The 57,671-nt window shown below is 71.3% G+C and carries 49 protein-coding genes and 1 riboswitch (1 of these 50 running past the window's edge); of the genes, 29 read left to right on the top strand and 20 right to left on the bottom strand.

Annotation, left to right across the window (positions count from 1 at the left end):
- The 5 genes from aceE to OTB19_RS14735 form a co-directional block, all read right to left on the bottom strand.
- Positions 1-1,391 carry the 5' portion of a pyruvate dehydrogenase (acetyl-transferring), homodimeric type gene (aceE, locus tag OTB19_RS14755; RefSeq protein WP_267798607.1) on the bottom strand. It extends 1,294 nt beyond the left edge of the window, so only the first 1,391 of its 2,685 coding nucleotides appear in the window; it begins with the start codon at positions 1,389-1,391; the stop codon falls past the left edge of the window.
- Positions 1,392-1,706: 315 nt separating this feature from the next.
- Complete coding sequence (locus OTB19_RS14750; protein ID WP_053676140.1) at positions 1,707-2,330, bottom strand: GntR family transcriptional regulator; 624 nt, start codon at positions 2,328-2,330, stop codon at positions 1,707-1,709.
- A gap of 246 nt (positions 2,331-2,576) precedes the next feature.
- On the bottom strand, positions 2,577-4,388 hold the full coding sequence (gene sucB / locus OTB19_RS14745; RefSeq protein ID WP_267798606.1) for a 2-oxoglutarate dehydrogenase, E2 component, dihydrolipoamide succinyltransferase: 1,812 nt from the start codon (positions 4,386-4,388) through the stop codon (positions 2,577-2,579).
- A gap of 93 nt (positions 4,389-4,481) precedes the next feature.
- Complete coding sequence (lpdA, locus tag OTB19_RS14740; RefSeq protein WP_053676093.1) at positions 4,482-5,870, bottom strand: dihydrolipoyl dehydrogenase; 1,389 nt, start codon at positions 5,868-5,870, stop codon at positions 4,482-4,484.
- Positions 5,871-6,183: 313 nt separating this feature from the next.
- Complete coding sequence (locus OTB19_RS14735; protein WP_267798605.1) at positions 6,184-7,713, bottom strand: leucyl aminopeptidase; 1,530 nt, start codon at positions 7,711-7,713, stop codon at positions 6,184-6,186.
- A gap of 358 nt (positions 7,714-8,071) precedes the next feature.
- Here OTB19_RS14735 and OTB19_RS14730 point away from each other — a divergent pair, with 358 nt between their 5' ends.
- The 5 genes from OTB19_RS14730 (at position 8,072) to OTB19_RS14710 (ending at position 14,776) form a co-directional block, all read left to right on the top strand.
- A complete protein-coding gene (locus tag OTB19_RS14730; RefSeq protein ID WP_267798604.1) occupies positions 8,072-10,099 on the top strand; it encodes a hypothetical protein in 2,028 nt (675 codons plus the stop codon).
- A 120-nt stretch (positions 10,100-10,219) separates the two neighbouring features.
- Positions 10,220-11,734, top strand: coding sequence for a GT4 family glycosyltransferase PelF (gene pelF / locus OTB19_RS14725; protein WP_267798603.1), 1,515 nt, complete (start codon positions 10,220-10,222; stop codon positions 11,732-11,734).
- Positions 11,731-13,257 carry a hypothetical protein gene (locus OTB19_RS14720; protein WP_267798602.1) on the top strand — a complete coding sequence of 509 codons (1,527 nt, stop codon included), beginning with the start codon at positions 11,731-11,733 and terminating at the stop codon, positions 13,255-13,257. The genes pelF and OTB19_RS14720 overlap by 4 nt, the downstream gene beginning before the upstream one ends.
- A 26-nt stretch (positions 13,258-13,283) precedes the next feature.
- Complete coding sequence (locus tag OTB19_RS14715) at positions 13,284-13,949, top strand: spherulation-specific family 4 protein (RefSeq protein ID WP_234349889.1); 666 nt, start codon at positions 13,284-13,286, stop codon at positions 13,947-13,949.
- Positions 13,946-14,776 (top strand): endo alpha-1,4 polygalactosaminidase, encoded by an 831-nt coding sequence (locus tag OTB19_RS14710; RefSeq protein WP_267798601.1) that lies wholly within the window; start codon positions 13,946-13,948, stop codon positions 14,774-14,776. The genes OTB19_RS14715 and OTB19_RS14710 overlap by 4 nt, the downstream gene beginning before the upstream one ends.
- A gap of 5 nt (positions 14,777-14,781) precedes the next feature.
- On the opposite strand, the gene OTB19_RS14705 is transcribed toward OTB19_RS14710, so the two are convergent.
- The 5 genes from OTB19_RS14705 to OTB19_RS14685 form a co-directional block, all read right to left on the bottom strand.
- Entirely contained in the window at positions 14,782-15,960 is a 1,179-nt protein-coding gene (locus tag OTB19_RS14705; protein ID WP_267798639.1) for a sensor histidine kinase, read from the bottom strand.
- A gap of 91 nt (positions 15,961-16,051) precedes the next feature.
- Positions 16,052-16,768, bottom strand: coding sequence for a hypothetical protein (locus OTB19_RS14700; protein ID WP_267798600.1), 717 nt, complete (start codon positions 16,766-16,768; stop codon positions 16,052-16,054).
- Entirely contained in the window at positions 16,765-18,657 is a 1,893-nt protein-coding gene (locus OTB19_RS14695) for a phosphatidylglycerol lysyltransferase domain-containing protein (RefSeq protein ID WP_267798599.1), read from the bottom strand. The genes OTB19_RS14700 and OTB19_RS14695 overlap by 4 nt, the downstream gene beginning before the upstream one ends.
- A gap of 81 nt (positions 18,658-18,738) precedes the next feature.
- A complete protein-coding gene (cobT, locus tag OTB19_RS14690) occupies positions 18,739-19,794 on the bottom strand; it encodes a nicotinate-nucleotide--dimethylbenzimidazole phosphoribosyltransferase (RefSeq protein WP_267798637.1) in 1,056 nt (351 codons plus the stop codon).
- A gap of 115 nt (positions 19,795-19,909) precedes the next feature.
- Positions 19,910-21,136, bottom strand: coding sequence for a bifunctional adenosylcobinamide kinase/adenosylcobinamide-phosphate guanylyltransferase (locus OTB19_RS14685; protein ID WP_267798598.1), 1,227 nt, complete (start codon positions 21,134-21,136; stop codon positions 19,910-19,912).
- A 128-nt stretch (positions 21,137-21,264) separates the two neighbouring features.
- On the opposite strand from OTB19_RS14685, the gene OTB19_RS14680 reads away from it, so the two are divergent.
- The gene (locus OTB19_RS14680) at positions 21,265-21,477 is read left to right on the top strand and encodes a hypothetical protein (protein WP_053676083.1); all 213 of its coding nucleotides are present in this window, start codon (positions 21,265-21,267) and stop codon (positions 21,475-21,477) included.
- A 28-nt stretch (positions 21,478-21,505) separates the two neighbouring features.
- Here OTB19_RS14680 and OTB19_RS14675 read toward each other — a convergent pair whose 3' ends face one another.
- Positions 21,506-22,249 (bottom strand): class I SAM-dependent methyltransferase, encoded by a 744-nt coding sequence (locus OTB19_RS14675; RefSeq protein WP_420716842.1) that lies wholly within the window; start codon positions 22,247-22,249, stop codon positions 21,506-21,508.
- A gap of 80 nt (positions 22,250-22,329) precedes the next feature.
- Positions 22,330-22,929 (bottom strand): DUF3043 domain-containing protein, encoded by a 600-nt coding sequence (locus OTB19_RS14670; protein WP_078998457.1) that lies wholly within the window; start codon positions 22,927-22,929, stop codon positions 22,330-22,332.
- Between the two features lie 282 nt (positions 22,930-23,211).
- On the opposite strand from OTB19_RS14670, the gene OTB19_RS14665 reads away from it, so the two are divergent.
- Positions 23,212-24,006, top strand: coding sequence for a PspA/IM30 family protein (locus OTB19_RS14665; protein WP_324289483.1), 795 nt, complete (start codon positions 23,212-23,214; stop codon positions 24,004-24,006).
- 14 nt (positions 24,007-24,020) lie between these two features.
- The gene (pspAA, locus tag OTB19_RS14660) at positions 24,021-24,299 is read left to right on the top strand and encodes a PspA-associated protein PspAA (RefSeq protein ID WP_267798596.1); all 279 of its coding nucleotides are present in this window, start codon (positions 24,021-24,023) and stop codon (positions 24,297-24,299) included.
- Positions 24,300-24,435: 136 nt separating this feature from the next.
- On the opposite strand, the gene OTB19_RS14655 is transcribed toward pspAA, so the two are convergent.
- Positions 24,436-25,203, bottom strand: a complete 768-nt coding sequence (locus OTB19_RS14655) for a hypothetical protein (protein WP_267798595.1) — start codon at positions 25,201-25,203, stop codon at positions 24,436-24,438.
- A 70-nt stretch (positions 25,204-25,273) separates the two neighbouring features.
- Here OTB19_RS14655 and cobS point away from each other — a divergent pair, with 70 nt between their 5' ends.
- The 3 genes from cobS to OTB19_RS14640 all read left to right on the top strand — a co-directional run bounded on the left by cobS (position 25,274) and on the right by OTB19_RS14640 (position 30,191).
- Complete coding sequence (cobS, locus tag OTB19_RS14650) at positions 25,274-26,095, top strand: adenosylcobinamide-GDP ribazoletransferase (RefSeq protein ID WP_267798594.1); 822 nt, start codon at positions 25,274-25,276, stop codon at positions 26,093-26,095.
- A gap of 101 nt (positions 26,096-26,196) precedes the next feature.
- Positions 26,197-26,904, top strand: a complete 708-nt coding sequence (locus OTB19_RS14645) for a response regulator (protein WP_267798635.1) — start codon at positions 26,197-26,199, stop codon at positions 26,902-26,904.
- A gap of 170 nt (positions 26,905-27,074) precedes the next feature.
- The gene (locus OTB19_RS14640) at positions 27,075-30,191 is read left to right on the top strand and encodes an efflux RND transporter permease subunit (RefSeq protein WP_267798593.1); all 3,117 of its coding nucleotides are present in this window, start codon (positions 27,075-27,077) and stop codon (positions 30,189-30,191) included.
- A 222-nt stretch (positions 30,192-30,413) separates the two neighbouring features.
- Here the strand turns inward: OTB19_RS14640 and nadA are convergent, their stop codons facing one another.
- Positions 30,414-31,601, bottom strand: coding sequence for a quinolinate synthase NadA (gene nadA, locus OTB19_RS14635; RefSeq protein ID WP_267798592.1), 1,188 nt, complete (start codon positions 31,599-31,601; stop codon positions 30,414-30,416).
- 307 nt (positions 31,602-31,908) lie between these two features.
- Here nadA and erpA point away from each other — a divergent pair, with 307 nt between their 5' ends.
- On the top strand, positions 31,909-32,265 hold the full coding sequence (gene erpA, locus OTB19_RS14630) for an iron-sulfur cluster insertion protein ErpA (protein WP_053676136.1): 357 nt from the start codon (positions 31,909-31,911) through the stop codon (positions 32,263-32,265).
- A gap of 132 nt (positions 32,266-32,397) precedes the next feature.
- Here erpA and OTB19_RS14625 read toward each other — a convergent pair whose 3' ends face one another.
- Positions 32,398-33,846 carry a hypothetical protein gene (locus OTB19_RS14625; protein ID WP_267798591.1) on the bottom strand — a complete coding sequence of 483 codons (1,449 nt, stop codon included), beginning with the start codon at positions 33,844-33,846 and terminating at the stop codon, positions 32,398-32,400.
- 111 nt (positions 33,847-33,957) lie between these two features.
- Entirely contained in the window at positions 33,958-34,173 is a 216-nt protein-coding gene (locus tag OTB19_RS14620) for a hypothetical protein (protein ID WP_267798590.1), read from the bottom strand.
- 133 nt (positions 34,174-34,306) lie between these two features.
- Here OTB19_RS14620 and OTB19_RS14615 point away from each other — a divergent pair, with 133 nt between their 5' ends.
- The gene (locus OTB19_RS14615; protein WP_267798589.1) at positions 34,307-35,284 is read left to right on the top strand and encodes a carbohydrate kinase family protein; all 978 of its coding nucleotides are present in this window, start codon (positions 34,307-34,309) and stop codon (positions 35,282-35,284) included.
- A gap of 78 nt (positions 35,285-35,362) precedes the next feature.
- Here OTB19_RS14615 and OTB19_RS14610 read toward each other — a convergent pair whose 3' ends face one another.
- On the bottom strand, positions 35,363-36,742 hold the full coding sequence (locus tag OTB19_RS14610) for an aminotransferase class V-fold PLP-dependent enzyme (RefSeq protein ID WP_267798588.1): 1,380 nt from the start codon (positions 36,740-36,742) through the stop codon (positions 35,363-35,365).
- A gap of 283 nt (positions 36,743-37,025) precedes the next feature.
- Between OTB19_RS14610 and OTB19_RS14605 the strand changes: the two genes are divergently transcribed.
- The 4 genes from OTB19_RS14605 to OTB19_RS14590 all read left to right on the top strand — a co-directional run bounded on the left by OTB19_RS14605 (position 37,026) and on the right by OTB19_RS14590 (position 41,525).
- On the top strand, positions 37,026-38,036 hold the full coding sequence (locus OTB19_RS14605; protein WP_267798587.1) for a cytochrome c oxidase subunit II: 1,011 nt from the start codon (positions 37,026-37,028) through the stop codon (positions 38,034-38,036).
- On the top strand, positions 38,033-39,763 hold the full coding sequence (gene ctaD / locus OTB19_RS14600) for a cytochrome c oxidase subunit I (RefSeq protein ID WP_267798586.1): 1,731 nt from the start codon (positions 38,033-38,035) through the stop codon (positions 39,761-39,763). The genes OTB19_RS14605 and ctaD overlap by 4 nt, the downstream gene beginning before the upstream one ends.
- Positions 39,760-40,158, top strand: coding sequence for a cytochrome c oxidase subunit 4 (locus OTB19_RS14595; RefSeq protein WP_053676068.1), 399 nt, complete (start codon positions 39,760-39,762; stop codon positions 40,156-40,158). Before ctaD ends, OTB19_RS14595 begins: the two co-directional genes overlap by 4 nt.
- A 119-nt stretch (positions 40,159-40,277) precedes the next feature.
- Positions 40,278-41,525, top strand: a complete 1,248-nt coding sequence (locus OTB19_RS14590) for a L,D-transpeptidase (protein ID WP_053676067.1) — start codon at positions 40,278-40,280, stop codon at positions 41,523-41,525.
- A 104-nt stretch (positions 41,526-41,629) separates the two neighbouring features.
- Here OTB19_RS14590 and OTB19_RS14585 read toward each other — a convergent pair whose 3' ends face one another.
- Positions 41,630-42,031 (bottom strand): hypothetical protein, encoded by a 402-nt coding sequence (locus OTB19_RS14585; protein WP_267798585.1) that lies wholly within the window; start codon positions 42,029-42,031, stop codon positions 41,630-41,632.
- 200 nt (positions 42,032-42,231) lie between these two features.
- On the opposite strand from OTB19_RS14585, the gene OTB19_RS14580 reads away from it, so the two are divergent.
- The 6 genes from OTB19_RS14580 (at position 42,232) to OTB19_RS14555 (ending at position 49,504) form a co-directional block, all read left to right on the top strand.
- Positions 42,232-42,852, top strand: a complete 621-nt coding sequence (locus OTB19_RS14580) for a cytochrome c oxidase subunit 3 (RefSeq protein ID WP_053676065.1) — start codon at positions 42,232-42,234, stop codon at positions 42,850-42,852.
- 76 nt (positions 42,853-42,928) lie between these two features.
- Positions 42,929-43,738 carry a c-type cytochrome gene (locus tag OTB19_RS14575; protein ID WP_053676064.1) on the top strand — a complete coding sequence of 270 codons (810 nt, stop codon included), beginning with the start codon at positions 42,929-42,931 and terminating at the stop codon, positions 43,736-43,738.
- Positions 43,735-44,793, top strand: coding sequence for a ubiquinol-cytochrome c reductase iron-sulfur subunit (locus OTB19_RS14570; RefSeq protein WP_053676063.1), 1,059 nt, complete (start codon positions 43,735-43,737; stop codon positions 44,791-44,793). The genes OTB19_RS14575 and OTB19_RS14570 overlap by 4 nt, the downstream gene beginning before the upstream one ends.
- On the top strand, positions 44,790-46,421 hold the full coding sequence (locus OTB19_RS14565) for a cytochrome b (protein WP_267798584.1): 1,632 nt from the start codon (positions 44,790-44,792) through the stop codon (positions 46,419-46,421). Before OTB19_RS14570 ends, OTB19_RS14565 begins: the two co-directional genes overlap by 4 nt.
- Positions 46,422-46,611: 190 nt before the next feature.
- Positions 46,612-47,676 carry an anthranilate phosphoribosyltransferase gene (trpD, locus tag OTB19_RS14560; protein WP_267798583.1) on the top strand — a complete coding sequence of 355 codons (1,065 nt, stop codon included), beginning with the start codon at positions 46,612-46,614 and terminating at the stop codon, positions 47,674-47,676.
- 95 nt (positions 47,677-47,771) lie between these two features.
- Positions 47,772-47,888: riboswitch (SAM riboswitch) on the top strand.
- A 230-nt stretch (positions 47,889-48,118) separates the two neighbouring features.
- Entirely contained in the window at positions 48,119-49,504 is a 1,386-nt protein-coding gene (locus tag OTB19_RS14555) for an aminotransferase class V-fold PLP-dependent enzyme (protein ID WP_267798582.1), read from the top strand.
- 212 nt (positions 49,505-49,716) lie between these two features.
- Here the strand turns inward: OTB19_RS14555 and OTB19_RS14550 are convergent, their stop codons facing one another.
- Together OTB19_RS14550 and OTB19_RS14545 are read right to left on the bottom strand one after the other, a co-directional pair.
- Positions 49,717-49,998 carry an Lrp/AsnC ligand binding domain-containing protein gene (locus OTB19_RS14550; RefSeq protein WP_267798581.1) on the bottom strand — a complete coding sequence of 94 codons (282 nt, stop codon included), beginning with the start codon at positions 49,996-49,998 and terminating at the stop codon, positions 49,717-49,719.
- Positions 49,995-50,717, bottom strand: coding sequence for a rhomboid family intramembrane serine protease (locus tag OTB19_RS14545; protein WP_267798580.1), 723 nt, complete (start codon positions 50,715-50,717; stop codon positions 49,995-49,997). The genes OTB19_RS14550 and OTB19_RS14545 overlap by 4 nt, the downstream gene beginning before the upstream one ends.
- Before the next feature lie 133 nt (positions 50,718-50,850).
- Here OTB19_RS14545 and OTB19_RS14540 point away from each other — a divergent pair, with 133 nt between their 5' ends.
- The 6 genes from OTB19_RS14540 (at position 50,851) to OTB19_RS14515 (ending at position 57,531) form a co-directional block, all read left to right on the top strand.
- The gene (locus OTB19_RS14540; RefSeq protein ID WP_053676058.1) at positions 50,851-51,090 is read left to right on the top strand and encodes a hypothetical protein; all 240 of its coding nucleotides are present in this window, start codon (positions 50,851-50,853) and stop codon (positions 51,088-51,090) included.
- Between the two features lie 40 nt (positions 51,091-51,130).
- A complete protein-coding gene (locus OTB19_RS14535) occupies positions 51,131-52,495 on the top strand; it encodes an NYN domain-containing protein (RefSeq protein WP_267798634.1) in 1,365 nt (454 codons plus the stop codon).
- Between the two features lie 287 nt (positions 52,496-52,782).
- Positions 52,783-53,823: a C40 family peptidase gene (locus tag OTB19_RS14530; protein WP_267798579.1), complete on the top strand. Its 1,041-nt coding sequence runs from the start codon at positions 52,783-52,785 to the stop codon at positions 53,821-53,823.
- Positions 53,824-54,071: 248 nt separating this feature from the next.
- The gene (locus OTB19_RS14525) at positions 54,072-55,115 is read left to right on the top strand and encodes an NlpC/P60 family protein (RefSeq protein ID WP_267798578.1); all 1,044 of its coding nucleotides are present in this window, start codon (positions 54,072-54,074) and stop codon (positions 55,113-55,115) included.
- 25 nt (positions 55,116-55,140) lie between these two features.
- Positions 55,141-56,259, top strand: coding sequence for a hypothetical protein (locus tag OTB19_RS14520; RefSeq protein WP_267798577.1), 1,119 nt, complete (start codon positions 55,141-55,143; stop codon positions 56,257-56,259).
- A gap of 129 nt (positions 56,260-56,388) precedes the next feature.
- Entirely contained in the window at positions 56,389-57,531 is a 1,143-nt protein-coding gene (locus tag OTB19_RS14515) for a glycosyltransferase family 4 protein (protein WP_267798576.1), read from the top strand.
- Positions 57,532-57,671: the final 140 nt, after the last annotated feature.

Raw genomic sequence — 57,671 nt, 5'->3', positions numbered from 1 at the left:
TTCAGGTACCGGACCTCGGGGCTGTCCGCGCCCGGGTGGCCGTAGGGGACCTGGCCGTCGACGAAGGCGCTGTCCGGGATCGGGAGGTCGAGCTTGTCGCGCATGCTCTTGAACTCGTCGATCGTGAGCTTCTTCATCTGGTGGTTCGCGTTCTTCGACTCGAACCCGGCACCCAGCGTGTAGCCCTTGACGGTCTGCGCGAGGATGACCGTCGGCGCGCCCTTGTGCTCCAGGGCGGCCTTGTACGCGGCGTACACCTTGCGGGGCTCGTGGCCGCCGCGGGAGGTGTGGAAGCACTCGGCGATCTTCGCGTCGGACAGCACGGCCGCGAGCTGCACGAGTTCGGCGTTGGCGCCGAAGAAGTGCTCGCGGATGTAGGCCGCGTCGCGCGTCGCGTACGTCTGGAACTGCGCGTCCGGCACCTCGCGCAGGCGGCGCACGAGGGCGCCCGTGGTGTCGAGCTGGAACAGCTCGTCCCAGGCGGAGCCCCACAGGGACTTGATGACGTTCCAGCCGGCGCCGCGGAACTGGGCCTCCAGCTCCTGGACCACGCGGAAGTTGGCGCGGACCGGACCGTCGAGACGCTGCAGGTTGCAGTTGATGACGAAGGTCAGGTTGTCGAGCTGCTCGCGGGAGGCGAGGGCCAGGGCGGCGGTCGACTCGGGCTCGTCCATCTCGCCGTCGCCCAGGAAGGCCCAGACGTGCGAGTTCGCGGTGTCCTTGATGCTGCGGTTGTGCAGGTAGCGGTTGAACCGCGCCTGGTAGATCGCTGACAGCGGGCCGAGGCCCATGGACACCGTGGGGAACTCCCACAGCCACGGCAGGCGCCGCGGGTGCGGGTAGGACGGCAGGCCGTTGCCGCCGGACTCCTGGCGGAAGTTGTCGAGCTGCTGCTCGGAGACGCGGCCGTCGAGGAAGGCGCGCGCGTAGATGCCGGGGGAGGCGTGGCCCTGGATGTAGAGCTGGTCGCCCGATCCGTCGGCCTCCTTCCCGCGGAAGAAGTGCTGGAAGCCGGTCTCGTAGAGCCAGGCCGCCGAGGCGAAGGTGGCGATGTGGCCGCCGACGCCGTACTTGGAGCCGCGGGTCACCATGGCGGCCGCGTTCCAGCGGTTCCACGCGGTGATCCTGGCTTCCATCGCCTCGTCGCCGGGGAACTCCGGCTCCGCGGCGGTGGGGATGGTGTTGACGTAGTCCGTCTCAAGAAGCTTCGGCAGCGCGAGACCGGCGGCCTCGGCGTGCTGGAGGGTACGACGGAGCAGGTACTCGGCGCGGCGCGTACCGGCGGCCTTGGCGACGGCGTCGAGGGAGGCCGCCCATTCGGCGGTCTCCTCGGTGTCGCGGTCCGGGAGCTGGTCGAGCTCGCTCGGAAGCTTTCCTACGGGGTCGGACATCGGTGTGCGCCGCCTTCCGGACAAAGGAGAGGTGGTGAAGAAAATCCCTGACGGGCAGGACAGGGTCGATGGACCCGGGTGGGGTCCGCGTTGACTGTAAAGCGCTGATCGATGATCGATCAAATAAAAGTGACAATTAAATGTCCACGGGGCGAAAGTCGGCACCGGGTGCCATGGCTCAAGGCACCCGGTGCCGGTGGTCTCGCGTCGTGGAACCAGTACAGGTCGCCGCGCCAGCGGCTCCCTGGAGAGCCGCTCGAAACCCCAGGTCGGAAGGGGTTTCAGCGGTCTTGCCGGGCGACGCGGGGACGTTCGTCAGGCGCGCGGCGCGCAGCCCAGGACATGCCGCTTCACGAGCAGCCCGATGTCCGGATCCTGACCCCGGAACGCCGCCACGAGCGCCTCGTGCTCCTCCGCGTACGACTTCTGGACGGTACCGAGCCAGCGGATGGACAGCGCCGTGAACACCTCGATGCCCAGGCTCTCCCAGGTGTGCAGCAGCACGCTGTTCCCGGCCGCCCGCACCATCTCGCGGTGGAAGCCCACCGTGTGCCGCACCTGCGCCGTGCCGTCCTCGGTGCGGTCCGCCTCCCACAGGGCCGCCACGTGCGGCTCCAGCGCCGTGCAGTCGGCCGCCAGCCGGGGCGCGGCCAGCTCGGCGGCGATCTGCTCCAGACCGGCCCGGACCGGGTAGATCTCCTCCAGGTCGGCCGCGGAGAGGTTCCGTACGCGGACGCCCTTGTTCGGCGCGGACTCGATCAGCCGCAGCGTCTCCAGCTCGCGCAGCGCCTCCCGCACCGGCGTCTGGCTGACCTCCAGCTCGACGGCGATCCGGCGCTCCACGATGCGCTCGCCGGGCTTCCAGCGGCCGCTGACGATCCCCTCCACGATGTGCTCGCGGATCTGCTCGCGCAGCGAGTGCACGACGGGTGGGGTGATCATCGGCGCTTCATCTCCTGAGGGGCACGCAGGGCTCTGATGCGTAGACAATACGGCGGTGTCGGCCCGCCGGTACGCGTTGGTGCCCGGGGACCGGGGGTGAGGCTGGTTACAAGACCCGTCCCGGCCGGCTCGCCGTACCCGGCCGGACACCTCGACCCGCACCCGGACACGACGACGGCGCCCCCGCCCGGAGTGTTCCGGACGGGGGCGCCGTATCGAGCGGCTGCCGCGGGGGCGTAAGCCTTACAGGCCGAGCTCGACCTCGAACTCGCCGGCTTCCAGGATCGCCTTGACGGCCGAGAGGTACCGGGCCGCGTCCGCGCCGTCCACCAGGCGGTGGTCGTAGGACAGGGTCAGGTACGTCATGTCACGGATGCCGATGTTCGTGCCCTCGGCGGTCTCGATGACCACCGGGCGCTTCACCGTGGCACCGATGCCCAGGATGGCGACCTGGTTCGGCGGCACGATGACCGTGTCGAACAGGGCACCGCGCGATCCGGTGTTGCTGATGGTGAAGGTCGCGCCCGACAGCTCGTCCGGCGTGATCTTGTTGCCGCGGACCTTGGCGGCCAGGTCGGCGGTCGCCTTGGAGATGCCCGCCAGGTTGAGGTCACCGGCACCCTTGATGACCGGGGTCATCAGGCCCTTCTCGGAGTCCACGGCGATGCCGATGTTCTCCGAGTCGAAGTAGGTGATGGTGCCCTCGTCCTCGTTGATCCGGGCGTTGACGACCGCGTGGGCCTTCAGCGCCTGGGCCGCGGCCTTGACGAAGAACGGCATCGGCGAGAGCTTGACGCCCTCGCGGGCCAGGAACGCGCCCTTGGCCTTCTCGCGCAGCTTCATGATCTTGGTGATGTCCACCTCGACCACGGAGCTGAGCTGGGCCTGCGAGTGCAGGGCCTTCATCATGTTGTCGCCGATGACCTTGCGCATGCGGGTCATCTTGACGGTCTGACCACGCAGCTCGGACACCGCGGCCGGAGCCTTGGCGGCCGGAGCGGCAGCGGCGGCTGCCGGCGCCGGAGCGGCGGCGGCGGCCTTGGCGGCCTCGGCGGCGGCCAGGACGTCCTGCTTGCGGATACGGCCACCGACACCGGAGCCCGAGACCGAGGACAGGTCGACGCCGGACTCCGAGGCGAGCTTGCGCACCAGCGGGGTCACGTACGCGCCCTCGTCACCGGCCGGGGCCGGGGCGGCGGGAGCGGCCGGAGCCACGGGAGCCGCGGCGGCCGGAGCCTGAGCGGCCGGAGCGGCCTGCGCCGGAGCGGCGGCCGGAGCCGCCACGGGAGCCGGAGCGGCAGCCGCGGGAGCGGCCTGGACCGGAGCCGGGGCGGCGGCCGGAGCGGCAGCCTCCACCGGAGCCGGGGCTGCGGCGGGAGCGGCGGCCTCGGCCGGAGCCGGGGCTGCGGCGGCCGGAGCCGCCGCAGGGGCCGCGCCGGCGACACCGATGACGGCCAGGCGAGCGCCGACCTCGGCGGTCTCGTCCTCGCCGACCAGGATCTCCAGCAGGGTGCCGGCGACCGGGGCGGGGATCTCGGTGTCGACCTTGTCGGTCGAGACCTCCAGCAGCGGCTCGTCGGCCTCGACCGACTCGCCGACCTGCTTCAGCCAACGGGTGACGGTGCCCTCGGTGACGCTCTCGCCCAGGGCGGGGAGAGTGACGTCCGTGCCGGACGCGGCGGCGGGTGCCTCGGCGGCCGGAGCCTCGGCAGCAGGTGCCTCGGCGGCGGGAGCCGCGGGTGCCTCGGCGGCCGGAGCCGGCTCGGCGGGGGTCTCGGCGGCGACCGTCTCGGCCTCGGCCGGGGCCGGGGCGCCCGAGCCGTCGTCGATGACGGCCAGCTCGGCGCCGACCTCGACGGTCTCGTCCTCGGCGACCTTGATGGAGGCCAGGATGCCGGAGACGGGCGACGGGATCTCGGTGTCGACCTTGTCGGTCGATACCTCGAGCAACGGCTCGTCGGCCTCGACGCGCTCGCCCTCGGCCTTCAGCCAACGGGTGACAGTGCCCTCGGTGACGCTCTCACCGAGCGCCGGAAGGGTTACGGAAACCGGCATGGTTTCAGTTGCTCCTAACGGTGGGGTCTCCCCCAGCTCGAGCGGAGTCGAGAGCTTGGGGAAGTACGGAAGTGGTCGTCGCGCCCGTGACGATTAGTCGTGGGAGTGAAGCGGCTTGCCGGCAAGGGCCAGGTGGGCCTCGCCGAGCGCTTCGTTCTGGGTCGGGTGCGCGTGGATGAGCTGCGCGACCTCGGCCGGCAGAGCTTCCCAGTTGTAGATCAACTGGGCTTCGCCGACCTGCTCGCCCATCCGGTCACCGACCATGTGGACGCCGACCACGGCACCATCCTTGACCTGGACGAGCTTGATCTCGCCCGCGGTCTTGAGGATCTTGCTCTTGCCGTTGCCCGCCAGGTTGTACTTCAGGGCCACGACCTTGTCGGCCCCGTAGATCTCCTTGGCCTTGGCCTCGGTGATGCCGACGGAGGCGACCTCGGGGTGGCAGTACGTGACGCGCGGCACACCGTCGTAGTCGATCGGGACGGCCTTGAGGCCGGCCAGACGCTCGGCGACGAGGATGCCCTCGGCGAATCCGACGTGTGCGAGCTGCAGGGTCGGGACGAGGTCACCGACGGCCGAGATGCTCGGCACGTTGGTCTGCATGTACTCGTCGACCAGGACGTAGCCGCGGTCCATCGCGACGCCCTGCTCCTCGTAACCCAGACCCTGCGAGACCGGGCCGCGGCCGATCGCGACCAGCAGCACCTCCGCCTCGAAGGTCTTGCCGTCGGCGAGGGTGACGCGGACACCGTTCTCGGTGTACTCGGCCTTCTCGAAGAAGGTGCCGAGGTTGAACTTGATGCCGCGCTTGCGGAACGCGCGCTCAAGAAGCTTGGAGCTGTTCTCGTCCTCGACCGGCACGAGGTGCTTGAGGCCCTCGATGACGGTGACGTCGGTGCCGAAGGACTTCCACGCCGAGGCGAACTCGACGCCGATGACGCCGCCGCCCAGGATGATCGCGGACTCGGGCACGCGGTCCAGGACGAGCGCGTGGTCCGAGGAGATGATGCGGTTTCCGTCGATGTCCAGGCCCGGCAGCGACTTCGGCACGGAGCCGGTCGCCAGCAGGACGTGGCGGCCCTGGATGGTGCGGCCGTCGACGTCGACGGAGGTCGGCGAGGAGAGGCGGCCCTCACCCTCGATGTAGGTCACCTTGCGCGAGGCGACGAGACCCTGGAGACCCTTGTACAGGCCCGAGATGACGTCGTCCTTGTACTTGTGCACACCCGCGATGTCGATGCCCTCGAAGGAGGCCTTGACACCGAACTGGGCCGCTTCGCGCGCCTGGTCCGCGATCTCACCGGCGTGCAGCAGTGCCTTCGTGGGGATGCAGCCGTTGTGCAGGCAGGTGCCGCCGAGCTTGTTCTTCTCGATCAGCGCAACGTCGAGACCCAGCTGGGATGCGCGCAGCGCCGCGGCGTAACCGCCACTGCCACCGCCGAGGATCACTAGGTCGAAAACGGTGCTGGCGTCGTTCGCCACGTCACGTCCTCCATGCATGTGCGCCGGGCACCGGTCCTCTGTGACCGGGGCGGCGGCTGGTAATCGGCCGCTTGTTTCTTCGGCCCTGTGGTGGGGGCCCTGTCCTGCCGAGAACCCATCTTCGCATTTGTCGGGGGAACGCGGGACGCCGGGCCCCGGCTCTGGACCGTCGTTCTGCCCGAACCGGGGGTTACCACTGCGTAGAAACCTACTGATCTTCGAGGTTTCATCGAGAGCGAACGTGCCCCGCGACCCCGACGGGGGTCCCGGGGCACGTTCGCGGCCCACCCGGCGAGACGGATCGCCGGTCGTGTCAGCCCAGGTCGCCCGTGGCGGTGCGCTCGGCCAGCCGCACCAGGGTGCGCACGGCGGAGCCGGTGCCGCCCTTGGGGGTGTAGCCGTACGGGGCGCCCTCGTGGAAGGCGGGGCCCGCGATGTCGAGGTGGGCCCAGGTGATGCCCTCGCCGACGAACTCCTGGAGGAAGAGGCCGGCCACCAGGCCGCCGCCCATGCGGACACCCATGTTGGCGATGTCGGCGGTGGGGGAGTCCATGGTCTTGCGCAGGTCCGCGGGGAGCGGCATCGGCCAGGACGCCTCGCCGACCTCCTCGGCGATCTCGTGGATCGAGGTGCGGAAGGCGTCGTCGTTGGCCATCACGCCGAAGGTCCGGTCGCCCAGGGCCAGCACCATGGCGCCGGTCAGGGTGGCGACGTCGACGATCGCGTCCGGGTTCTCCTCGGAGGCCCTGGTCAACGCGTCGCCCAGGACCAGCCGGCCCTCGGCGTCGGTGTTGAGGACCTCGACGGTCTTGCCGCTGTACATGCGCAGCACGTCGCCGGGCTTGGTGGCGGATCCGGACGGCATGTTCTCGGCGAGTGCGAGCCAGCCGGTGACGTTGACCTGGAGGCCCAGCTTGGCGGCCGCGACGACGGCGGCGAACACGGCGGCGGCGCCGGCCATGTCGCACTTCATCGTCTCGTTGTGGCCGGCCGGCTTCAGGGAGATGCCGCCCGAGTCGTAGGTGATGCCCTTGCCGACGAAGGCGAGGGTCTTCTCCGCCTTGGAGTGGGTGTAGGTGAGCTTCACCAGGCGCGGCGGGTTCTCGGAGCCCTTGCCGACGCCCATGATGCCGCCGTAGCCACCCTTGACGAGCGCCTTCTCGTCCAGCACCTGGACCTTGATGCCGTTCTCCTTCGCGGCCGCGGACGCGACGGCGGCGAAGGCCTCGGGGGTGAGGTCGTTCGGCGGGGTGTTGATCAGGTCGCGCGCGATGTTGACCTCGGTCGCGACGACGATGGCGCGCTCGGCCGCGGCCTTGTGCTCCTTGTCGCGCGGCTTGGCGCCGAGCAGGGCGATCTCGGCGAGGGGCTGCTTGGGGCCCTCGCCCTTGGCGGCCTTCTTCTCGCCGCCCTGGTAGACGGTGAAGGCGTACGCGCCGAGCAGCGCGCCCTCGGCGACCGCGGTGACGGCGGAGGCGTCGTCGAGGGGAAGCGCGAAGGCCGCCTTCTTGACGCCGTGCAGGGCGCGGGCGGCGGAGCCGGCGGCGCGGCGCAGCGCCTCCTCGTCGTAGGACTCGTCCTGCTCGGGTACGGAGCCCAGACCGACCGCGAGGACGACCGGGACCTTGAGGCCGGACGGCGCGGGCAGCTTGGTGATCTCGCCTTCCGCGCCCGAGGCGCCGAGCGCGTCCAGCACGGAGGCGAGCTTTCCGTCGAACGCCTTGTCCACGGCCTCGGCGCCTGCGGCGACCACGGGGCCCTTGGCGCCCTTCGCCACGCCGACCACGAGGGCGTCGGCGCGCAACGTCGCGGCGCCGGCAGTGCTGAGAGTCAGAGCAGTCACGGTGGTGAAGTCTCGCTTCCGTTTGTGTGTGTGGGCGCTGCGGTCGCGTCGGGGTCGCCGGCCGCTCCGCAGCGATCGTATTCCGGCTCGACGGCTGCCGGAAACGAGCCTACGCCGACGTACTCGTCCGTACGCCACTCGAAGGTTTGGCAAGTTGTTCGATCAGGACGCCGACAGGTTCACCCATCTGTGGTCTCTGTTCCAGGTTTGCCCTTTAGAGCTGACGAGGTCCGAGAGAGTGATGCCGCTCTCGCAAGGGGACGCGGGGTCCCTTTGCATGATTTCCACAGAGCCTCCCCGGCGCGGCCGAACGCCATGCGGCCGAAGTCGTCGGGAGGACTGCGGGGGGAAGGCCGAAATGGTCAACAAGAACCGGATGAACAGGGTCGCCGCGGCGATGGCCGCCGCGACCCTGATGTCCGTGGCAGTACCCGCGGCGTCCGCCGAGGCGGCCGCCGCGACACCGCGCATCGACCTCAGGGTGCTGGTCGTCGACGACGGCGGCAGCTCGGTCGAGGCGATCACCGCCGAACTCCGCGACACCGGAGTTCCGTACACCCGCGTGGACCTGGGCAGCGCCGGCCGTCCGGTGATCAACGCCGCCTACCTGAGCGACACGGTCGACGGCCGTCCGCGCGCCAAGTTCCAGGGGGTGGTGCTGCCCAACGAGAATCCCTTCGGCGCGGGTTCGGCCGAGATGACGGCGCTCGCCGCCTACGAGACGACGTACGGGATCCGCCAGGTCGACGCCTACACCTGGTCACACCCGGGCGTCGGACTGGAGTACACCGACAACGGCGGCTACAGCGGCACCCTCGACGGCACCCAGGCCGCCGTCACCGCCGCCGGCAAGGCGGGCCCCTTCGGCTACCTCGGCGGTCAGGTCACCTTCGAGGACAACTCGCCGCTGGTACCAGAGAGCTACGGGTTCATGGGCAAGCCGCGCACCGGCTACACCAGCTACCTCGACGCGCCCGTCGGCTCCGGCCGCGCCTCGCTCGTCGGCGAGTACGCCCACGACGGGCGCGGCGAACTGGTCGTCACCTTCGGCTACAACCAGTACCAGCAGCAGTTCCGGCTGCTGGCCCGGGGCATCGTCGAATGGCTCACCCAGGGCGTCCACCTCGGCCAGGAGCGCAACTACTTCGCGGTCCACGTCGACGACGTCTTCGCCCCGGACGCCCGCTGGAGCAAGGAGCTCGACTGCACGCCCGGCGACTACGCCTGCGCGGGCGGCGAGGGCCAGGAGAGCACCATCCGGATGACCGCCGCCGACGCCCAGTACGCGGCGCAGTGGCAGACCTCCAAGAACTTCAAGCTCGACATGCTCTTCAACGCGGGCGCGGGCGAGGAGTGGAAGGCCGAACACGGCGGCGTCGACGCCATGACCGCCCAACTGGTGGCGGACCGGGCCAAGTACCGCTGGATGAACCACACGTACACGCACCCGTTCCTCGGCTGCGTGCAGGACACCACGACCTCCCCCTGGACCTGCAAGAAGAACGCCCAGGGCGCGATCCAGTACATGAGCCGCGCCGAGATCTCGGCGCAGATCCGCGACAACAACAACTGGGCGGCCGCCAAGGGCGTCACCACCGACCGCACCGAGCTCGTCACCGGCGAGCACTCCGGCCTCAAGACGGCCCCGCAGCAGCCCGTGGACAACCCCAACCTGGCGGGCGCGCTCGCCGACAACGGGGTCAAGTGGGCGGGCAGCGACAACTCCCGCGAGCCGGCGCAGCGCGCGGTCGGCGCCGCCCTGACCGTCCCGCGCCACCCGATGAACGTGTACTACAACACGGGCACCAACGCGGAGATGGCCGACGAGTACAACTGGATCTACACCAGTCGTGCCGACGGCGGCAGCGGCGCCTGCGAGGACAACCCGGCGACCTCCACCTGTCTGCCGGCCCCGCTCGACGTCAACACCGGCTACACGGACTACATCGTCCCGCAGGAGGCCCGTACCGCCCTGCGCCACGTGCTGGCCAACGACCCCCGGCCGCACTACGTCCACCAGTCCAACCTGGCCGAGGACCGCACCCTGTACCCGGTGCTCAACCAGGTCCTCGACACCTACCGCACGCTGTACGCGCCCAGCGCGCCCATCGTGAACCAGACCATGAAGGACACCGGCGTCGAGCTGACCCGTCGCGCCGCCTGGGACAAGGCGATCGCGAACAACCAGGTCACCGCCTACCGCATCGGCAAGGACGTCACCGTCAAGGCGCCCTCCGGAGTGGTCGCCCCGATCACCGCGCCCAACGGGACCAAGAAGCAGCTGCTGCTCGGCACCGCCGACTTCGGCACCGCGTACGCCGGCACCCGCTCGGCATGGACCGGCCCGGAGCTGCTCCAGTCCGCGGTCACGCTGAAGCTGCTCTGACCTCCCCCCCGGCCTCCGTCAGGCCGGTCGTTCCACCGCACGCGCACCCGCATCACCCAGCGCCGGCGCTCCGCGAACCACGGGCGCCGGCCCCTTTTCCGTCCTGGGGGGACACACCGCATGAGCCATGGGCGTCATGTCACCATGCTCACCGAAGGCACCTATCCACACGTCCACGGGGGCGTCAGCACCTGGTGCGACCAACTGGTCCGCGGCATGCCGGAGGTCGACTTCAACGTCATAGCCCTGACCGGCTCCGGACGCGAGCCGGTCACCTGGGAACTGCCGCGCAACGTCTACCGGCACACCGCCGTACCGCTCTGGGGGCCTCCGTCGGCCCGGCGCATGCGGTCGACACTGCGCGGCAGGGCCCTCCGAGGTTTCACCGAGACGTACGAGACGTTCCTGCTCTCCATGCTCGACCCGCGACACGGCGGATTCTCGCAGTCCCTGCGCGAACTGGCCCTGCTGGCCCGGGCCGGCAAGCTCGCGCCGACCCTGCGCTCCGAGTCCGTGCTGCGCCTGCTGATGACCGTCTGGACCCGCCCCGGCCTGGTCACCGCCGAGGCCGCGCCCACCATCCACGACGCGCTCACCGCCACCGACCTGCTGGAACACGCGCTGCGCCCGCTCTCCGTGCGGATCCCGCCCGACAGCGTCGCCCACGCCGTCAGCAGCGGCCTCGCCACCCTTCCGGCCCTCGCCGCCAAATACCTCGACCAGGTGCCCTTCCTCCTCACCGAGCACGGCATCTACCTGCGCGAGCGCTACCTGGGCTACCGCACCGCCGAACAGCGCTGGCCGGTGAAGGCGCTGATGCTCGGCTTCTACCGCGAGCTCAACACCGAGGGCTACCGGCAGGCCGACCTGATCACCCCCTGCAACCAGTACAACCGGCGGTGGGAGGAGCGCGGCGGAGCCGCCTCCGACCGGATCCGCACCGTCTACAACGGCGTCGACCCGCACGCCTTCCCCGAGGCCGGCCCCGAACCCGAGGTGCCCACCCTCAGCTGGTGCGGGCGCATCGACCCGATCAAGGACCTCGAAACCCTCGTCCGCGCCTACGCGTTCATGCGCGAGGAGCTGCCCGCCCTGCGGCTGCGCCTCTTCGGGCCGGTCCCGGCCGGCTGCGAGGACTACAAGCTCCGCCTGGAGAAGCTCGCCGCCGAACTCGGCGTCAGCGACGGCATCACCTACGAGGGCCGGATCGACCAGGTCGCCAAGGCCTACGCCGCCGGCAGCGTCGTGATGCTCTCCTCCATCAGCGAGGGCTTCCCCTTCAGCATCATCGAAGCCATGTCCTGCGGCCGCACCACGGTCTCCACCGACGTGGGCGGCGTGCGCGAGGCCGTCGGGGACACCGGGCTCGTCGTCCCGCCCCGCGAGCCCGAGACCATGGCCCGCGCCACCCTCGCCCTGCTCCGCGACGACGAACGGCGGGCCGAACTCGGCCGGATGTCGCGCAAGCGGGTGGTCGAGAAGTTCACCCTCCACCAGTCCGTCGACGGCTTCCGGCACATCTACCGGGAACTCGCCGGACAGCCCCTGCTGCCCGTCCACCCGGGCGACGACTGGACCCAGCGGCTCGCGGACCCCTGGTACAAGGAGCTCGCCGCCGACGGGAGCCTGTGGTGAGCGGTTCCCTCTGGCTGAAGGTCCCGGGCGGCAACACGCTGCCCGCCGTCCCGCGACCCCGGCGGACGGTCCCCCCGGCCGCCGACCCGATGGACGAACTCGCCCGGCGGCTCGACGTGTTCATCGCCGCCGCCGTCCACCCCGACGAGATAGCGGCCATCCTGGAATCCGACGGGATGACCGACGAGTACATCCGGCTCACCTACGGCCGCCACGACTCCTTCGCGCTCGCCGAGGAGCTGTACGCCCGGGTGCCCCGCTCCTTCCCGGAGCCCGAGGGCGCCCCCGACCCCTGGAAGGTCTCCCTCACCGCCTGCCTGCTCCGCGGGGTGATCTTCGCCCTGCCCGGCCTGGCCTACCTGCTCGGCGCACCCCTGCTGGAAGGTCCCCAGGACCGGCTGGGGCTGCCCGCCGGGACGCTGACCCTCCTCGCCGGGGCACTGATCGGGTGGGTCTGGGACCAGACCCTGTCCCACCGGGCCTACTCCTGGCTCGGTCTCGGCGACCGGGCCGCCGCCGGGCGGACCCTGCTCGCCGGGGCCCCCGCCGGGGCGCTGCTGGGCACCGCCGCCGCGCTGGCGGTGCCCGGCGGGCCGCCGTTCTCGTACGCGTTCGCCGCCGGACAGGCCCTGTACGTCGGCGCCGCCACCGTCCTGCTGGTCCTCGGCCGGGAGCGGATGCTGATCGCCGCGCTCGCGCCGATGGCCGCGGGCGCGGTGCTGTCCCTCTTCGTGGACCTGCCCGTACCCGTGCGCGTCACCCTGCTCGTGGTGTCGCTGCTGGCCGCCTGCGTCCTCGCCGTCCGGGAACTCCCGCTGGCCGAGGGCGTGCGGGCCACGGTGCGCCGCGTCCGGGGCTGGTCCCGGCGCGGCCCGGGGGAGGGACCGGTGCGCTGGCGGATGCTGCGCGGGGCCGAGGAGGAGTACCGGCCGCACCGACCCCGGCTCGGGGACTCCGTGCCGTACGGGGTGTTCGGCCTCGGCACCGGCCTGCTCGTGCTGTACGCCGCCCTCGGCGAGGTGCTGGCCGGAGGACCCGCCGAGGCCGTCGCCGCCCCCTCCGCGGTGGCCCTCACCCTCAGCATGGGCCCCGCCGAATGGCTGCTCCACCGGTTCCGCAGCGGCAGCCTCGCCGGGCTGCGGGCCGCCCGCTCGCCCCGGGCGTTCCGACACCGGATGCTCGGCACGCTGACCCGGTGCCTCGCCTCCTACCTGGTGGTGCTGCTCGCCCTGGGCGTCGTCGGGACCCTGTTGTGGCCCGGAGCCCCCGCACCGACCGGCCTGCGCGTCGCGACGCTGCTGCTGCTCGGCGCCGTGATGTGGACCGGGCTGCTGCTCCAGTCGTTCGGCGCGGTCCGCCCCGCCGCGGTGGTCTGCGCCTCGGCCGCCGTCGCCCAGAGCCTGGCCCTGCTCCTGGGGACCGGGCAGCCGCGGCTGGTCCAACTGGTCGTGGCGGCCACGGCGGCCGCCGCCCTGGCCACCATGGTCTGCCTGTTCCTGGGGCGGGCCACGGCCCACCGCTGACGCACGTGCCCCCGTACCCGACGGACATGAAGAAGGACCACATGCTGCTGGTGCCCCTCTACGAGCACCCCGCCGACCAGCCCGAGGCCTGGGAGCTGCTGATCCGCTCCGCGGGTCGCCTGCACTCGGTGGTGCTCAACCCCGACAGCGGGCCGGGCGACGCCCCCGACGAACGGTTCGCCGCCGTCGCCGCGCGCCTGCGCGAAGCCGGGGTGCCCGTCCTGGGCTACGCCGACACCGACTACGGGCGGCGCCCGCACGCGGCCGTCGTCCAGGACCTGTTGCGCCACCGCGACTGGTACGACACCGACGGGGCCTTCCTCGACCAGGCCTCCGCCGACCCCGAACTCCTGGCCCACTACGGTCGGCTCGGGGTCGCCGCGCGGGCCGCGGGCGCCCGCACGGTCGTCCTGAACCACGGCGTCCACCCGCACCCCGGATACGCCGAACTCGCCGACCTGCTGGTCACCTTCGAGGGGCCCTGGGACGCCTACCGGGACGCGGCGGCCGTGCCCGCCTGGACCGCCGACCACCCCGCGGGACGGTTCTGCCACCTGGTGTACGCCGTCCCGCCGGGGGCGCCCACCGCCGAACTCGCCCGGGAACGGGGGGCCGCCGTGCACTGCGCCGTCCCCGGAACCGGCGCGCACCCGTGGGGCACCCTCCCGTACGCCCTGGAGGCCACCGCGTGAACCGCCGTCCGCCGCGGTGGTCCCTGCCGGTCCTCGTCCCGCTGCTGCTGCTCGCCGCGTGCACCACCGTGCCCGAGCCGGACGACGTCTCGCCCGACCCGGCGCCGGGGCAACGCTGGCAGCCCGAGCCGGGGGTCAGCTGGCAGTGGCAGCTCTCGGGCAGGCTCGACACCTCGGTGAAGGCGGCCGTGTACGACGTCGACGGGTTCACCACGACCAAGGAGCAGGTCGCCGACCTGAAGAAGGCCGGACGCAAGACGATCTGCTACCTCTCCACCGGGGCCTGGGAGGACTTCCGCCCGGACGCCGACGACTTCCCGAAGCCGATGCTCGGCAAGGGCAACGGCTGGGAGGGCGAACGCTGGTTGGACATCCGGCGCCTCAAGGAGCTGGAACCGCTGATGGCCAAGCGCGTCGACATGTGCCGCCAGAAGGGCTTCGACGCGGTGGAGCCCGACAACATGGACGGCTACGCCAACACCTCCGGCTTCCCGCTCACCGGCGACGACCAACTGCGGTACAACCGGCTGATCGCCCGGCTCGCCCACGACCGGGGTCTGTCGGTCGGCCTGAAGAACGACCTGGACCAGATCCCCCAACTCGTCGGGAACTTCGACTTCGCGGTCAACGAGCAGTGCATGGAACACGACGAGTGCGACCGGTACGCGCCGTTCACCGACGCGGGCAAGGCCGTCTTCCACGTCGAGTACGAGGGCCGGGTGGGCGACTGGTGCGCCCGCTCGCAGGAGGCGAAGCTCAGCTCGCTCCAGAAGAAGTACGAGCTGGGCACCTGGCGCAGGGTCTGCCCCCGCTCCGGCACCCCCTGAGGGAGCTAGGAGACGGGCAGGATGGCGTGCACCCGGTACCCGCCGCCGTACCGGGGGCCCGCGAAGCAGGACCCGCCCAGCGCGCCGGCCCGCTCGCGCATCCCCAGCAGCCCGTGGCCGCCACCCGGATCGGCCGGTTCCGGGGCCGGGTCGGCGGAGGTGCCCCCGTCGTCGAGGACGGTCACCTCCACCGAGGCGCCGACCCGGACCACGCTGACCTCGGCGCTGGCTCCCGGTCCCGCGTGCTTGCGCACGTTGGTCAGCGCCTCCTGGATCACCCGGTACGCGGCCAGGTCCACGGCGGCCGGCAGCGCGGACGCGTCCCGCCCCAACTGCACGATGACCTCGACCGGCAGCCCGGCGTGCCGGAAGGTGTCCGTCAGTTCGTCCAGCACGGCCAGCCCCGGAGCGGGCTCGGTCGGCGCCTCCGGGTCGCCGGACTGGCGCAGCAGCCCGACCGTGGCGCGCAGCTCGTTCAGCGCCGAGCGGCTGGCGTCCCGTACGTGGGCCAGCGCCTCCTTGGCCTGGTCGGGGCGCTTGTCCATCACATGGGCGGCCACCCCCGCCTGCACGTTGACCAGGGCGATGTGGTGGGCGACCACGTCGTGCAGGTCCCGGGCGATCCGCAACCGCTCCTCGGCGACCCGGCGCCTGGCCTCCTCCTCACGGGTCCGCTCGGCACGCTCGGCCCGTTCCCGGATGGCGTCGATGAAGGCCCGTCGACTGCGCACGGCGTCCCCGGCGGCGGCGGCCATGCCGGTCCAGGCGAAGATCCCGAGGTTCTCCTGCGCGTACCAGGGCAGTGGTCCCGCCAGCATGGCGACGCCGGTCAGCCCCGTCATGGTGAGCAGCCCGATCCGCCACGTGGTGGGCCGGTCGGTGCGGGCGGCCAGCGTGTACAGGGCGATCACCGCGCACATCACGACGGGCGCCCGGGGCCCCCCGGTGGCCAGTTCCAGCAGGGACAGCGCGCAGGTCACGGCGAGCACGGCGCGGGTGTGCCGGCGCCGGAACACGAGGGCGGTGGCGCCCAGCAGCATCAGCAGGAGCGAGAACGGGTCGGGGGTGCGGGTGCCGAAGGTGGGCCCGTGCGGCCCGTGGGGATCGGCGAAGGATCCGACGACCATGGAGACGAGCGCCCCGAGCGCGAGCACGGCGTCGGTGGCGAGCGGATGGGCCCGCATCCACTGCCGGGTGGGGGCGAAGGGCCCGAGGTGTGTCGTCACCCCGTTACGGTACGGCCTGCCCGCGGGGCGCCGGACGGAGACGGACGCGTCACGCCCCCGGCGGTGCGCTCGATGCGGGCGGCGGGCTGTGCCCCAGGGGGGCTCGGGAGCGCCGCGGCCCCCACGTGGCGCGCACCACGCACAGCACCATGACGGCGGCGATGGCGGCCAGGTGCTCCTTGCCCGCCAGGTTGTCCTTGATCAGCACCTCGCCGATCATCACCAGGATCACCAGCGCCCCGGTGAGGTAGGCCCGGTACCGCCAGCAGACGTAGATCGCGAGTCCCACGACCGCCGCCGACGGACCGGTGTCGTTGACGACGCGGTCGGACACCGGCAGACCGAAGGGGTGGTCGGGGCCCAGCGAGAGACCGATCCGGGCGTACGTGGTGCCGGCGAGGGTGGCCACGTAGCCGACCACCAGGGTGCGCCACCAGCCGACGCAGATCTCCGAGATCCCGAAGACCAGCAGGATCTGCGCGAGCGCCCCCCACACCGGCAGGTCGAGCGCCGGGACGAAGAGGGACAGGGGCGTGCGCAACAGCGCCAGCCAGAGCGGGTCGACGGCCTTGACCGAACCGAGGTCCTGCACCGGCTGGAAGCCCCAAGAGGTGTTCTGGACGATCTGGAAGACCGAGGTCAGACAGACCGCGCCGAGGGTCATCGGGATCGCCCGCCACTTGTCGCGGGCGAGCGAGTCCCGGATCGTCCAGAACAGGGGCCCCCACTCGCGGCGGGCGAACCGCCGCAGTGAGGAGTTCGTCAACGCTTGGTCTCCAGGTGTCTGCGGTGCATCCACTTCGGCAGGCCGGGAGCTTCGAGGAAGCCCTCCGCCCGGCCCGCCGCGACGCCGATCCGCAGCAGGTCCGAACTCTTCTCGAAGAGCATGAACCGCGGTTCCCAGATCGGCCGGTATTTGGCGTTGGCCCGGTAGAGGGACTCGATCTGCCACCAGCGGGAGAAGAAGCTCAGCAGCGAGCGCCACATGCGCAGCACCGGACCCGCGCCGAGCTTCGATCCCCGCTCGAAGACGGAGCGGAACATCGCGAAGTTCAGTGAGACCTGTGTGACGCCGATCTCCTTTGACCGCTCCAGGAGTTCGATGACCATGAACTCCATCAGACCGTTCTCGGAGTCCCGGTCGCGGCGCATCAGGTCGAGCGACAGACCCTTGGGTCCCCACGGCACGAAGGACAGCACGGCACGCAGTTCACCGTTGCCGTCGAAGCACTCCAGCATCACGCACTGGCCGTCGTCGGGATCGCCCAACCGGCCCAGTGCCATTGAGAAGCCGCGCTCGGTCGCACCGTCGCGCCAGTCGTCGGCGCGGACGAGGAGTACGTCCATCTCCTCGGTCGGGATGTCGGAGTGCCGGCGGATGCGCACCGTGTACCCGGCGCGCTTGACCCGGTTGTAGGCCTGCCGGACGGTCCGCATGGCGCGACCCTCCAGCGTGAACTCGGCGGTCTCGACGATCGCCTCGTCGCCCAGTTCCAGCGCGTCCAGGCCGTGCCGGGCGTAGATCTGCCCGGCCTCCTCGCCGGCGCCCATGACGGCCGGCACCCAGCCGTGCTCGCGGGCCTCGGCCAACCAGGGCTCGATGGCGCCGGGCCAGGCCTCGGGGTCTCCGATCGGGTCGCCGGAGGCCAGGGACACGCCGCCGACGACGCGGTAGGTGACGGCGGCCTTGCCGGTGGGGGACCAGATGACGGACTTCTCGCGGCGCAGCGCGAAGTAGCCGAGGGAATCCCGGTCGCCCTGCTTGGCGAGCAGGGCCCGCAGCCGGTCCTCGTCCTCAGGGGTGAGCGGGTCCACGGCGCGGCGCGAGCGGAACGCGGCGAACAGCACGGCGAGGAGCAGCAGCATCGACATGACGTTGACGAAGACGTCCACCCACGCCGGCGTGGCGATCCCGTCGTAGGCCCGGTCGTTCGGCTCCAGGGTGATCAGCCGCATCGCGCCGTACTTCCAGCGGGCGAGGAAGGTGGCGTCGGCCCGTTCCGGGTCGGTGTTGGTGGCGCCGACGAGCAGGGCGGCGACCAGCGAGGTCAGCAGCAGGCCGACGGCGGCCACGGCGGTGGCCAGCTTGGGGTTGGAGCGGTCGCCCTTGGCGTAGAACTCGTGGCGGCCCAGCAGCAGGGCGCCGACGAAGGCCGCGGTGAGGACGAGCGAGACCCAGTTCTGCGCGTGGTCGCGGAACTCCGGGTAGCAGAAGTCGTAGTCCCCGCCGACGCACGGCGCGAAGGCGGCCGTGGCGAAGGCGAACAGCAGCATGCCGCTGATCACCAGGTTCAGGATCCAGGCGGCCCGTTTGCGGCGGCCCATGGTGACGGCGAGGATCAGCGAGAACAGCCCCGAGGCGAAGCCCGCCGTGAGCAGGTAAGGCGTGTAGAAGTCGGCGGTGTTGTGCCGGCGCAGGTCCTGCCCCAGCGAAAGCCACACCGCGCTGAGGAAGTTCACGAAGGTGACGACGCGCAGGTACCAGATGGCGAAGGCGGCGCCGCGCCGTGACGGTTTGCTGCCCCTGCGGGCCTCGGCCTTGGCCGCGGGATCTCCCTTGCCCGTTTCCCCCCTGCCGGCGGGATTGCCGCCGGACTCTTTTCTTCCGTTTACTGCCGTGGTGGTATCTGCGCTGGTCAAGCGGACCTCTCCCATGAAAAGCGATGATATGGGGCGTCACCGTCCACGGGCGGATCGAGCGCCCCGGACTGGTCAGGCCCGTGGCGCCCGGTGAATTCAGTCCGTCGGCTCCTCCACCGCTCGTTCCGGCAGCTCCGCAGCGAGTGCGGCGGCCGCCTGGACGAGGGGGAGGGCCAGCAAGGCCCCTGTTCCCTCTCCCACAGTGACGCCGTGGTCGAGCACGGGGTTGAGTGCCATCCTGTCCAAGGCCTTCGCCTGGCCCGGCTCGCCGCTCGCCTGGCCGGCCAACCACCAGTCCGGGGCCCGGAACGCGGCCCTCTGGGCCACCAACCCGCAGGCCGCCGAGACGAGCCCGTCGAGGATGACCGGTGTACGGCGCACCGCGCACTGGAGCAGGAAGCCGGTGATCGCGGCGACGTCCGTGCCGCCGACCTTCGCCAGCAGGGCCACCTGGTCGCCCAGCACCGGACGGGCCCGGCGCAACGCGTCGCGGATCGCCGCGCACTTGCGCATCCAGGCCAGGTCGTCGATCGGGGCGCCGCCGCGACCGGTGACGACCGAGGCGTCCGTCCCGCACAGCGCGGCGACCAGCGTCGCGGCCACCGTGGTGCCGCCGACACTGAGGTCCCCGAGCACGACGAGATCGGTTCCCGAGTCGGCCTCCTCGTCGGCGACCCGCATCCCGAGCCGCAGCGCGGCCTGTGCCTCCTCGACCGTCAACGCGTCCTCGACGTCGATCCGGCCGCTGCCGCGCCGCACCCGGTGCCGCACGACCTCCTCGGGGAGCAGCCCCGGATCGCAGTCCAGGCCGGTGTCCACGATCCGTACGCCGGCGCCGAACCGCGCCGCCAGGACGGCCACCGGACTCGTCCCGTCGAGCACGCCCCGCACCAGCTCGTGCGCGGTGCCCGCGGCGCGCGCGGAGACCCCCTCGGCGGCGATCCCGTGGTCGGCCGCGAACAGCACGACGCGGGGCCGCTCGATCTGTCGGACCGGAACCCGCCCCTGCGCGGCCGCGAGCCACTCGCCGAGTTCGTCGAGCCGGCCCAGCGCGCCGGGCGGCACGGCCAGCCGCTCACGGCGATCCTCGGCATCACGCCGGACGCCCCCGTCGGGGCGTTCGATCAGATCGGAGAAGTCGTCGAGATTCAGCATGGTCATCTGCCAGAGCGTACAGCCGGTGAGGCCCTCCCCAAGCCCCTCCCGCAGCCTTCCGGCCGGTGCGCCGGGGGCGATTTCGGCGCCGCGGCGACCGGCGCCGGCGACGTCAGACCTTCAGTACCACCGCCTGCCCGGCCACGACCAGCAGGACGTGCTCGCACTCCGCCGCCACCGCGTTGTTGAGCCGCCCCAACTCGTCACGGAAACGTCGGCCGGAGGACGTCGCGGGGACCACTCCCGAGCCGACCTCGTTGCTGACGAGCACCACCGGACGACGGGTCGCGCGGACCGCCGCCACCAACTCCGCGGTCGACTCGCGCAGTTTCTTCTGCCCGCCGCCCGCCCACACGTCGTCGTCCCAGGCCCCGGCCCGGTCCATCGCGTCGGTCAGCCACAGCGCCAGGCAGTCGATCAGCAGCGGCGGACCCCCGGCGTTCTCCAACAGCGGGACCAGCGCACAGGTTTCCACCGTCCGCCAGGTCGACGGCCGCCGCTCCCGGTGCAGACCCACCCGCTGCGCCCACTCCGTGTCCCCGTCGCGGGAACCGCCCGTGGCCACGTAGACCACCTCGGGGAAGCCGGCCAGCCGGCGTTCCGCCTCGTGCGACTTGCCGGACCGCGCGCCGCCCAGGACCAGGGTGCGGCGCGGCAGCTCCGGCGTCGCGTGGTACTCGCCGACCGCCACCGTCGTGCCGTCCGGCACCACCCGCGCCCCGGCCGCCGCGCACCGCCGCTCCGACTCCCGCCCGGGCGGGGTGTCGTGGTCCAGGTGCACGGCGATCAGATCCGTCGCCGGCCCCAGCGCGCCGCTCGCCCGCAGCCGCGCCACCGCCTCCGGCCGGCCGACCACGTCCGCGAGCACCACGTCGTAGGGACGCTGCCCGGCCGAGCCGGGCTCCGGGCGCGCGGACCCCAGGCCGGCCGGCGCCCCGCCCGGCGGCAGGTACAGCAGCCGGCCGCCGTCCGGCCCGGTCACCTCGTACCCGGTGCCCGGGGTGTCCATCGGCACCGCCCGCACCCGGTGACCACTGATCACCGACAGCTCCTGCCCGTCCGGCACCCGCCCCGCCGCCGGCAGACCCGGCGGCAGGTCGACGGGGGGCCCGTCGTGCGGATGGGTGAGCAGCACCTGCCGCACACCGGCCAACGAATGGCCCGCGCGAGCCCCGGCCAACACCGCCCCGGGGGTCAGGTCGAGCAGCAGCGCACCGTCCACGAGCACGGCCGTCGCCGCCCTGGAGAGGGGGCCGACGGAGACCGCGCAGGCGGCGCAGGGACAGCCGGGTCGGGGCAGTCCTTCAGGGGTACCTGTACCGAGCAGAGTGAGTTCCACCCGATGATCCTCCCGCGTCCGCGGGAGTGGTGCTCGCCCGGCTACTCTGCGGGCAGACTCAAGGCGAACAACGCAGGTGCGCGAAGGACGATCGACGCGCGAACAGCGGACGAGCAACGGAGGCGGACATGGCGTGGACGTGGCGGTTCGAGACGGCCGAGGGCAGCGAGACGACCCCGTCGGTGGTGCCGGAGGAGTTCACCACGCAGGGGGACGCGGAGTCCTGGATCGGTGAGTACTGGAAGGACCTGCTGGAGGGCGGCACCGAGAAGGTGAAGCTGTCCGACGACACGGGCACCGAGCTGTACACGATGAGCCTGCGCGAGGCCCTGGACGCCTGACCGGCTCCCGCCGCCGCGGTGTGCGGACTCAGCCCCGCACACCGCACAGGTGCAACAGCGCCGCCACCGCGCGGTACGGGTCGGTGCGCCCGGCCCGGTCCTCGGCGGCGAGCAGCCGTTCCAGCTCCGCCTCCCGAGGCAGGTGGTTCCCGGCCTCCGTGCCGTCGGTGAAGACCCGCACCCCGTACCAGGCCTGGAGCGGAGCCCCGATCCCCGAGAGCGTGGCCGTCAGACCCGCCAGCCGGTCGGCCCGTACGTCCAGACCCAACCGGTTCGTGTAGTCGACGGTGTCGAACGCCTTCAGGGCGGCGCTCCAGTCCCCGCCGAGCCCCGGTCGCATGGCGAGCGCGTCGCCGTTGCGCACCAACAGGGACAACAGCCCGCCCGGGGCGAGCATCCGGGCCAGCCCCGCCAGCATGGCGTCCGCTTCCGGCACGTACATCAGGACGCCGTGGCACAGCACGACGTCGAAGCTGCCCGGCACGAAGTGCGCGCCGGTTTCCCGGCCGTCGCCCTCCATCAGCCGGACCCGGTCGCGGATGCCGGCAGGCTCGCCGGCCAGCGCCTCGCGGGCCACCGCCAGCATGTCGGGGTCCTGTTCCAGGCCGGTCACCTTGTGTCCGGCGCGCGCCAGGCGCAGGGCCTGGGTGCCCTGGCCCATGCCCACGTCGAGGACGCGTAGTCGCTGCCCGACCGGGAAGCGGTGCGCGATCTGTTCGTCGACCTGGCGGCCCACGAGTTCCTGCCGGACCGCGTTACGCAGTCCGCCCAGGCCCTCCAGCCACAGTCGGGATCCCCCGGAGAAGTCGGCCACGTCGCCCCCCGACGCCCCGGATGCGGGCGTCGCTGCGCTCAGGGCCGTTCCCCACGCTTGACCTGCGGCTTCGGCAGGCGCAGCCGGCGCATCTGCAGGGTGCGCATCAGGCCGTACGCGACGGCGCCGCGCTTGGGCTCGTCCGGGAAGCGCTCGTTGACGGCCTTGCGCAGGCGGATGAACATGCCGATGGAGTCGAGGAGGATCAGCGCGATCACACCCATCCACAGCACCAGCGCGATGCTCTGGAGCCGCTCGACCCGCACCATGCTCAGCACGAGGATGATCACCGCCAGCGGCAGGAACATCTCGGCGACCGAGAAGCGCGAGTCCACGAAGTCGCGGACGAAGCGGCGGACGGGGCCCTTGTCGCGGGCGGGCAGGTAGCGCTCGTCGCCGTTGGCGAGGGCCTCGCGCTGCTTCGCCATCTCCACGCGACGGCGCTCACGGGCCCGCTTGGCGTCCTCCTTCCGGTTGCCGGTCGAGGCCACCACTGCCTTGCGCTGCGACTGGGCCACAGCACGCTTCGGCGTCGGGCGGCCCTTCGGGGCCTGGGGGTCACGGGGCTGCGAAAGGTCGGCGCTCACCTTGTCGGTGGCGGGGGCCTTTTCTTCCTTGGAGGAACGGCTACCAAACACGCAACCAAGCCTACGTGGTCAAGGGCACGCTCCCCACCTCGGCGGGGAACGATCCGGCAACGGCGGGCGTCTTCCCTTGTGCAGGGTTCTAGTGACGGGCGGGCCCCTCCGGGGATCTCCTGGGACCACCTACTCCTCACGCCTGACACGGCGGTGGCGTAGTCGTCCTGGAGGAGGAGCGCATTCGTTCTCGAACAGTGCGGTAATGGAGACAGGGCCCGTACTGTGGGTTCTGTTGGTGACCTGGAGTGAAGTCCTTCTAGAAGGGGGCGCGCGAAGCCCATGAGCGGTGTCATGAAGCGTATGGGGATGATCTTCCGCGCGAAGGCGAACAAGGCCCTTGACCGGGCCGAGGACCCGCGCGAAACCCTCGACTACTCGTACCAGAAGCAGCTGGAGCTGCTGCAGAAGGTGCGCCGCGGGGTCGCCGACGTCGCGACCTCCCGCAAGCGCCTGGAACTGCAGCTGAACCAGCTCCAGGGCCAGTCCACCAAGCTGGAGGACCAGGGCCGCAAGGCGCTCGCCCTCGGCCGCGAGGACCTGGCCCGCGAGGCCCTGTCCCGGCGCGCGTCGCTCCAGCAGCAGGTCAGCGACCTGGAGGTGCAGCACCAGACCCTCCAAGGCGAGGAGGAGAAGCTGACGCTCGCCGCGCAGCGCCTCCAGGCCAAGGTGGACGCCTTCCGCACGAAGAAGGAGACCATCAAGGCCACCTACACCGCGGCCCAGGCGCAGACCCGGATCGCGGAGTCCTTCTCCGGCATCTCCGAGGAGATGAGCGACGTCGGCCTCGCCATCCAGCGGGCCGAGGACAAGACGGCCCAGCTCCAGGCCCGCGCCGGCGCGATCGACGAGCTGCTGGCCTCCGGCGCCCTGGACGACCGCAGCGGCCTCGGCTCCAAGGACGACATCCAGGCCGAGCTGGACCGCCTCTCCGGCGGCTCGGACGTGGAACTGGAACTCCAGCGGATGAAGGCCGAACTGGCGGGCGGCCCGGCCGACCGACAGCAGGCCATCGAGGGCGGCGCCCCGGGCGCCGGTCAGCCCACCCAGACCCCGCACCGGTTCGACAAGCAGTAGGGACGGGGCCCGTCATGATTGTCCGCATCATGGGGGAGGGCCAGTGGGAACTGGCCGACAGCCACTTCGTCGAGCTGAACAAGCTCGACGACGAACTGCTCGCCGAGATGGAGTCCGGTGACGGCGAGGGGTTCCGGCGCACGCTGGCCGCGCTCCTCGACGCGGTCCGCAGACTCGGCGAGCCCCTGCCGGACGACGCGCTGGAGCCGTCCGAGCTGATCCTCCCGGCGCCCGGCGCGAGCCTGGACGAGGTCCGCGAGATGCTCAGCGACGACGGCCTGATCCCGGGCTGATCCCCCGGGGCACCGGCATGCACGCGACGGCACGCACCAAGGCACGCGGCACGCACGCACCCAGGCACACCGACACCGCAGGACGACGGGCCCGCCCCCACATTCGGGGCGGGCCCGTCGTCCGGCCGTACGCCCGTCAGTCCGGGCCCTTCTCCAGCGAGACCCGCTCCGGGTCCGGGGTCCCGCCGATGAAGTTCTCGAACCTGCGGCGCGGCGAGGCCCAGCGCCGGTCGTGGTGGAAGGCGCGCAGCCCCGCCCTGGCCCGCGCCTTCGGACGGTTCGCGTAGAAGCGCTTCGCGTAAGGGGAACCGGGGCGGGCGAGGCGGACCGCGCCGATCAGCGCCACGAACGGCACGACCGTGCCGAAGATCGCGGTGCGCGGCTTGCCCTTCCACAGCGCGACCAGCGCCAGGAAGAAGTTGCCGGCCATGTTCATCATGACCACCCCGCGGCTCTGCCGTTCCTCGGGGGTGAGGTCGTTGACCCCGAACGGCAGGAACCCTCCGAGCATCAGTGCCACCAGCGCCGCAGTCAGGACCACGATCTCCACGCTCTTGCGGCCGTCCTCGCTCCAATACACGTCGTCCAGGTGCAGGATCAGCGCGAACTCGTCCAGCACCAGCCCGGCGCCGATTCCGAAGATCACGGCCGAGAGCAGCGATCCGAAGCCCTGCCGGCCACTGCTGATCGCACCGAAACCGCCGATGATCACCAGGATCACGCCCGGCACGGCGTGATGGATGTGCATGCCGCCCGGCGTGACGTTCTTGAAGGGCCCCCGCCCCGCCCGGATCAGGCGGGTGATCACCCTGGTGATCAGGAAGGACAGGACGAACGACAGCAGGGCGAGCAGCAGCGGGAGCTTGCCCGGCTCCAGGATGTTGCGGTACCACCAGTGACCCATGACACCACCTTCCACCGTGGCGGGTAATGCGCAATTCAACGCCGAGCGCGGCGGGGTAGCGTTCGCGCCGATGAAAGATTCGTTCGAAGATCCGCCGCAGTCGCCGCCGCCCGAGCGCGCCCCGTTCCTCGACGGGGTCCGCTTCGCGTTCGGCACCCTCACCGTGCTGCCCGCCCGCATCACCCGATGGGACCGGCCGGCCGCCCGTACCGGGATGGCCTGCGCGCCGCTCGCCGGCCTCGCCGTGGGTCTGATCGCGGCCGTCCCCGGGGTGCTCCTGCTGGTCCTCGGCGGCGGGCCGCTGCTGGCCGCCGCCGTCACCGTCGCCGTGCCGGCCGCGCTGACCCGGGGCCTGCACCTCGACGGACTCGCCGACACGGTCGACGGGCTGGGGAGCGCCAAGCCCGCCGAAGAGGCGCTGCGGATCATGAAGCAGTCCGACATCGGCCCCTTCGGGGTGATCGCCCTGCTGGTGGTCTTCCTGGTGCAGGTGGCGGCGCTGGCGAACGTGTACGCCGACGGTTGGGCACGGGGCGCCCTGGCCGCCGTGCTCGCCGCCGTCACCGCGCGCCTCGCGATGACCCTGGCCGCCCGCGACGGTGTCCCGGCGGCCCGCCCCGGAGGCCTGGGCGCGGCGGTGGCGAGCGTGGTCCCCATCCGCTCGGCCGTCCTCGTCACCGTCCTCTCCGCGGTGGCCTGCACGGCCGCGGCCCTCCCGCTGGGGCTGCCCGCCGCTGCCCAACACGCGGCGGCGGTACTCGTCGCCCTGCCGGTCGCCGAACTGCTCCTGCGCCGGTGCGTGCGCCGCTTCGACGGGGTCACCGGGGACGTCTTCGGCGCCCTGTCCGAGGTCGCGGCCACCGTGGTCCTGGTGGTCCTGGCCCTGGGCTGACCGCCGCGGACCCCGGGGCGCCGGCATCGCGGCGCCGCCCGGTGACCGGGCCGGGATCATGGGGGTCGTACCCTCGGGGGGTGGACGACACGGTGACAGGGATGCCGGGCGGCGGGCCCATCAGGGTGCTGCTCGCCGACGATCAGGCGCTGCTGCGCAGCGCGTTCAAGGTGCTCGTCGACTCCGAGGCCGACATGGAGGTCGTCGGCGAGGCCTCCGACGGGGCCCAGGCCTACGCCCTCGCGGGCGAACGACGGGCCGACGTGGTCCTCATGGACATCCGGATGCCGGGCACCGACGGGCTCGCCGCCACCCGCATGATCAGCTCCGATCCGGAACTGCGCGACGTCCGCGTCGTCATGCTGACCACCTTCGAGGTGGACGAGTACGTGGTCCAGGCCCTGCGCGCCGGCGCCTCCGGCTTCCTCGGCAAGGGCGCCGAACCGGACGAGCTGCTCACCGCGATCCGGGTCGCCGCCGCCGGCGAGGCCCTGCTGTCCCCGGCCGCCACCAAGGGGCTCATCGCCACCTTCCTCGCGCAGGGCGGCCACCCGGACGTCCCCGCCGACGGCTCCGCGCACGCCGCCCGCCTCGCCACGCTGACCGTGCGCGAGCGCGAGGTCCTCGTACTCGTCGCGGCGGGCCTGTCCAACGACGGCATCGCCGGCCGCCTGGAGGTCAGCCCGCTCACCGTCAAGACCCACGTCAACCGGGCCATGGCCAAGCTGGGCGCCCGCGACCGGGCCCAACTGGTGGTCATCGCCTACGAATCGGGCCTGGTGCGGCCCCGGGCCGACGGCGCGCGGTAGTCCCGCGGGGCGGCGCAGTAGTACGGCGTACTGCGGGCGCGGTATGCCGCGCGTAAGGACGGGACCTGGGGGCGACGAAGCGGCGCCCCCGGGTACGAAAGGCTGAGGGGCCCTCGCTTGCCCCCGACGGTGTCACCTCGCCGCCGTCACCGAATGAGAGATCCTCCACCATGTCGTGGCTGTCCCGCTTCAGCCTGGCCCAGAGAGCACTGATCGGCCTCGTGTCGATCATCGCGCTCCTCTTCGGCGCCATAGCCGTCCCGCAGCTCAAGCAGCAACTGCTGCCGTCCATCGAACTGCCGATGGTGTCCGTGCTCGCGCCCTACCAGGGCGCCTCGCCCGACGTGGTGGAGAAGCAGGTCATCGAGCCGATCGAGGCCACCCTCAAAGGCGTCGACGGCATCACCGGCATCACCTCCACCGCCAGTGAGGGCAACGCCCTCGTCATGGCGACCTTCGACTACGGCGACAGCGGCACCAAGCAGCTCGTCGCCGATGTCCAGCAGGCCGTCAACCGGGCCCGCGTCCGGCTGCCCGCCGACGTGGACCCGCAGGTGGTGGCCGGTTCCACCGACGACATCCCGACCGTCATCCTCGCCGTCACCTCGGACAAGGACCAGCAGGCCCTCGCGGACCAGCTGGAGTCCTCGGTGGTCCCCGTCCTCTCGGACATCGAAGGCGTCGGCCAGGTCACCGTGGACGGGGTCCGGGACCTCCAGGTCACCGTCACCCCCGACAACGCGAAGCTCGCGGCCGCCGGCCTCGACGCCGGCGCGCTGAACAAGGGCCTCCAGGCCGGCGGCGCCACCATGCCGGCCGGCTCCTTCGACGAGGAGGGCAAGAACCGCACCGTCCGCGTGGGCGCCGGCTACACCTCCCTCGCCCAGCTGGAGGACCTGCGGCTGAGCCCCGGCCCCGGCAAGCCGGCCGTCCGCCTCGGCGACGTGGCCGCGGTGAAGCAGGAGCCGGCCCAGGCCGTCTCCCTCACCCGTACCAACGGCAAGCCCAGCCTCGCCCTCGTCCTGACCATGGACAAGGACGGCAGCGCCGTCGCGATCTCCGACGCCGTCAAGGACAAGCTGCCCGAGCTGCGTTCCACCCTCGGCTCCGGCGCCGACCTGGCCGTGGTCACCGACCAGGGCCCGGCCGTCGCCAAGTCCATCTCCAGCCTCACCACCGAGGGCCTGCTCGGCCTGGTCTTCGCGGTGATCGTGATCCTGGTCTTCCTCGGCTCCCTGCGCTCGACCCTGGTCACCGCGGTCTCGATCCCGCTGTCCGTGGTCCTCGCGCTGATCGTGCTGTGGACCCGCGACCTGTCGCTCAACATGCTGACCCTGGGCGCCCTCACCATCGCCATCGGCCGCGTCGTCGACGACTCGATCGTGGTCCTGGAGAACATCAAGCGGCACCTCGGCTACGGCGAGGAGCGCGAGGCCGCGATCATCACCGCCGTCAAGGAAGTGGCCGGCGCGGTCACCTCGTCCACGCTGACCACCGTCGCCGTCTTCCTGCCCATCGGCCTCGTCGGCGGAATGATCGGCGAGCTCTTCGGCTCCTTCTCGCTCACCGTCACCGCGGCCCTGCTGGCCTCGCTGCTCGTCTCCCTGACGGTGGTCCCGGTCCTGTCGTACTGGTTCCTGCGCGCCCCCAAGGGCACCTCGCAGGACCCGGACAAGGCCCGCCGCGACGCGGAGGAGAAGGAGGCGCGCAGCCGGCTCCAGCGCCTGTACGTGCGCGTCCTGGGCTTCGCGACCCGCCGCCGGTTGACCAGCGTGGCCATCGCCGTCGTGGTCCTCGTCGCCACCATCGGGATGTCCCCGCTGCTGAAGACCAACTTCTTCGACCAGGGCGAGCAGGACACCCTGACGGTCAAGCAGGAGCTGGCCCCCGGCACCTCGCTGGCCGCCGCGGACGCGTCGAGCCGCAAGGTCGAGCAGGTCCTGGCCTCGGTCGACGGCGTCAAGGACTACCAGGTCACCGTCGGCTCCTCCGGCTTCATGGCCGCCTTCGGCGGCGGCACGGGCTCCAACCAGGCCTCGTACCAGATCACGCTGGAGGACTCCGGCAAGGCCGAGTCCGTCAAGAAGAGCATCGAGACCAGGCTGGCGACGCTCGACGGCGTCGGCGACACCCGCATCATCGCGGGCGGCGGCTTCGGCAGCTCCAACCTGAGCGTGGTCGTCAAGGCCGGCGACGCCGACGTGCTGGCCAAGGCCGCCGCCCAGGTCCAGGCCGAGGTGGCGAAGCTCAAGGACGTCACCGACGTACAGAGCGACCTCTCCCAGTCGGTGCCCCGGATCTCGGTGGTCGCCGGCCCCAAGGCCGCCGAGGCGGGCCTGGACCAGGCCGCGTTGGGCGCGATCGTCGCCCAGTCCGTCCGGGGCATCCCGGCCGGCAAGGCCGTACTGGACGACACCGAGCGGGACATCCTCGTGCGGTCGGCGCAGCCGGCCACCACCCTGGCCCAGCTCCGGGCGCTCCCCGTCGGCCCGGTCGAGCTCGGTGACATCGCCGAGGTCAAGGTGGTCCCCGGCCCGGTCGCGATGACCCGGATCGACGGCGCCCGCGCCGCCACCATCACGGCCAGGCCGGTCGGCGACAACACCGGCGCGGTCGGCACGGAACTCCAGAGCCGGATCAAGGCGCTGGACCTGCCCGCGGGCGCCACCGCTTCGATCGGCGGGGTCTCCGAGGACCAGGACGACGCGTTCGCCTCCCTCGCCCTGGCCATGCTCGCCGCCATCGCGATCGTCTTCATGCTGCTGGTCGCGACCTTCCGTTCGCTGGTCCAGCCGCTGATCCTGCTGGTGTCCGTGCCGTTCGCGGCGACCGGCGCGCTCGGCCTGCTCATCGTCACCGGCACCCCCATGGGCGTCCCGGCGATGATCGGCATGCTGATGCTCATCGGCATCGTGGTGACCAACGCGATCGTCCTGATCGACCTGGTCAACCAGTACCGCGCCCAGGGCCTCGGCGTCGTCGAGGCGGTCATCGAGGGCGGCCGGCACCGGCTCCGCCCGATCCTGATGACCGCCCTCGCGACGATCTTCGCGCTGCTCCCGATGGCGCTCGGCGTCACCGGCGAGGGCGGCTTCATCTCGCAGCCGCTCGCGGTCGTGGTCATCGGCGGCCTGATCAGCTCGACGCTGCTGACCCTGCTGCTCGTGCCGACCCTCTACACGATGGTCGAGCTGTTCAAGGAGCGCCGCCGGGCGAAGAAGCGGGCCCGCCTGACGGTGGTCCCGAGCCCCGCCCCGACCGAGGACGAGACCCCGGTCAAGGTCTGACGCCACCGGCACCCCAGGGCCCCGGCCCCCGCTACGCGTACGGGGGGGCCGGGGCCCTTCCCGTTGACGTACGAGGACCGCGACCACCCCCGGGAACGGCGAAGGGGCACCCGGCGGCAAGCCGGGCGCCCCTTCCTGGTGCACGCACGACGCGTACGCACGACGTGCACGAACGACGTGCACGAACGACGTGCACGGAACGACCCGTGTTCGAGGAGTCCGCTAGGGAAGCGCGAGCATGCGCTCCAGGGCGAGCTTCGCGAAGCTCTCGGTCTCCTTGTCGACCTCGATCCGGTTGACCAGGTTGCCCTCGGCTAGGGATTCCAGGGTCCAGACCAGGTGCGGCAGGTCGATGCGGTTCATCGTCGAGCAGAAGCAGACCGTCTTGTCGAGGAAGACGACCTCCTTGTCCTCGGCGGCGAATCGGTTCGCCAGCCGGCGGACCAGGTTCAGCTCGGTGCCGATGGCCCACTTGGAACCGGCCGGGGCCGCCTCCAGCGCCTTGATGATGTACTCGGTGGAACCGACGTAGTCCGCGGCCGCCACCACCTCGTGCTTGCACTCGGGGTGGACCAGGACGTTCACGCCGGGGATGCGGGCGCGGACGTCGTTGACGGAGTCCACCGAGAACCGGCCGTGCACCGAGCAGTGCCCGCGCCACAGGATCATCTTGGCGTCGCGCAGCTGCTCGACGGTCAGGCCGCCGTTCGGCTTGTGCGGGTTGTAGAGCACGCAGTCGTCCAACGACATGCCCATGTCGCGGACCGCGGTGTTGCGGCCGAGGTGCTGGTCGGGCAGGAAGAGCACCTTCTCGCCCTGCTCGAAGGCCCAGTCCAGGGCCTTCTTGGCGTTGGACGACGTGCAGATCGTGCCGCCGTGCTTGCCGGTGAAGGCCTTGATGTCGGCCGAGGAGTTCATGTAGGAGACCGGCACGGTGTCGCCCGCGATCCCGGCCTCGGTCAGCACGTCCCAGCACTCCGCGACCTGCTCGGCGGTGGCCATGTCGGCCATCGAGCAGCCGGCCGCGAGGTCGGGGAGGACGACCTTCTGGTCGTCGGACGTGAGGATGTCCGCGGACTCGGCCATGAAGTGGACGCCGCAGAAGACGATGTACTCGGCCTCCGGCTTGGCGGCCGCGTCCCTGGCCAGCTTGAACGAGTCGCCGGTGACGTCCGCGAACTCGATGACCTCGTCGCGCTGGTAGTGGTGGCCGAGGATGAAGACCTTGTCCCCGAGCTTCTCCTTGGCCGCGCGGGCGCGCGCCACCAGGTTCGGGTCCGACGGCGAGGGCAGGTCGCCGGGGCACTCCACCCCGCGCTCGCTCTTGGGGTCGGCTTCGCGGCCGAGCAGCAGCAGGGCAAGGGGCGTCGGCTGGACGTCCAAAGGCTGGGCGGTGGTCACGACACGCACCCTTTCTGTTCTGCGACTAGGTACTTCCGAGGAAGCGCTTCGACTTCTCGTCTATTTGACGTTATCTATCATAACCGCTTCACGTCAGTTTGACGATGCCCGATAGCGTCGATGTGACGAATTCGCTCGCCCCGGAACTCGCTCGTCCGTCGGGTTCGTCCCCCCGTGCCGGTGTGCGAGCATGAATATCGAGACAAGGTGCGGGACCCGGAATGAATCCGCGATCGCGCTGGTTGCCACCGACGGCAAGAGTCCGACGTTTCCCCAGCCTCCGGCGGGGAGCCGCCCACTTCGGGAGTGAATGCAGATGTCCGTACAGGACGACAAGACCACTGTGAGCGACGGCATCCTCCTGTCCGACGCCGCCGCCGTGAAGGTCAAGACCCTGCTGGAGCAGGAAGGCCGTGAGGACCTGGCGCTGCGCGTGGCCGTCCAGCCCGGTGGCTGCTCGGGCCTGCGCTACCAGCTCTTCTTCGACGAGCGCTCCCTCGACGGCGACGTCGTCAAGGACTTCGACGGCGTCAAGGTCGTCACGGACCGGATGAGCTCGCCCTACCTCCACGGTGCCTCCATCGACTTCGTCGACACCATCGAGAAGCAGGGCTTCACCATCGACAACCCGAACGCCACCGGCTCCTGCGCCTGCGGCGACTCGTTCAGCTAAGCCTGTACGACGAGGGCCCGCGCACCGGTCGAGTACGACTGGTGCGCGGGCCCTCTCGCATGTCGGGCACCTCGCGGCTCGCATGTCGGCAATCGCTGCCCGGGGCCCCGTCGCGACGGGGCCCCTCCCGGCTCACCCGCGGGGGAGCGGCTTGCCCGTGGTCGCGTCGACCACCTTCCGGTCGCCGAGCGGCTCCTTGAGGGTCACCGTCCGGGACATCTCCTCCGCGATCATGATGCAGTTCTGACCCGGCTTGTTCGGGGTGTCGGTGATCTTCACCAGTACGGACGCGCCCTCCTCGCGCGCCTCGACGGCGTAGGCGCTGCACACCCCGCCCCAGAAGTTCACGGTCAGCTTCCGGTCGGCCTCGGCGTACGAGAACCCGGGCACGGTGCGTCCCCCCGTCGGCGGCACCGGCGCCGGAGCGGTGCTCTCCTCGGCCGAGGCCGGCTGGACCACCGTGTGGCCCGCCGCGCCGTCCTTGCCGGCCACCTCGAAGTGCCAGGCCGGAACCAGACCCCGCGCGCCGTTCACCGTCCCGGGCGCCAGCCCGAGCACGGCGCCCCGCACGGTCTCCGTCCGCGGCGGCTTCATCGGGCGCGGCTCCGGGTTGCAGGGCAGCGTGTCGGTCGCCCCGACCGGGGTGTCCGGAGTCAGCGGAACCGAGGTCGCGCAGCCGCTCGGGCCCGTACCCGTGCCGTTCGACCCCGATTTCCCGGCGTTCAGCCGGGCCAGCGCCTCGACGGCCCCGACCACCGACTGCTCGGCGGCCCGGACCGGCGCCTTCAGCTCGCCGCTCGCCGTCACCACCCGGGAGTCCGGACCCACGCTCACCTTGCTCGACCAGCCCTGCGTGGGCAGGTCACCGACGACGGGGTCCGCCGTCACCACCCGGGCCGAGCCCTGCGCCAGGCGGGCGTCCAGCTTCGCGCCGGCCTGACCCGCGGCGGCCAGCACCGGGGCCGCGGCGGCCTTGGCGGCCTCCTCGGAGACCGGAGTGGCGCCGGCGGAGCCCTGCGGCTCCTTCGGGAGGGTGGCCGGGCCGCAGGTGTCCTGACCGCGCTTGCAGGAGTCCCCGCCCCCGCCGTTGTCACCGGCCGGCTGGAAACGGTTGAACGTCCAGGTGCCGGGAGCCTTGAGGGCGACCGTCAGCCGGGGCCCGGAACCGTCGGCGCCCTCGCCGGCCAGCCACTGCCCGCCCGACAGCCGGGGCGCGCCGGTGACGCCCAACGCGCTCGCCAGCCGCGCCACTTCCTCGGAGGTCACCTCGCCCGAAGCGGCGAACGTCGGCGCCTTCGCCGGGGCCTCGGGCAGCTTCACGTCCGCGCGGTACGTCACCCCGCCGCCGGACGGGTCCGGCTCGCCGGGGGCGATCCCCGGCCCCGAGGGGGTCCCGGCCTCGCGGGCCGCGGCGGCCGTGCGCTCGTTCGTCCGCCCGGCGCCGGAACCGTCGCCGTGGGCCGTCGACGCCCAGTAGGCCGTACCGCCACCCGCGAGCAGGACGGCGGCCGCGATCGAGCCGATGGCCCAGGCCGGCCGCCGTCGTGTGGCGCGTGCTGTGTCGGGTTCTTCGCTGGTCACCGAATCGCTCCTTCACTCGTCCCGTCGTACGTGATGCGGGTGTGACGGACCAGGGGCGCAACCGGTTCCCCCGGGGAGCGGCCGGGGCCGGATCGATCCCGAAGAGACGACCTAGTCGCCGTACTCCGCGGTCGACGCGATCAGGCGGGCCGAGGAGGGCGGGACGCTGATGCCGTGGATCTGGGACGGTGCCACCCGGTCCGGACGCGGGCCCGCCGGGACCGCCCAGTGCGGGGCCATCCGGGCGCAGTCGCCCAGCAGTCGTGCGAAACCGGGACGGATCTCGGCGTTGTGGTCGGCGTACCCGAAGCCATCGCTGTAGGTCATGAGGGCACCGTAGGCCCGGCCCGGCGGGCGAAGAAAGGGCTACTACGGGGTAGTTTCGTACGGTCGGCCGGACGCCGAGGACCGGGTAGTTTTGAATGTCCCCCTTGCCGCCCTCCGCAGGAGCATCCACGCCGTGCGCATCGCAGTCACCGGCTCCATCGCCACCGACCACCTCATGACCTTCCCCGGCCGTTTCGCCGATCAGCTGGTCGCGGACCAGCTGCACACGGTCTCCCTCTCCTTCCTCGTGGACAACCTCGACGTGCGGCGGGGCGGTGTCGGCCCGAACATCTGCTTCGGAATGGGTCAGCTCGGCTCGCGTCCCGTCCTGGTCGGCGCGGCCGGCTCGGACTTCGACGAGTACCGCGCGTGGCTGGACCGCAACGGGGTCGACACCGAGTCCGTGCGGATCTCCGAGGTGCTGCACACCGCGCGCTTCGTCTGCACGACGGACGCCGACCACAACCAGATCGGCTCCTTCTACACGGGCGCGATGAGCGAGGCCCGGCTGATCGAGCTGAAGGCCGTCGCCGACCGGGTGGGCGGGTTGGACCTCGTCCTCATCGGAGCCGACGACCCCGAGGCGATGCTGCGCCACACCGAGGAGTGCCGCACGCGCGGGATCCCCTTCGCCGCCGACTTCTCGCAGCAGATCGCCCGCATGGACGGCGACAACATCCGCACCCTGATGGAGGGCGCGACGTACCTCTTCTCCAACGAGTACGAGAAGGGCCTCATCGAGTCGAAGTCCGGCTGGACCGACCAGGAGATCCTGGCCAAGGTCGGCACCCGGGTGACGACGCTGGGCTCCCAGGGCGTGCGGATCGACCGGGTCGGCGAGGAGCCGATCGTCGTCGGCTGCCCCGAGGAGACCGCGAAGGTGGACCCGACGGGCGTCGGCGACGCCTTCCGCGCCGGCTTCCTGACCGGCCTGGGCTGGGGCGTCGGCCTGGAGCGGGCGGCGCAGGTGGGCTGCATGCTCGCCACGCTGGTGATCGAGACGTTGGGCACGCAGGAGTACACCCTGGCGCGGGCCCACTTCATGGAGCGCTTCACCAAGGCGTACGGGGACGAGGCCGCGGCCGAGGTCCGGTCCCACCTCGCGGCGTAAGGCCGCCCCACCGCGCGGCGGGAGCCCTCCCGCCGCGCATCCGGCCGGGCTCGCGCCGCGCGCCCGGCCGTACGCGTGTCAGTGCAGCCGGCGGACCGCGTACGCCACGCCCACCTCGGCCGCCGTCTCGCCCAGGTAGGCGTGGCCGCGCATCGCGCACCAGGCCGGGATGTCCAGGCGGGCGACCTCGTCGTCCGACACGACCGTCACCGTGCCGCCCACCGGGACGGTCACGATCGCCCGGGCCAGTTCGATCACCGGCTGGGGGCAGCGCAGCCCCAGGGCGTCGAGGCGCACCGCGTCCGCGACCGGCGCGCACGGCTGCGGCTCCGTCACCCCGAGCCGCTCCCGGACGTCGGCCACCGCGCGCGGCAGGACCTCCAGGAAGCCGTTCACGTCGTCGGCGGTGGTCCCGGCCGGCAGGGACACCCGTACGTTCCCCTCCGACAGCACGCCCATCGCCCGCAGCACGTGCGACGGCGTCAGGGTCGAACTGGTGCAGGACGAGCCCGAGGACACCGAGTAGCCCGCCCGGTCCAGCTCGTGCAGCAGGGTCTCCCCGTCGACGTACAGGCAGGAGAACGTGACCAGGTGCGGCAGCCGCCGGTCCGGGTCGCCGACCACCTCCACGTCCGGCACCAGCCGGGCCACCCGCCGCCGGATCCGGTCCACCAGCACCCGCAGTCGGGCCGCCTCCACGTCTGCCTCGGCGCGCACCGCCCGCAGCGAGGCGGCCGCCGCCACGATCGCGGGCAGGTTGGCGAAACCGGGGGAGCGGCCCGACTCCCTTTCGTCCGACGGGCCTTGGGGGGAGAAGCGGACGCCCTTGCGGACCGCCAACAGGCCGACCCCGGGCGGGCCGCCCCACTTGTGGGCGCTCGCGGTCAGCAGCGACCAACCTCCCCCCACCCGGCCCCACGCCAGCGACTGCGCCGCGTCCACCAGCAACGGCACCCCGGCCGCGCCGCACACCTCGGCCACCTCCGCCACCGGCTGGACGGTGCCCACCTCGTGATTGGCCGACTGGAGACAGGCCAGCGCCGTGGTCGGGCCGAGCACGGCGGCGTACCCCGCCGGGTCGACCGCGCCGAAGCGGTCGACCGGCACCTCGGTGACGGTGCCGCCGCCGGCCGCGTGCACCTCGGCGGCGTGCAGTACCGAACTGTGTTCGACCGCCGACACCACCAGCCGGCCGCCGACCCGCCGGCGTCCCGCCAGGGCTCCGGCGAGCCCCGTGTGAACCGCGTGCGTCCCCGAAGGAGTGAACACCAGCTCGTCGGGGCGACAGCCCACCGCCTCGGCCGCGGCCTCGCGCGCCGCGTCCAACAGCACCCGGGCGCGGCGTCCCTCCCGGTACAGCCGGGCCGGGTCGGCCCAGCCCTCGTCCAGGGCGGCCTGCAGCGCCTGACGGGCCACAGGGTGCAGCGGGGCGGCTGAGGCGGTGTCGAAGTACGGCATCGGGCCACGCTAACCGCAGGCCCGGGGCGCCCGAGGTCAGGGGTCGTCAGTTGTCCGCCGGAGTGCGCCATTCAGGGCCGGATGGCCCGTCCCCCGGACGGCGGATCCACCCCTTCGGGGTCAGTAGCGGCGCGTTGGGCACCCTCCCCGCGCGACCCCAAATAGCGTCCAGTAGGGTTTGGTCCGCATAAACATCCAAACCCCTGCCTGCGTCAGGGCCGGCGACCGACCCGAATACGGCCGCGGCCAGCCACGCGGGCCGAGACTCTCGGGAAGGCGCTACGTGAGTCCCTACGGCTCCGACCGCTCGCCGCGGCGCCCGATGCGGCGGAAGCTGCTCCAGGCGCTGACTGCGGGCGTGGTCCTGGCGACCGCCACTGGTTGCTCGTATACATGGAAAGACTTCCCTCGCCTCGGAATGCCGACTCCGGTAACTGAGGAGGCGCCGCGCATTCTCTCCCTCTGGCAGGGATCCTGGGCTGCCGCGCTGATCACGGGCATCCTGGTGTGGGGCCTGATCCTGTGGAGCGTCATCTTCCACCGGCGCAGCCGCACGAAGATCGAGGTTCCGGCGCAGACCCGGTACAACATGCCCATCGAGGCGCTGTACACCGTGGTCCCGCTCATCATCGTCTCGGTGCTCTTCTACTTCACCGCGCGTGACGAGTCGAAGTTGCTCGCCCTCTCCAAGCCGGCCCACACCATCAACGTGGTCGGCTACCAGTGGAGCTGGGGCTTCAACTACATCGAGGACGTCGACGGCGACCCCGCGACCCCGAAGCTGCCGGCCCCGTCGGTCGGCGAGGAGAAGAAGGAGGGGGCCGTTTCGGTCCCCAAGGAGCTCGCCTCCATCCCGGACCGCTTCGCCAAGGACTTCCCCAAGGGCGCCGAAGGCGTCTACACCCAGGGCGTCCCCGGTGACCGGAACCCGCAGACGGGCAACCCGGGTCCGACCCTCTGGCTCCCCAAGGGCGAGAAGGTCCGCTTCATCCTCTCGTCCAACGACGTCATCCACTCGTTCTGGGTGGTGCCCTTCCTGTTCAAGCAGGACGTCATCCCCGGCCACACCAACGTCTTCGAGGTGACCCCCTCCCAGGAGGGCACCTTCATGGGCAAGTGCGCCGAGCTCTGCGGCGTGGACCACTCCCGGATGCTCTTCAACGTGAAGGTCGTCTCGCCGGAGAAGTACCAGGCGCACCTGAAGGAACTGGCCGAGAAGGGGCAGACCGGCTTCCTGCCGGCCGGCATCAAGCAGACCGACCCGGCCCGGAACTCGGAGACGAACAAACTGTGAGCATCCTCAACGAATCTCAGGGTGCCGCCGCCGACTCGTATGAGAACGAGCTGCCGGTACGGCGCAAGCAGCCGGGCAATGTCGTCGTGAAGTGGTTGACCACCACCGACCACAAGACCATCGGCACGATGTACCTGATCACGTCGTTCGTGTTCTTCATCATCGGCGGGATCATGGCGCTCTTCATGCGCGCCGAGCTGGCCCGTCCGGGCACGCAGATCATGTCGAACGAACAGTTCAACCAGGCGTTCACCATGCATGGCACGATCATGCTGCTGATGTTCGCCACCCCGCTCTTCGCGGGCTTCGCGAACTGGATCATGCCGCTGCAGATCGGCGCGCCCGACGTGGCGTTCCCGCGGCTGAACATGTTCGCGTACTGGCTGTACCTCTTCGGCTCGACCATCGCGGTCGCCGGCTTCGTGACGCCGAACGGCGCGGCCGACTTCGGTTGGTTCGCCTACTCGCCCCTGTCGGACGCGGTGCGTTCGCCGGGCATCGGCGCCGACATGTGGATCATGGGTCTGGCCTTCTCCGGCTTCGGCACGATCCTCGGCTCGGTCAACTTCATCACCACGATCATCTGCATGCGCGCCCCCGGCATGACGATGTTCCGCATGCCGATCTTCACCTGGAACGTGCTGCTGACCGGTGTCCTGGTCCTGCTCGCCTTCCCGGTCCTCGCCGCCGCGCTCTTCGCGCTGGAGGCGGACCGGAAGTTCGGTGCGCACGTCTTCGACGCGGCCAACGGCGGCGCCTTGCTGTGGCAACACCTCTTCTGGTTCTTCGGACACCCAGAGGTGTACATCATCGCCTTGCCCTTCTTCGGCATCATCTCCGAGGTCATCCCGGTCTTCTCGCGCAAGCCGATGTTCGGTTACATCGGTCTGATCGCCGCGACGATCGCGATCGCCGGCCTCTCGGTGACGGTGTGGGCCCACCACATGTACGTCACCGGCGGTGTGCTGCTGCCGTTCTTCTCCTTCATGACCTTCCTGATCGCGGTACCGACCGGTGTGAAGTTCTTCAACTGGATCGGCACCATGTGGAAGGGCTCGTTGTCCTTCGAGACCCCGATGCTCTGGGCCGTCGGCTTCCTGATCACCTTCACCTTCGGTGGTCTGACCGGCGTCATCCTGGCCTCGCCCCCGATGGACTTCCACGTCTCCGACTCGTACTTCGTCGTCGCGCACTTCCACTACGTCATCTTCGGCACCGTGGTGTTCGCGATGTTCTCCGGCTTCCACTTCTGGTGGCCGAAGTTCACGGGCAAGATGCTGGACGAGCGCCTCGGCAAGATCACCTTCTGGACGCTGTTCGTCGGCTTCCACGGCACCTTCCTGGTGCAGCACTGGCTGGGCGCCGAGGGCATGGCGCGTCGTTACGCCGACTACCTCGAGGCCGACGGCTTCACCGCGCTGAACACGATCTCCACGATCAGCTCGTTCCTGCTCGGCCTGTCGATGCTGCCCTTCATGTACAACGTCTGGAAGACGGCGAAGTACGGGAAGAAGATCGAGGTCGACGACCCGTGGGGCTACGGCCGTTCGCTCGAATGGGCGACGTCCTGCCCGCCGCCGCGGCACAACTTCCTCACCCTCCCGCGGATTCGTTCCGAGTCCCCGGCGTTCGACCTGCACCACCCGGAGATCGCGGCCCTCGACCACCTTGAGGACCACGGCGCCGGCACCAAGGCCGTCACCGGTGGCAAGGAGGCCGGCAAGTGAAGATCCAGGGCAAGATGTTCCTCTGGCTCTCCTTCTTCATCCTGATCATGGCCGTCGTGTACGGCGTGTGGTCGAAGGAGCCCGTGGGCACCACCGCGCTCTTCCTGGCCTTCGGCCTGAGCGTCATGATCGGCTACTACCTGGCCTTCACGGCCAAGCGCGTCGACGAGATGGCCCAGGACAACCTGGAGGCCGACGTTGCCGACGAGGCGGGCGAGCTGGGGTTCTTCTCCCCGCACAGCTGGCAGCCGCTCTCGCTGGCCATCGGTGGCGCGCTCGCCTTCATGGGCGTCATCTTCGGCTGGTGGCTCATGTACTTCTCGGCCCCGATCATCGTGATCGGCCTGTGGGGCTGGGTGTACGAGTACTACCGCGGTGAGAACCAGAACCAGTAACAAAAGCGGCACCCACGCACGACACCAGGGGCCCGGACACCTCGAGCAGAGGAGTCCGGGCCCCTCGTTTGCAGTCACCCCGCGCGCCGTAATTGTCATATCTTCATAGCGTTAGCCCCATGAACCACTCACCGCGTCTTTGGACGGTAATCGGCTGCTCCCTGCTGGTCGCGTCCCTCGGGGCCGGCGCCACCGCCTGTGGGTCCGAAGAGGAGAACCCGCTGTCCGCCCGCCCGTTTGACGCGGGCGAGCAGGTCGCCTTCAACCAGAAGGCCGGCGGACGCCCCGTGGACCACAACCGGCCACTGGAGATCACCGCGAAGAGCGGCGGCGGCCGGATCACCGACGTCACCGTCGTCGACACCCACGGCCGCCGCCTGGCCGGCGAACTCACCGCCACCGGCGAACGGTGGCACAGCACGGTCCCGCTGGCCGCCGGCGTCCGCTACACCGTCACCGTCAACACGGAGGACGAGAGGGGCGCTCCGGGGCAGCGCACGATGGCGTTCGACACCACGCCCTCCAAAGGGGTCCTCCAGGTCGAGTTCGGGCCCGAGGAGGGCAAGTACGGCGTCGGACAGCCCATCACGGCCGAACTCAACGAACCCGTCAAGGACAAGGCCGCCCGCGCGCTGGTCGAGCGCGGCCTGGTCGTCGACACACCGGAGGGCGTCGAGGGCGCCTGGCACTGGGTCGACGACAAGAACCTGCACTTCCGGCCCAAGGAGTACTGGCCGGCCAACACCACCGTGTCCGTACGGAGCAACCTGGAGGGCGTCAGGATCACCGACGACCTCTACGGCGCCGCGGCCAAGCCGCTGAAGCTGGAGATCGGCGACCGCGTCGAGGTCACCACCGACGCCTCCTCGCACTACCTCACCTTCCGCCGCAACGGAGAAGTGATCAACACCATTCCGGTGACCACCGGAAAGCCGGGCTTCTCCACCCGAAACGGGATCAAGGTGGTCCTCGGCAAGCAGTACTTCGTCCAGATGCGCGGCGACACCGTGGGCATCGGCGGCAGCGAGTACTACAACCTGCCCGTCTACTACGCGACGCGCGTCACCTGGAGTGGTGAATACGTGCACGCCGCCCCGTGGTCCGTCGGCTCCCAGGGCTACGAGAACGTCAGCCACGGCTGCACCGGCATGAGCACGGGCAACGCCGCCTGGTTCTACGAGAACATCACCGAGGGCGACGTCGTCAAGGTGATCAACAGCATCGGCGACGACATGGACACCTTCGGGAACGGCTTCGGCGACTGGAACATGGAGTGGAAGGAGTGGCGCGAGGGCAGCGCCCTCCTCAAGGGCACGCAGGACGGCCGCAGCCCCGTCGACCAGGCCCGACTCCGCCCGCAGGTCTGAACCGGCGCGCGCGGGCGCGCAGAACCCCCCGAAAGAGGCCCTCGATCGGCCCACGGGGGCCCGTACGGGCCCCCGTGGGCCGTTTGCACGCGGCGCCGCGCCGTTTACGCGTCCAGGGCCAGCCGGGGCCGCAGCAGGCCCGCCAGGACCTCCGGGAAGTCCACCGGGTCCACCGGAAGGGTCACCGCCGCGTCCGCGCGGCTCCAGGTGGCCAGCCAGGCATCCTGGGGGCGCCCCATGAGCAGCAGGACCGGCGGGCAGCGGAAGATCTCGTCCTTGATCTGCCGGCACACCCCCATGCCCCCGACGGGGGTGGCCTCCCCGTCCAGCACGCACACGTCGATGCCGCCCGCGTCCAGCGCGGACAGGACCGCCGGAAGGGTCGCGCACTCCAGGAACTCCACCGGCGGCAGGTCCGCGGCCGGCCTGCGTCCGGCGGCCAGCCGCACCTGCTCCCGGGTGCCCGCGTCGTCGCTGTAGACCAGAACTCGCGCAGTCGCCCGCATTTCGTTCCTCCACGTGTCCCGTGAATCACGTTGATGTTGCGCGGGATGCTACTCCGTCCGACCCGGTGTCAACATCGGTTCGCACAGCCTCGCGAGTACCCGTCCGGGACCCGATCTGATGGGCCGTTCGGGCCTTGCACACGCCCCTGACACTCCGAACGGCACCCCCCGGGGTGAGGGCGGGATAAGCGACCGACATAATGTCGGTCGTGGCGACAGCAACGACAGTAGATACCGGGCACGCGCACCCGACGGTCAACCGGCCGAACCTCGTCAGCGTCGGAACCATCATCTGGTTGAGTTCCGAGCTGATGTTCTTCGCGGCCCTCTTCGCGATGTACTTCACCCTGCGATCAGTGACGGGTGCCGAGTACTGGACAGAACAGGCCTCGGCCTTGAATCTGCCCTTCTCGGCGACGAACACGACGATCCTGGTGCTCTCCTCGCTCACCTGCCAGCTCGGCGTGTTCGCCGCCGAGCGCGGTGACGTGAAGAAGCTCCGGACGTGGTTCATCATCACGTTCGTCATGGGGGCGATCTTCATTGGCGGCCAGGTGTTCGAGTACACCGAGCTGGTCAAGCACGAGGGCATGTCTCTCTCGTCCGGCCCGTACGGATCGGTGTTCTACCTGACCACCGGCTTCCACGGCATGCACGTGACGGGCGGTCTCATCGCCTTCCTGCTGGTCCTCGGCCGGACGTACGCGGCCAAGAGGTTCACCCACGAACAGGCCACGTCGGCCATCGTCGTGTCCTACTACTGGCACTTCGTCGATGTCGTCTGGATCGGCCTCTTCGCGACGATCTACCTGATCAAGTAGCGAACACGTCGCCGGGCCCGACCCGGCACTCCATCCAGAAACACCGACGCAGAAGATCCTGACACCGGGGTAATCCGTGAAAAAGCTCTCCGCACGACGACGCCATCCGCTGGCGGCGGTCGTCGTTCTACTCTTCGCGCTGGCGGCCACTGGGGGGCTTTACGCCGCCTTTGCCCCCGCGGGCAAGGCGCAGGCCGATGAAACCGCCCAGTCCCTCGCCATCGAGGAGGGCAAGAAGCTCTACGCCGTGGGCTGCGCAAGCTGCCACGGAACCGGCGGTCAGGGTTCCTCTGACGGCCCGAGCCTGGTCGGCGTCGGCTCCGCCGCCGTCGACTTCCAGGTGAGCACGGGCCGCATGCCCGCCCAGCAGCCCGGCGCCCAGGTGCCGAAGAAGCCCGTGATCTACTCGCAGGCCCAGATCGACCAGCTGGCCGCGTACATCTCGTCTCTCGGCGCCGGCCCGATCACGCCGACCGAGAAGCAGTACGACCCGGCAGGAGCCGACATCGCCAAGGGTGGTGAGCTGTTCCGCAACAACTGCGCGCAGTGCCACAACTTCACCGGCGAGGGCGGCGCCCTGACGCACGGCAAGTACGCCCCCAACCTTGAGGGCGTCGAGCCGAAGCACATCTACGAGGCCATGCTCACCGGCCCGCAGAACATGCCCTCCTTCCCGGACAGCACCATGCCGGAGAAGCAGAAGAAGGACATCATCGCGTACCTCCAGAACGTGAACGGCGAGAAGTCGAACAGCCCCGGTGGTCTCAAGCTCGGTGGCCTCGGCCCCGTGTCCGAGGGTCTGTTCGGCTGGATCTTCGGTCTGGGTGCGCTGATCGCTGTCGCCGTCTGGGTCGCGGCCCACACCGCTAAGGCCAAGAAGTCATGAGTAGCCAAGACATTCCCGAAGAGAAGCACCTGCCGAGCGAGCAGGGCGACGCGCACCACGGTGGCGTAGCGGTCGCGGACGATCCGTTCGCCGACCCGGGCCTTCCGGTCCACAAGCCGCGCATCCAGGACATCGACGAGCGGGCCGCCAAGCGGTCCGAGCGTACGGTCGCGATGCTGTTCACGCTGTCGATGCTGGCCACGATCGGCTTCATCGCCTCGTACGTGGCCATCCCGATCGACAAGATCGTCTACATCTTCCCCGTCGGGAAGGTGAGCGGCCTGAACTTCGCCCTGGGTCTGACCCTGGGCGTGGCCCTCTTCTGCATCGGCGCGGGCGCGGTCCACTGGGCCCGCACCCTGATGTCCGACGTCGAGGTCGCCGACGAGCGGCACGCCATCGCCTCCCCGCCGGAGGTCAAGGCGAAGGTCCTCGCGGACTTCGCCGACGGCGCGCGCGAGTCCGACATCGGTCGACGCAAGCTGATCCGCAACACGATGTTCGGCGCGCTGGCCCTGCTGCCGCTCTCCGGTGTCATCCTGATGCGCGACCTGGGCCCGCTGCCCGAGGACAAGCTCCGCAAGACCATGTGGGCCAAGGGCAAGCTGCTCATCAACGACAACACGAACGAGCCGCTGCGTCCCGAGGACGTCATCGTCGGCTCGCTCACCTTCGCCCGGCCGGAAGGCCTGGAGGAGGAGCAGCACGACTTCCAGACACAGATCGCCAAGGCTGCCCTGATGATCGTCCGCATCCAGCCGGACGACATCAAGGACAAGCAGGAGCTGGAGTGGTCCCACGACGGGATCGTCGCCTACTCCAAGATCTGCACCCACGTCGGCTGCCCGATCAGCCTGTACGAGCAGCAGACGCACCATGTGCTCTGCCCGTGCCACCAGTCCACCTTCGACCTCTCCGACGGCGCCCGAGTCATCTTCGGCCCGGCTGGTCACGCGCTTCCGCAGCTGCGGATCGGCGTCAATGACGAAGGTTTCCTCGAGGCGCTCGGCGACTTCGAAGAGCCCGTCGGTCCTGCTTTCTGGGAGCGCGGATGAGCACTGCCACCACTGACACCAGCGCGCGCAAAGCGCCCGCCGGCGAGCGCGTAGCGGACTGGGCGGACGGTCGCCTGGGCATCTACGGCCTCGCCAAGGCGAACATGCGCAAGATCTTCCCGGACCACTGGTCCTTCATGCTGGGTGAGATCTGCCTCTACGCCTTCGTCATCATCATCCTCACGGGTGTGTACCTGACGCTGTTCTTCCACCCGAGCATGAACGAGGTCGTGTACCACGGCTCGTACGTGCCGATGCAGGGCGTCCAGATGTCCGAGGCCTTCGCCTCGACCCTGGACATCAGCTTCGACGTCCGCGGCGGTCTGCTCATCCGGCAGATCCACCACTGGGCGGCGCTGATCTTCGTCGCGGCCATGGTCGTGCACATGATGCGCGTCTTCTTCACGGGTGCGTTCCGCAAGCCCCGCGAGGTCAACTGGATCTTCGGCTTCCTGCTGCTGGTCCTCGGCATGTTCACCGGTTTCACCGGTTACTCGCTGCCGGACGACCTGCTCTCGGGCACCGGTGTCCGCTTCATGCAGGGCGCCATCCTGTCGGTCCCGGTCGTGGGCACCTACCTGTCGATGTTCCTCTTCGGCGGGGAGTTCCCGGGCGGCGACTTCGTCGCGCGGTTCTACTCGGTCCACATCCTGCTGCTGCCCGGCATCATGATGGGCCTGCTGGTGGCCCACCTGATCCTGGTCGTGTTCCACAAGCACACCCAGTACGCCGGCCCCGGCAAGACGAACAAGAACGTCGTCGGCATGCCGCTGCTGCCGGTCTACATGGCCAAGGCCGGAGGCTTCTTCTTCCTGGTCTTCGGTGTCATCGCGGCCATCGCGGCGATCGCCTCGATCAACCCGATCTGGGCGCTCGGCCCGTACCGCCCGGACCACGTGTCCACCGGCGCGCAGCCCGACTGGTACATGGGCATGCCGGAAGGCCTGATCCGAGCCATGCCGGGCTGGGAGATCAACCTGTGGGGCCACACCCTCGTCCTGGGCGTGTTCATCCCGCTGCTGCTCTTCCCGCTGGTGCTGGGCGCGATCGCCGTCTGGCCGTTCATCGAGTCCTGGGTCACCGGGGACAAGCGCGAGCACCACATCCTGGACCGCCCGCGCAACGTCCCGACCCGTACGGGCTTCGGTGTCGCCTGGATCGCGGAGTACATCGTGCTCCTCATCGGCGGCGGCAACGACATGTTCGCCCAGTACTTCCACCTGTCGATCAACTCGATCACCTGGTTCGTCCGGATCGGCTTCTTCGTCGTCCCGGTCCTCGCCTTCATCGTCACCAAGCGGATCTGCCTCGGCCTTCAGCGCCGGGACCACGACAAGGTGCTGCACGGTCGCGAGACCGGTGTCATCAAGCGCCTGCCGCACGGTGAGTTCGTCGAGGTCCACGAGCCGCTCCCGCAGTCCCAGCTGCACACGCTCACCGCGCACGAGCAGTACCGGCCGATCGAGCTGGGCCCGACGGTCGACGAGAACGGCGTCGAGCGCAAGCTCACGGCCGCGGAGAAGCTCCGCGCGAAGCTCAGCAAGGGCTTCTACGCGGAGAACAACCAGATTCCGAAGCCCACGGTGGAGGAGTACAAGGAGATCCAGAGTGGCCACGGCCACCACTGATCCCGCGTGACCGTTTGACCGCACCCGCATGAGGGATTGATTCCGGTCAATCCTGGTGTCGCCACGGCGAGAGCCCCGTCCAGACCCTGGACGGGGCTCTTTGCCGTCCTGCGCGGCTGGATAGGCTGAAGCCCTTCCCATCAGACGTGGGCGGCGAGCACAGGGCGGCCCACTAGCGCAGGAGCGGACCATGGACGTTGTGACCCCGGCAGGCGGCGACAGCGTGGCGGCCCGCGGTTGGCCGGGCGTGCTCGACGCCCTGCTGACCGGCCGGGACCTGCGCGCCGAGGACACCGCCTGGGCCATGGACACGATCATGCGCGGCGAGGCCACCGACGCCCAGATCGCCGGCTTCGTGGTGGCGCTGCGGGCCAAGGGCGAGACGGTCGAGGAGATCGCCGGGCTCGTCGGGAGCATGTACGAGCACGCGAACCTGATCGAGGTGCCCGGCCGGACCGTGGACATCGTCGGAACCGGCGGCGACGGGGCCAAGACGGTGAACATCTCCACGATGTCGGCGATCGTGGTGGCCGGTACCGGCGCCAAGGTCGTCAAGCACGGGAACCGGGCCGCCTCCTCCGCGAGCGGCTCCTCGGACGTCCTGGAGAAGCTCGGCGTCAACCTCGACCTCACCCCCGCGCGGGTGGCGCAGGTCGCCGAGGAAGCCGGCATCACCTTCTGCTTCGCCGTGAAGTTCCACCCCGCGCTGCGGCACGTGGCGGCGGCGCGCAAGGAGCTGGGCATCCGGACCCTGTTCAACTTCCTCGGCCCGCTGACCAACCCGGCCCGCGTCCGCGCCCAGGCGACCGGCGTGGCCGACCCCCGGGTGGCGCCCATCGTCGCGGGCGTCCTTGCCGAACGCGGTTCCTCGGCGCTCGTGTTCCGGGGCGACGACGGCCTCGACGAGCTGACCACCACGGGCACCTCCCGGGTGTGGTGGGTACGGGACGGATCGGTCACCGAACTGCCCTTCGACCCGCGCGACATCGGGATCGACGTGGTCGACGTGTCCGCGCTGCGGGGCGAGGACGCCTCGTACAACGCGGACGTCGCCCGGCGCCTGCTCGCGGGCGAGACCGGCCCGGTGCGCGACGCCGTCCTGCTGAACGCGGCCGCCGCCCTGGTGGCGCTGGACCCGGGCAGCGGCTCGCTGGAGGAGCAGATCGCGGCCGGCATCACCCGGGCGGCGCAGTCCATCGACTCGGGATCCGCGCGGGCCTCGTTGGAGCGCTGGGTGAACGCCAGCAACGCGTAGGCCGGCTCGTCCGAACGGCGTGAAACAGCCGACCCCGGTCCACGATGCGGACCGGGGTCTTGCGCACGACGGATCGTGTGGCAGGATTCTGCCCAGGTCACGAGTGACAGCGTTTAGGCCCCGGCTTGCTGTCCGGCAACCCTCCTTCCGTGGCGGGGTGCCCCGGGTGATGACCAGGCCGTAGGCAGTGAGGTCTACGGCAAGCGCGGATCCCTCGACACCAGGGATCCTGGTCTCTCGAGGAGTGTTTTCCGTGAGCAAGCGAATGCGATAGGGCGACTCCGCCCCTTCTTCACCCCTCGGAACAGGGTCCTCTTCGCGTACCCGTGTACGCCCTCCCGTGCTCCGAGGTCATCCCCGTGCCCCTCCGGTCGGCCGCCGAGCCGCACCCGCGTACGGGCACACCGAAGCCATTCAGCCCTGCCTGCCGGGAGATTCCGCCATGTCCGCATCCCTGAACACCGCCGTCACCACCGCCGACGTCGCCGCCGACCCCGCCTGTGTCGAGCCGCTGCCCGTGCTCGGCCGTGACGTCACCGTGCCGCTCGTCACCGGCGGCGAGGTCACCTACGCCGCCCTCGACTACGCGGCCAGCGCCCCCGCCCTGCAGCGGGTCTGGGACGACGTGGCGGCCTACGCCCCGTACTACGGCAGCGTGCACCGGGGCGCCGGGTACCTCTCACAGCTCTCCACCGACCTGTTCGAGCAGAGCCGGGTCACCGTCGCGGAGTTCCTCGACTGCCGCGCCGAGGACCAGGTGATCTTCACGCGGTCCACCACCGACTCCCTGAACCTGCTCGCCGCCGCGCTCCCGGCCGACTGCCAGGTCTTCGTCTTCGAGACCGAGCACCACGCCTCCCTGCTGCCCTGGGGGGACGCGCAGGTCACCTACCTCAACGCGCCGCGCACCCCGGCCCAGGCCGTCGAGACCCTGGAGCGGGCGCTGGCCGGGCGCGATCCGTACGGTCCCGCGCTGGTGTGCGTGACCGGGGCGTCCAACGTCACCGGGGAACTGTGGCCCGTACGGGAACTCGCCACGGCGGCGCACGCCCACGGCGCGCGGATCGTGCTGGACGCCGCCCAGTTGGCCCCGCACCACCCCGTGTCCGTCCAAGAGCTGGACGTGGACTGGGTCGCCTTCTCCGGACACAAGCTGTACGCGCCCTTCGGCTCGGGCGTGCTCGCCGGCCGCGCGGACTGGCTCCAGGCCGCCGAGCCGTATCTGGCCGGCGGTGGCGCCTCCCGCAAGGTGGCCCGCCGCGAGGACGGCGGCGTGGACGTCGAGTGGCACACCACGGCCGCCCGCCACGAGGCCGGTTCCCCGAACGTCATCGGCGTCTACTCCATCGCCTCCGCCTGCCGCGCCCTGAAGGAGGCCGGGTTCGAGAACCTGGTCGCCCGCGAGAACCACTTCATCGCGAAGGTCCGCGAGGGCCTGGCCGACGTCCCGGCGGTCCGCGTGCTGTCCCTCTTCGGGGACGACGCCCCGCGCGTCGGCGTCATCTCCTTCGTCGTCGACGGCTGGAACAGCTCGCACTTCGCCGCCGCCCTCTCCGCGGAGTACGGCATCGGCGTCCGCGACGGCCTGTTCTGCGCCCACCCGCTGGTCCGCACCCTGCTCGGCAGCGAGCCGCAGGAGCCGGGGGAGTGCGGGGCGCCGGAGGCCGGTCCGGGGGAGCGCTCGCTCAACGCGATCCGCGTCAGCTTCGGCGCCGGCACCCCCGACGAGCACGTCGAGCGGTTCGTCGGCGCGGTCAAGGAACTCGTCGCCGACGGGGCCAAGTGGCGGTACCGCACCGAAGAGGGCCGCTGCGTCCCGGCCGTCTGAGCCGTCCCGGCCGTCTGAGCCGTCCCGGCCGTCAGACCCGGTGTGGCCGTCAGACCCGGTGTGGTCGACCGCCCGACCCCGTGCCCACCGCCCGAACCCCGTGCCGACCGTCCGCGTCGGCCCTGAACGCCGCGCGCCCCGGTCGGGAGGATTCCCGCCGGGGCTTTCGGCCGTCGCGAGGGCTGCCGGCCGTCGACACGCCCGGCCGGAAACTACGCGTCGAGGCCGATCGCGAAGGCGGCTTCCAGGTCGTGCTGGGAGTACGTGCGGAACGCCACGTGCGTGTCCGTGGCCTCGACGCCCGGGATCTTGCTGATGCTGCCCGGGATGATGTCCGCGAGGTTCTCGTGGCGGGCCACCCGGACCAGGGCGATCAGGTCGTAGGTACCGGTGACCGAGTAGACCTCGCTGACGCTGTCCAGCGCGGCGATGGACTCGGCGATCTCGGGGATGCGGTCCACGCTGGTCTTGATGAGCACGATCGCGGTGATCACGGTTGGCTTTCTCCCTCGCCGGCAGTCACTGGTCGCCTCACTCTAGTCGCACGCCGGTAACGCACCCACGCGTAGCCGAAGCCCAGGGAGAAGCCCACCACGTGGGCCAGATAGGCGACTCCCGGACCGCTCTCCGCCCGGTGCGCGGCCACCCACTGCAACGCGAACCAGAACACCAGCACGATCCAGGCGGGGAAGCGCAGCGGCAGGAAGAACAGGAACGGGAACAGGCTGGTGACCCGGGCGCGCGGGAACAGGCACAGGAACGCCCCGAGCACCGCCGAGATCGCGCCGGACGCCCCGACCAGGGTCTGGTCGGAGGAGGCGTTGGCCGCCGCGTAGGCGCCCAGGGCGAGGTAGCCCGTACAGACGTAGAAGACGAGGAAGGCCGGGCGGCCCATCCGGGCCTCCGTCATCGCGCCGAAGACGTACAGGAAGAGCATGTTGCCCAGCAGGTGCAGCCAGCTGCCGTGGACGAACAGCGCGGTCAGCGGGGTGAGCAGCGCCCGGGCCGATCCGGACAGGAGCTGGTCGGGAACCACGCCCCAGCGCCGGAAGTAGTCGGTGCCCCGCGCGAGCAGCTCGTCGCCGGTCCCGTAGACCGGATTCATGCCCGACGCCGGACCGAGGACGAACACCACGCAGCAGCCGGCGATCAGCGCGTGGGTGATCACCGGGCCCCTGGAGGCCTCGCGGACGGCCTGCCACCTTACGATCATGCGACCGAGCATGACCCAACCGGACCCCCTCGGGGCGGTGGCAGGCCGTAGGGTTACGAGCTGCGGTCCGCCGTACGGCTCAGCGGGCCGCTTTAATTGAAACTGAAAGAGCCACGAAGGAGAGAGCGGCCTGATGACGGTTCCCCAGCCGACCGACACCACCCGGTGGCGCTGCACCCTGTGCGGCAACCTCACGCGTTTCGACGTGACCCGTTCGTCGAAGGTCGTGGAGTACATCCACCTGGACCTCGCCGGGGAGCCCAAGGTCGAGGAGCGAGAGGTGGTCAATGAGACCATCGAGTCGGTTCGCTGTCGCTGGTGCAACGCGGTGGACCAGATCGAGCTCGTGGACAGGCCGGGCGCGGACTCCTGAGGGAGCCGGGCCCACAGGTAGATCACGGTAGGGGTGACGGATTGTGGAGCCAGCAAGCGGCGCTGAGCCGGCCGACGCGGCCGGCGACGCCGCCGAGGTGCTCGACCGCCCGCTGCCGGAAGGCGTGCGGCGCAGGGTCGTCGCACTCGTCTCGGACGCCTTCGGCGGACTGACGGTCGGGGACCTCCCGGCGCAGCTGCGCCAGTACGCCAGGTTCACCCCGACCCGGCGTGCCAAGTTCGCGGGCAACGCCATGGCCGCGGCCGTGGAGACGGACGCCGTCTTCCGCGGCCGGGTCGCCGAGAAGCTCCGCGAGGCGCAGACCGAGCTGGCCGGTGCCCTGGAGTCCGGGGCACCGCCGGCCGCCGCCGACCCGCTGGACGTGGCGGCCGCCGCGTACGTGCTGCGGCCGGCCGGCTGGGTCAAGCTGGTGGCCGCCGCGGGCGAGGAGGCGCAGCGCGCCGACGCCGAGCGGGTCGGCGACGAGACCCGGCGCGAACTGGAGCGGCTCCGCGAGGAGCTGGCGCACGTACGCGAACTGCAGCGCAGCGGCGGTGAACAGGTGCGCGGCGAGCTGGACGCGGCGCGCAAGGAAGCGGAATCGCTTCAGCGCAAGCTGCGCAGCGCCCTCAGCGACGTCAAGCGGGGCGAGGCGGCCCTGCGCAAGGTCAACGCCGAGATCGACGGGATCCGCGGTGAGGCGGCGGCGCAGGTGACGGCCGCCGAGAGCGAGACGCGGCGGCTCAAGTCCCGTCTCGCGGAGGTGGAATCGGCGCTGGAGACCTCGCGCCGGGCCACCCGCGAGGGACGCAGCATCGAGGACATGCGGCTGCGGCTGCTCCTGGACACCGTGTTGGACGCGGCGGCCGGACTGCGCCGCGAGCTGGCGCTGCCGCCCGTGTCCACCCGGCCCGCGGACACCGTGGAGGCGGTGGAGCCGGGCCGGATGACCCCGAAGGACATCGCGGCGCGGGCCCTGTCGGAGACCGATCCGGCGCTGCTGGACCAGTTGTTGGCGCTGCCCCAGGCGCATCTGGTGATCGACGGCTACAACGTGACCAAGACCGGCTATCCGACGATGCCGCTGGAGAAGCAGCGGCTTCGCCTGCTGGGTGGGCTCTCGATGCTGGCCGCGCAGACGGGCGCGGAGATGACCTGTGTCTTCGACGGTGCGGAGCTGGCGGCCCCGGTGCTGCTCGCCCCGCCGCGCGGGGTGCGGGTGCTGTTCTCCAAGGCGGGGGTGACGGCGGACGAGCTGATCCGCCAGTTGGTGCGGGCCGAGCCCGCCGGCCGGCCCGTGGTCGTGGTCTCCACGGACCGCGAGGTGGCCGACGGGGTGGCGAAGGCGGGTGCCCGGCCGGTGGCGTCCGCGCTGCTGCTGAAGCGGCTCGCCCGGGTTTCGTAGTACCTGCGGCTTCTGTCCCTTCCTGCAACGGCTGTGCGCAATGCCGGTATTGGCGGGGCGGTGGAGGGAACGTACCGTCAACTGACCGGTACGGAGCGTGCGAAGACGGTAAAGAAGCCGGTCGGCGACCGGAATTTTGCCTTCGAGGATTTGAACTGATCACAGCCGGGTCACTAGGGTCTGTTCAAACCTTCGTACGGTCGTTCACTCATTCGGGGTGTCGGCGGAGGCGTGCTGCCGAGTGTGTGACCGTCTTCGGCGGCTCCAGGAAGAAGGAGCTCGCGTTCGTGGCGTCCCACCGTCGACCCAAGCCGCCGACCCGCACGCGCGTGAGCGTCCTCACCGCCCTCGCCACCGCGGCCGTCGCCCTCTCCGCCCAGTCGGCCCACGCCGCCCCGGACAAGCCGAAGAAGGATGAGGTCAAGGAGCAGGTCGACGCCCTCTACGAGGAGTCCGAGCAGGCCGGCGAGAAGGCCAACGCGGCCAAGGACCGCCAGGACAAGCTGGAGAAGGAGATCGGCCGGCTCCAGGACCAGGTCGCGCGCGGCCAGGCGGACCTCAACGACCTGCGCAACACGCTCGGTTCGATGGCCACGGCCCAGTACCGCGGCGGCGGCCTCGACCAGTCCATGGAACTGCTCCTCGCCGAGAACCCGCAGGACTACCTCGACAAGTCCTCCATGCTCCAGCAGATGAGCGGCAAGCAGGTCGAGGCGATATCCCAGATCCAGACCAAGCAGCGGACCCTGGCGCAGCAGCGCGCGGAGGCCGGTGCCAAGCTCGCCGACCTCGACGCCACCCGCAAGGAGCTGGCCGAGAAGAAGGCCACCGCCCAGCGCAAGCTCGCCGAAGCCCAGGCCCACCTCAACTCGCTGACCGCGGAAGAGCGCAGCCAGCTGAAGAACGCGGAGGCCAAGGCGGGCGAGGAGGCTGCCAAGGCCGCCGGCGGGGGCGCCAAGCCCGGTGCGGTGAAGGGCTCCGGGCGGGCCGCGCAGGCACTCGCCGCCGCCCTGACCCAGGAGGGCAAGGGCTACAACCTGGGCTCCACCGGCATGGCGTACTGGGACTGCTCCAGCCTGGCGCAGTGGGCCTACGGACAGGCCGGCGTCCAGATCAGCCGCACCACCTACACGCAGGTCAACGACGGCACGCGCATCGGCATGAGCCAGCTCCAGCCCGGTGACCTGGTGTTCTTCTACGACGACCTGCACCACGTCGGCCTCTACGCGGGCAACGGCCAGGTCTTCCACGCCTCCAACCCCCGGGGCGGCGTCAAGTACGAAGCCATGAGGAACATGCCCTTCCAGTTCGGCGTCCGCGTCGGCTGACCCCGCGCCTCCCCGGACCGGGGAGGCGCGCCACGCACCGCCCATCCGGGCGAATTGCGCGGCCCCGCTCTGACCTCGCGCCCCGCCGGTGACCTGCGTCTCCGGCGGGGCGCCGGTGTACCCGGCCCCCGACGGTCGTTGGTCGGCGCCCCGTCGCGCCGCTACTGTCTGCCAGCGCGGAACCCGGCACACGGCCGTCCACGGAGGGCGGACCCGGGCCCCGCGCAAGCGGAAGGGAGCGGTTCCACGTGGCGTCCCATCGCCGGCCCGGCCTCACCGGCCTCGACCGGAACACGAAGATCACCGTCCTCACCGCCGCAGCGGCCACCGCCGCGGTCGCCATGACGGGAGCACCCGCCGGCGCGGCCCCCGGTCTCCCGCAGGACCCCTCGGCGGGCGCCCGAGCCCAAGTCGACCGGCTCTTCGAGGAAGCCGAGCAGGCCACCGAACGCTTCAACGAGGCCGGTGAGAAGGCCGGCCGGCTCCGCGCCGAGATCAGCCGCGCCCAGGACTCGGTCGCCCGGGGCCAGGACCGCATCAACACCATGCGCGGGGTCCTCGGCGCCTTCGCCGGAGCCCAGTACCGCTCGGACGGCATGGACCCCACCCTCTCGCTGATGCTGTCGGACAATCCCGACGACTACCTCGACAAGGCGGCCGTCCTGGGCCGGCTCGGCGACCGCCAGGCCTCCCAACTCGACGAACTCCGCGAGGAGCAGCGCCGGATCGCCCTGCAACGCCGCGAGGCCTCCCACAAGCTCGCCGAACTGGACGCCCTGCGCACGGACGTCGCCCGGCACAAGCGGTCCGTCACCGCGAAGCTCGCCGCCGCCCGCCGGCTGCTGAACGCGATGCCCTCGCAGGAACGGGCCGACTTCGAACACGCCTCCCGCTCGGGCGACCGGCCCGGCTCGCTCCCCGAGATCCCCTCCGCCGGCGCGTCCTCGGGCCGGGCCGCGACCGCCGTGATGGCGGCCCGGGCCGCCGTGGGTCGCCCGTACGTGTGGGGTTCCACCGGCCCCTCCGGCTTCGACTGCTCCGGGCTGATGGTGTGGTCCTACCGCCAGGCCGGTGTCTCGCTGCCGCGCACCTCGCAGGCGCAGCGGCACGCGGGCCGGCAGGTGCCGCTGTCGCAGGCCCGGCCCGGCGACCTGGTGACGTACCGCTCGGACGCCAGCCACGTAGGCATGTACGTCGGCAACGGTCAGGTGGTCCACGCCCCCTACCCGGGCGCGCGGGTGCGCTACGACCCCGTCGGCATGATGCCGGTGTCCTCGGTGACCCGGCCCTGAGGCGGACGCTGCGTACGATCGACTGATGCTCCCGCGTCATCGGCCGGTCGTACGAGTCCTGCCCCTGCTGCTGTGCGCGCTCCTGGTCGGATGCGGCCTGTCCGGCGCCGCCCCCCTGGACCCCGGCGTCCGGCGCGCCGTGGCCGACTGGTCCGCGGCCCCGCCCGCGCGGCTCGCCGGGATCCCGCTGGAGGGCTGGTCGTACGAGGTCGCCTCGGTCCGGCGGGACGGCGACCGGGCGCTCGCGCGGGCCCGGCTCCACTACCGGCTGACCGGCCACGACGCGGCCCCCGCCGAATCGGCCCGCGAGGTCGACCTGACCCGGGACGACGGGACCTGGCGGGTGACCGGCGACCGACCCGCCCCGGGAGCCCCGCCGCAACTGTGGGACCAGGGCGACCCGACGGTGGTCCGGGGCGCGCACGCGCTGGTGCTCGGCGTCGGACAGACCCGGCAGACCCTGTCCGGGATCGCCGCCGAGGCCGACCGGGCGGTGCCCGCGGTCGACGCCGCCTGGCCGGGGCCCTGGGCGGGGCGGGTGGTGGTGCTGGTCCCGGGCACGCTGGACGCCATGGCCGCGCTGCTGGGGCAGCCCGCCGCCGCGTACCGGGGCATGGGGGCCGTCACCACCGGCAAGGCGGGGGCCGGGCCCGCGCCGGCCGACCGGGTGGTCGTCAACCCCGAGGGGTACGCCCAGCTGTCGGGGGCGGGCCGCCGGATCGTGCTGACCCACGAGGTCACCCACGTGGCCACCCGCGCCGCGACCACCGCCGAGACCCCGCTGTGGCTCTCCGAGGGCTTCGCGGACCGGGTGGCCTACCGGGACACCGCGAGCACGCCGGCCGAGGCGGCCCCCGCGCTGGGCCGGGCCGTGCGGCGCGGTGAACTGCCGGCCGCGCTGCCCTCGAACGAGGCCTTCGCGTTCGGCGGGGACCCGGACGCGCTGGCCCGCGCGTACGAGGGCTCCTGGCTGGCTTGCCGGCTGATCGCGGCCAAGTGGGGCGACGCCACGCTCGTCCGGCTCTACGAGTCGGCGGGCCGCGAGCCGCTGCCGACGGCGCTGGCGGAGACGATCGGCGGCGACCTGGCGGGCCTGACGACGGCCTGGCAGGCGGCCCTGAGCGGGGAACTGGGAGCCCCGTAGCCCCTGGCCCGGGCACCCGCCCGCCCGGCCTCCCGCCGGGCCTCCGGCGGGGGCGTGCCGCCGAGGGCGGGGGAGGGCCGGCGGGGACCGCGCGGGTGCGCGCCGGACCGTCCGGTACTTTGGCTGACGATGCACAAGACGCTGATCGTGACCAACGACTTCCCGCCGCGACCGGGCGGCATCCAGGCCTTCCTGCACAACATGGCGCTGCGCCTGGATCCCGACCGGATCGTCGTCTACGCCTCCACCTGGAAGCACGGCGCCGAGGGCCGCGAGGCCACCGAGGCCTTCGACGCGGAGCAGCCCTTCCAGGTGGTGCGCGACCGCACGACGATGCTGCTGCCGACCCCGCGGGTGACCCGGCGGGCCGTCGGCCTGCTGCGCGAACACGGCTGCGAGTCGGTGTGGTTCGGCGCGGCCGCCCCGCTCGGCCTGATGGGGCCCGCGCTGCGCCGGGCGGGGGCGCGGCGGCTGGTCGCGACCACGCACGGGCACGAGGCCGGCTGGGCCCAGTTGCCGGCCGCGCGGCAGTTGCTGCGACGGATCGGCGAGGGCACCGACACCCTGACCTACCTCGGGGAGTACACGCGCGCCCGGATCGCCTCGGCGATCACGGACCGGGCGGCCGCCCGGATGGTCCAACTCCCGCCCGGCGTCGACGAGAAGACCTTCCACCCCGAGTCGGGCGGCGCGGAGGTCCGGGCGCGGCTCGGGCTCGCCGAGCGGCCCGTGGTGGTCTGCGTGTCCCGGCTGGTCCCGCGCAAGGGACAGGACACCCTCATCGAGGCCATGCCCCGGATCCTGGCCGCGGTGCCCGACGCCGTGTTGCTGATCGTGGGCGGCGGCCCGTACGAGGCCGACCTGCGCCGGCTCGCCGCCGAGACGGGCGTGGCCGACTCCGTGGTCTTCACCGGGGCGGTCCCGTGGTCGGAGCTGCCCGCGCACTACGGCGCCGGGGACGTCTTCGCGATGCCGTGCCGGACCCGGCGCGGGGGACTGGACGTCGAGGGGCTCGGGATCGTGTACCTGGAGGCCTCCGCGACGGGGCTCCCGGTGGTCGCGGGCGACTCGGGCGGCGCCCCCGACGCGGTGCTGGACGGGGAGACCGGCTGGGTGGTCCGGGGCGGCTCCCCGGAGGAGGCGGCCGACCGGATCGCCACCCTGCTGCTGGACCCGGAGCTGCGCCGCCGCATGGGCGAGCGGGGCCGCGCGTGGGTCGAGGAGAAGTGGCGCTGGGACCTGCTGGCCGAACGCCTGCGCGAGCTGCTTTGAGGGTCCGCCCCCAGGGCTCTGTCCCGTAATCGGTGGTAGCGGTGCGTTGCCTCCTGTCATGCTGAGGCGTGCTTGAAGTCAACGCCCTTGTGGGTGTGGTGTTTTCGGGACTTTCCGCCTTGGTCATCGAGAGTGTGGCG

The sequence above is a fragment of the Streptomyces sp. H27-H5 genome, assembly GCF_026627505.1.
Classification (GTDB): Bacteria; Actinomycetota; Actinomycetes; order Streptomycetales; family Streptomycetaceae; genus Streptomyces.
The sequence above is the reverse complement of the archived record's forward strand: the minus strand, read 5'-3'. Positions and strand labels throughout refer to the sequence as shown.

Bases quoted from the DNA above. Each gene is read 5' to 3' on its own strand.
- OTB19_RS14645 (WP_267798635.1), top strand. From the start codon at position 26,197: ATGCCGGGCGGCGGGCCCATCAGGGTGCTGCTCGCCGACGATCAGGCG.
- cobS (WP_267798594.1), top strand. From the start codon at position 25,274: ATGAAAGATTCGTTCGAAGATCCGCCGCAGTCGCCGCCGCCCGAGCGC.
- OTB19_RS14695 (WP_267798599.1), bottom strand. From the start codon at position 18,657: ATGGGAGAGGTCCGCTTGACCAGCGCAGATACCACCACGGCAGTAAAC.
- OTB19_RS14665 (WP_324289483.1), top strand. From the start codon at position 23,212: ATGAGCGGTGTCATGAAGCGTATGGGGATGATCTTCCGCGCGAAGGCG.
- OTB19_RS14570 (WP_053676063.1), top strand. From the start codon at position 43,735: ATGAGTAGCCAAGACATTCCCGAAGAGAAGCACCTGCCGAGCGAGCAG.
- OTB19_RS14580 (WP_053676065.1), top strand. From the start codon at position 42,232: ATGTCGGTCGTGGCGACAGCAACGACAGTAGATACCGGGCACGCGCAC.
- pelF (WP_267798603.1), top strand. From the start codon at position 10,220: ATGAGCCATGGGCGTCATGTCACCATGCTCACCGAAGGCACCTATCCA.
- OTB19_RS14620 (WP_267798590.1), bottom strand. From the start codon at position 34,173: ATGACCTACAGCGATGGCTTCGGGTACGCCGACCACAACGCCGAGATC.
- OTB19_RS14545 (WP_267798580.1), bottom strand. From the start codon at position 50,717: ATGATCGTAAGGTGGCAGGCCGTCCGCGAGGCCTCCAGGGGCCCGGTG.
- OTB19_RS14555 (WP_267798582.1), top strand. From the start codon at position 48,119: ATGTCCGCATCCCTGAACACCGCCGTCACCACCGCCGACGTCGCCGCC.
- OTB19_RS14705 (WP_267798639.1), bottom strand. From the start codon at position 15,960: ATGCGGGCCCATCCGCTCGCCACCGACGCCGTGCTCGCGCTCGGGGCG.
- trpD (WP_267798583.1), top strand. From the start codon at position 46,612: ATGGACGTTGTGACCCCGGCAGGCGGCGACAGCGTGGCGGCCCGCGGT.
- OTB19_RS14640 (WP_267798593.1), top strand. From the start codon at position 27,075: ATGTCGTGGCTGTCCCGCTTCAGCCTGGCCCAGAGAGCACTGATCGGC.
- OTB19_RS14590 (WP_053676067.1), top strand. From the start codon at position 40,278: ATGAACCACTCACCGCGTCTTTGGACGGTAATCGGCTGCTCCCTGCTG.
- OTB19_RS14680 (WP_053676083.1), top strand. From the start codon at position 21,265: ATGGCGTGGACGTGGCGGTTCGAGACGGCCGAGGGCAGCGAGACGACC.
- OTB19_RS14655 (WP_267798595.1), bottom strand. From the start codon at position 25,203: ATGGGTCACTGGTGGTACCGCAACATCCTGGAGCCGGGCAAGCTCCCG.
- OTB19_RS14515 (WP_267798576.1), top strand. From the start codon at position 56,389: ATGCACAAGACGCTGATCGTGACCAACGACTTCCCGCCGCGACCGGGC.
- pspAA (WP_267798596.1), top strand. From the start codon at position 24,021: ATGATTGTCCGCATCATGGGGGAGGGCCAGTGGGAACTGGCCGACAGC.
- OTB19_RS14540 (WP_053676058.1), top strand. From the start codon at position 50,851: ATGACGGTTCCCCAGCCGACCGACACCACCCGGTGGCGCTGCACCCTG.
- OTB19_RS14610 (WP_267798588.1), bottom strand. From the start codon at position 36,742: ATGCCGTACTTCGACACCGCCTCAGCCGCCCCGCTGCACCCTGTGGCC.
- erpA (WP_053676136.1), top strand. From the start codon at position 31,909: ATGTCCGTACAGGACGACAAGACCACTGTGAGCGACGGCATCCTCCTG.
- OTB19_RS14565 (WP_267798584.1), top strand. From the start codon at position 44,790: ATGAGCACTGCCACCACTGACACCAGCGCGCGCAAAGCGCCCGCCGGC.
- OTB19_RS14520 (WP_267798577.1), top strand. From the start codon at position 55,141: ATGCTCCCGCGTCATCGGCCGGTCGTACGAGTCCTGCCCCTGCTGCTG.
- sucB (WP_267798606.1), bottom strand. From the start codon at position 4,388: ATGCCGGTTTCCGTAACCCTTCCGGCGCTCGGTGAGAGCGTCACCGAG.
- OTB19_RS14585 (WP_267798585.1), bottom strand. From the start codon at position 42,031: ATGCGGGCGACTGCGCGAGTTCTGGTCTACAGCGACGACGCGGGCACC.
- OTB19_RS14730 (WP_267798604.1), top strand. From the start codon at position 8,072: ATGGTCAACAAGAACCGGATGAACAGGGTCGCCGCGGCGATGGCCGCC.
- OTB19_RS14715 (WP_234349889.1), top strand. From the start codon at position 13,284: ATGAAGAAGGACCACATGCTGCTGGTGCCCCTCTACGAGCACCCCGCC.